We start from the raw sequence: 57,671 nt of genomic DNA, 5'->3' as shown, positions 1-57,671 counted from the left end.
ATAATGACATTTTAAATGAAATTAGGCAGGCGGCAGGAGAAAATAATGTTCTCCAGAACCTTGAGGAAAAAATACCCTATAAAAATGACGCCTCTTATATGCCCGGAAGGATACCAGAGCTTGTAATTATACCTGAGAATTCAGATCAGATTTCTAGAGTATTAAAATTATGTACTAAATATAAAATTGATGTAACGGTTAGAAGTGGTGGAACATCACTAACAGGATCAAGTGTCACCAATTATAATGGCATTATAATAAATACCATGAAGATGGATAAAATACTGGAATTAAACATAGCAAGCAGATATGTTGTATGCCAGCCAGGGGTAAGGCTTGATAACCTAAATGAATATTTAAACAAATACGGATTTTTCTATCCACCTGATCCCGCCAGTTCAAAGGCATCAACTGTTGGTGGCACCATTTCAACCAATGCCGGTGGGCTCAGGGCAGTAAGATACGGTGCAACAAAGGAATGGGTTCTTGGCACTGAATTTGTGACGGCCACGGGTGAAATTATAAGAACTGGAGAATATACATTAAAAAGGAGTGCTGGATATGATCTTACTGCACTTATTATAGGCAGCGAGGGCACTCTCGGTGTTCTAACAGAGGCTATATTAAAAATTGAGCCACTTCCTGAAAAATATGGCAGAATACTGTCATTTTACAATGATATTTATGATGTTGGTTCCGCCCTTAGCGCTGTAAAGAATGCGGGTATTACGCCATTAATTGCCGAATTTATGGATTTAAAAACCATTAATTCCATAAGGGATAAGTTAAACATAAAAATACCGGACTACACACAGTTCATGCTAATGGTTGATATCGATTCAACTGAGGCCTCCCTTAAAGGAAAAATTGAAAATGTGGAAAAAATTATCAAAAATTACACAAAGGATGTTTTAACAATAATGGATCAAAAAACAATGGATGAAATATATAAGGCCAGAAAGGGTGCCTATTCAGCACTGCTCAACCAGCGTGAGAAGAAAAATGAAATAGTAATAATAGGCGATGTCATAGTTCCCGCCTCAGAACTGCCTGCCACACTGAAGGAGATTAAAAATGCTGTGGACAAAATGAAGATAAATGTAAGCCTTTTTGGTCATATTGGGGATGGCAATATACATGCAAATATATTTGCAGATAACACAAAAACCGGACTTGAAAAGGTTGAAAAATTACAGATGGAAATTGCCATGGCAGCCATAAGGCATAAGGGATGTGTATCAGCAGAACATGGGATAGGTACTGAAAAAAATAAACTTCTATACGAGGAGTATAAGGAAAGAAATTCCCTTTATTCACTGGAATTAATGAAGAGGATTAAGGCAGTATTTGACCCGGAGAATATAATGAACAGGGGTAAGATATTTTATGACTAAAAATCAGATTCTAAAAATTACTGATGAATGCATAAAATGTGGTTTCTGTGAATCTGTATGCCCAACACTTCCTGCAGCAGGTTACAATTCAATAAAGGGTGCCAGGGGAAGGATCATTCTTGCACAGTTTGCAATAAATACAGGGGAAGAGCTCCAAATTTCAGATTCCTTTTATTCATGCCTTGACTGCTTTGCCTGCCTTCAGGTGTGCCCTGCAGGCGTTAACGCTGGAGAGTTAAGCCATTTAATGAAGGAGGAAATTGCAGAGAAGCATATTAATGGTAACAGGGTGGACATAGCGGACATGATTAAGGAAACAATACTTAGATTCAGAAATCCCCTGGGATTAAATATGGAATCCGCAGAATGGGCATCATCAATAAATTTTGATGAGTCAGATACAATTCTTTTCACAGGTGATATGTACCAGCTTATGGCATATACGAAATTCATAAATTATGTAAGAAAATATTTTGATAGAAATCTATTTAATGCATTTTCAAGGTTAATATCAAGGCATCCTGATTTAATAAAACTCTCAAGGCATTTCTATGACATTAATATGAAGAATAAAATGGAAAATAATTTAAGGAATATTGTAAGGTTGTTAAAAATGTCCGGTGTAAAATTTAATTACCTTCGCGAAGATGAGGATTATCCAGGAATGTTTCTTTATGACCTTGGCTATATAAATGAATTTAAAAAATATGCAAATAATGTTTATAATAAACTTAAAAAATTGAATGTTAAAAAAATAATATGCATAGACCCGCATACATATGATTTGATGAAAAATATTTATCCGGAATACATAAAAAATTATGACCTTGAAATTTATTATTATACAGATTTAATTAACATGAACTTTGAAAAAACCAGTGAGGAAATAACTGTGCAGCAGCCATGCCATATTGTACTTCATAAAAATAATTACAGGGCCCTTGATATACTTAAAAAATCTGCTAATGTTAAACTAAATGAGCCGGAAAACCTTACATCCTGCTGTGGTGGCCCAGATGAACTATTATTCCCAGAAATAGCATCGGAAGTTTCATATAAAAGGTATAATAACTTGAAGCAAACAGCTGGCAAGATTATTACAATATGCCCGCTATGCTACAATAATCTTTCATATGACGAAAATGTAATCGATTTTTCTGATTTCATGATTAAATTAATAAAATAAACATTATTATTGCATTTATTCATTATGATTTATGAAAAGGGTATCTGGTATAATACTTGCCTCAGGGGAATCAAGAAGATTTGGTGAAAACAAATTATTTTACAAAATCAATGGTAAAATGCTTATAGAATATACAATTGAGAATGCCAGGAATTCATTGTTATATGAAAAAATTATTGTTTTTAATCCTGCTGTAAATTACAGTGTTCTTAATCTAAATGGGTTCAAGATTGCCATCAATTATGATTATAAAAACGGAATGTCAACATCAATAGCAGCCGGATTAAGAAAAGTAGAAAATAACATCGATGGTGTTATGATACTTCTGGGGGATTCCCCATTAATAGATCAAAACATAATTAACAGGATGATTAATATATACAGCCAGAATGATGCGGGCATTGTAAGTGCATATAATTCTGGAATTCCTGTAAATCCTGCAATATTTTCATCTAAATATTTTAATGACCTATTAAATCTTAAAGGTGATGTTGGAGGCCGATTTATTCTAAGAAACCATCCAGAAGACATAATCAGGGTGGAGATTGATAATAATGCACTTTTAGATGTCGATACAAAGGAGGATTTAAAAAAAATATTTAAAAATTGATTTTTAAGGTGTTGCAGTAACAAACAATTACTTAATAATGATCGTGTTTGAATCCTTAACTCATAGTTGTTTAATCAAAATATAGTTACACCTGAAAAGCATATAAAATGTTTAATGTTAAAATAAAATAGATAATTTATAATTATATATCTTATTAAGGTAATATTAATGAGCCTAATTTTTATCATTCAGGTATAACTGTTTTATTACCAAGTGATTTTATAACTATATTAGTGAAAAGATGATCTATACCTTCAATGGATTGAATTTTAGAAAGTATGTAATAAAGATCATCCTGGTTCTTTGCATATCCTCTTAGAATCAAATCATATTCTCCTGTTATCATATCTACCGATGAAATTGAACTTATTTTCATAAGCTTGTATGCTATTTTTTCTGAATTATTTGCATTTACAATACGTACCATGGTTATAAATGTAAGATTGTATCCAAATTTAGCCATATCTATATTGCAGGCAAAGTTTTGTATAATACCAGAATCCAGCATTTGAGTTATTCTTTTTTTTACTGTTGGCTGGGAAATGCCAAGTTGCCTTGATATATCCTTTACAGATATTCTACTGTTTCGTATCAATATTTTTATGACCATTCTATCAATGGAGGAAATTTCGTGTTGCATAAACAATTAATTCAATATTATTTAAAAAAATATCTTTTTTTTTAAATTTTTTATAAAATTATCAAGTAATATTTTTATTTTATTAAATTATTTATTCAATTATTTTCTTAACATTTAAATATAAACTAATTTTTATTTTTATCATGGAAAAAATGAATATATTAAATAAGAACTCAGTCAGTACAAGTGGCCTTATTTTTCAGGGAATGGGTCAACTTTCACCAATAGGTATATTTGGGGGTTCTATTTTAGGTGCTGCTGCTTTTGCACTTGGTGCAACTCCATTATCCTTTATAATAGGCCTTTTGGCATCATTGCTTGCAGGAAATTCAATATACCAGTATTCTAAAAAGATGGCCAGTGCCAGAGGATATTACGGATATATAGGTGATGGCCTTGGTCATATTGCTGGATCATTTGCTGCATTTCTTTACATACTTTATGAATTTGCGAACTTACTTTTTATTCTAGGTTATTACATACTAACGTTTTCTCCTACACTTGGGTATATAACAAGCATAAGCATACCAGATTACATTAGCTATATTTACATTGTTTTGATTTCTATACCTGCGTTTTATGTAGTTTATAAAGGTATAAAACCATCTTATAAATCTCAAATTGTTGTAAATATGATTCAGATTATTTTTGTGGTTACAATATCAATTATCATAATAATATCTTCACCAAAAATCGGTGCAATACCATTTACGACGTATAATATTGGTATAAAAGGAGTATTCCTTGGATTTATAACGGGGAGCTACCTTTCTTTTGCAGGATTTGGGTCAATAGTTCCTTTAGGTGAGGAGGCAAAAGCACCAAGAAAATCAATAGGAATGGCTGTGTTGGCAATAATCCTAATTATGGGTTCAATATATCTTCTCGGCTCCTATGCAATGGTTGCTGGGTGGGGATTAAATAATATGGCATCTTTCAGCAATAGTATCTTCCCAGGATTCATAATAATATCAAAATTTGGATCTGTGCCAAATGGCATATTCTTTTTATTAAATTTCTTTGTTGTCTATCCACTATTTGTTACAATGGCAACAGCACTTTCTAGAAATATATATGCTATGGCAAGAGATGGACTAATATCATCACGTTTATCCACAGTCCATAATAAAAATAAATCGCCCCATGTTGCATTAATATACATAATTATTATATTCTTTGTTCTATCGGGCTTATCTTCAATGATTTTTTATTATGTTGAGGGTGGCTTTTTTAATGGATTTTTTGACGATTTCCTATTTTTTGCAACAGTAAGTACTGTAACAACATTAATAATTCATGTGATGCTTAATTTTTCTCTGTATTCCAAATTTAAAAATGAGGGAGAAAAAACATTAAAAAAGATATCAACCCATATTATTATGCCATCAATATCAACAGTAATAGTTGCTCTTGCAATTTATTATTCCATCTCATCACTCACATTTCCCATAGATCTGGGTCCATTTGTGATTCTTGCCTATGCCATATGTGCCATTTTATACATATACGCTGGGAAAAAATATAAACTAAAATTAGATTTTAAGGAGGAATAACAATGAATAAAGAAAATATAAGAAATTTATTTTATGGCCTTGATAAAATTGACCATCTTGCAGCATGTTCCAAATCACCAATGCTTAAAAGTGTAAAATATGCATTAGAAAAATATACAGACGATGTTATAACATTTGGAAATCCTTGGAATATGTGGGTGGAAAAGGTAAATGAGGCCAGAAAACTCTTTGCAGATATAATACACGCCAATGCTAATGATGTTGCAGTACTATATTCAGTCTCTTCTGCATTGGATGCAGTGATGAGCTCATTTACATTTAAAAGAAATAACAATATAGTAACCAGCGATTTAGAATTCCCAACCACAAATTTTATTCTTCAGGCATACAAAAAATATGGACTTGAAATAAAAACAATAAAAAATAAGAATGGAATTATTAAAATTAATGAATATGAAAAAGCAGTAAATGACAGCACCACCCTTGTCACTGCAATACATGTATCGTCTCTTAATGGATTTATGCAAAATGTAAGTGAAATTGCCAAAATAGCTCATGAAAATAACTCGTACATATACGTTGATGATTATCAATCCCTCGGGGCGTTGAATATTAATGTTCAAAATGAAAAAATAGACTTTCTCGCCTCTGGAAACCTGAAATGGCTACTTGGTGTTTCTGGAGTTGCATTTTTATATGTAAATCCAAAAATTAGTGATGAGCTAACTCCCACCAATATAGGCTGGTTTTCTCAAAGGGATCCTGCACAATTTGGAGCTGAAGATATTAATTATGCCTCAGGTGCAAGAAGGTTTGAAAATGGCACATGGGGAATGCCAGCCATATATGCATCAATAGAAGGCATGAGATGTATATTAAAGAATTATAATGATGTTGAAAATGAGGATAGAAAATTATTTAATTATGCAAAGGAAAGGCTAGAAAAATACAATATTAAACTGGCAACACCAATAGAATCGGCAAATATAATAGCAATACCATTGAAAAATCCTGCAGAGGCAGAATATATTTTAAAAAAGAAATATAATATTATAACCTCTGCACGTGCTGAATCCCTGAGGATCTCACCACACTTTTACAATACTTTTAATGAAATAGATGATGCAATAAACGCTATTAAAAATGAGTTTTTTATGTAGGTTATATTTTTCAACCCTTATTTTAACTGTGAATTTAAAGTTTATAAATATTCTAATATAATGGACAAAACTTCAATATTTTTAAATGGTAACTGAAAAAAATTATTAAGGGTGTAATAATGCAATTAAAAGTGAAATTATTATTACTGCAAATATTATTATGAGTATTATATAGCTCCACCTATTTGAGAAATTCAAAGTATAGCCAATACCGTACCTTTTGGGTACAAGTATTCTATTATCCTCCTTATTGTGGTAGATTAAACCCCCTGCCCATTCCTTATCGTCCTCAATGTTATTATCATGTTCATTATCCTTAAGATATGGATATTTCTTCCATCCTGTCTGGCCTGTGGTAACAGAATACCATAAAATTAAGGGAAATATTAACAGAACCGGGAGCGCAATAATAAATATATATGATTTTGGAATTAATTCCCAGGTAATGGCGGCTGCAAGGAACATATTCAGAATAATAATTAAATTTATACCCATAAGCAGTTTAACCATGCCTGTATTAAAGCTTCTAAATTGTATTAAGGATTTTTTTGTTGGGGAATTGCCCGCAGCAGACCTTTGAATTGCATATGACAGTACATCAAATACAACAGTTACAGGAACTCCCACGAATAACATAAGAAAAAAAGCAGAGTATGGCGATTTTGATGCATATTCATTTGGTTTTCCGGATAAACCAAAATGTGTGGGGAATCTTGATGGGATATGCGGGTAGTAAATAATACCAATAATAATAAAAAACATAAGCTCAATCCAGGGAAATACATACCATAACAAACTTACCTTTATATTAGATTTTGGAATATAGGAAGATATCACCTTTTGGTTATCTTCTAAATTAATTTTCAAAAGCCTAACATGTGACCTAAAGTAAAAGTAAACAAGTAATACCAAAATTATCTCGGTCAAAGGCAGTATTAATAAAACAATTATATTAATATAAACGTATAATATTAATGTTAACAATGTAAATATTATTGAAATCAAAAGGTCAATTAACAAATTTTTAAATTTCATGCTTTTTATTTTTTGATTATAAACATCGCCTTTTATTCTAATACCAAATACAAGCTCCGGCCTTGTTAAATATGGAATTAAACCATAGGTAAGACCTATAAAAATTATCACAGGCACATTTATTAATATAAATAAAAGCGGAATCATATTAATTTTCCTCCTGATTCAATGCCTCCTCAATTAAATCATTTATCTTTGCCTTTATTTCATCCACAGAAAAACCGCTTGATATGGCCTCCAGAATTAAATTTTTTATCTGTTTTTCCCATAATGGGTTCATGGTTTTATGCTCCTTCCTTATACCGGAGACAATAACATGCTTGCGCCTATCCTGATATATGTATTCATCATTTTCAAGCTCACTGTAAGCCTTGTTAACAGTATGATAATTTATTCCAAGTATTGATGATAATTCTCTTGATGATGGAAGTTTATCACCCTTTTTAAGCATTCCAATTGCTATATTTTTGACAATGCAGTTATATATCTGCTTATATATTGGTTCCGGTGAGGACAGGTCTACAGAAATTTTGAAAGCCTCGTTTTCATCAATATCAACAGATTTTGCAGAATATTTCCTTTTTTCCCCATATGCATCACCATCAGATGCCATTATTATACCTCCTGATATATATTATCTATAACAGTTATATAAATATTTTCCTTTTTAATAATTGCTTGAAACTAATGATAATTTCCTCAACTAAAAATATTATATATAATAGATATATAACACCTATAACAAATAGAAAAAATAAATAAATGAAAATATGGGTGTTAAAATATGCGTTTGTTTGTTAATTTGAAGTTTAAGGATGTGTTAATTTCAGTAGGCATCGGAATAATATTTATGCTTGGAGCACTTCTTATTCAGCTGATCATTGACCAAATTCCTGAAATTATCATTCTTGTTGATCACCATTATAATATCTCATATTTAATAAAAAATATAAAAACGATAGAAATAAAAAATGCCATTATTTATTCCATATATCTCGGCATGGCTGCAGGATTCATTCAGGAGGGATTTACATATTTTGCCATAAGCATAAAACCTGAAAAAATGGCATTTTTTATAGGCATTGGTTTTTCAGCAGTTGATATAGCTGTAATTTTCATCGAGGATTTTAATAATTTATCCGGATTTTTGCTTATATTAATAATATTAAATATTATTTCATCACTATTATTTCATCCTGGAACGGCAACATTTATGAAATTCGGGAAATTATCCGGGCATGGAATAATGACGTATATAACTTCATCAATTCTTCATACATCTATAGATGGCGGTCTTGTATATACAGATATATACATACTAACACATATAAAGCAGTATATAATTTCAACTGAGTTATTCTGGGCATTTACAATGGTTATTTCCATTTCAATATTTTTAATAGGCATTTTAAAACTTAACTCTTTAATACGGGATTAATACAAGTATACATATTTTATTGCAATTACAGGATTTAGAATTAATACTTTTATTCATTTTTGGTTATAATAATTAAAAATTCATTGTTGTATTTATTATATATTATATATAACAAAATTTAAATACAACCTTGTATTTAATTTTTATGGGAAAACTAGGAACAGGAGGTAAGGCAGGAGCATTATCTGGTCTTGTGTATGGAGTAATAGCGGGCATTTTTAGCTATATTACATTGATTATTTATAAAAATAATATTATGAAATTTTTATCCAAGGAGGCATCTTCAGAGGCATCATTGGGAGTTCATATTTCAGCATCACAGTTATATTCCACAGAGATTCAGAGTTCAATAGTTTTGGCTATAATCGGTGGGCTTATAATAGGAATAATCCTTGGTATAATTTTTGCCTATGTAAATGGAAGATTACCGGGTAAAAGTATGATAATAAAGGGGGAAATTTTTGGCCTTGTAATATGGATAATATTTGATGTTATAATTGATGCTTTGGATATAGGGACATTTGGATTATCATATTATATAACATCCGTAGGCCTTGGCATAATAAGTCTTTTAGTATTTGGCTATCTTCTTGGAAAACTATACACACGATTTGAAGGTAATGATAAAATATTGACAGAGGGTGAATATAAAAACTAAAGGAAATGAAATTCTCTTTATTGTATATAAATTTGAATTAAGTTCAAAAATATCTATATTATTAAAGGCATAAAATTAATATTTTTTTAATTTTTTTAAAGATATTATAATGCTTATGATTGGATATATTTTCATAAGATCCTCATATTTATTGAAATTGATGTGTAAGAAATAAAAATATCTGGATAAATAATTTTTCAATTCTATATCAAATTAAATATTTAACTGAAAAGGCCATAAATAAACAATGAAGTTAAATATAAAATTAATCATTTTTACTTTAAAATTAATATAATCATAAATTATTTCTCTCATTATCCTGCAGTTTTTTCCAGTCCACCTTTCCTGATGCTGTTTTTGGAAGGCTGTCAGTAAACTCTACCATATGTGGATATTTATAGCCACCTATATTTTCCCTTGCCCATGCCACAATTTCCTCCTCACTTATGTTTTTATTTTTTCCAGATTCTTTTAAAACCACAAATGCCTTTACCTCTTCTCCAACCCTTGGATCTGGTGTTCCTACTGTGCATACCTCAAGTATGTCAGGATGGCGAAGCATTAGGTTGTCAATTTCTGCCGGCCAGACCTTGAATCCTGCACGATTAATCATTCTTTTTAAACGGTCAACAACAAAAAATGATCCCTCATCGTCCATGTATCCAATATCTCCTGTTCTCAGGAATTTTTTTCCATTTATTGAAATAAATGCATTTTCCGTATCCTCAGGTTTATTGAGATATCCCTTAAATATGCTGGGACCGTTAACAACAATCTCACCTATTTCATTTTCAACCACTTTCCCTGTTTCTGGCGATATTATTTTTGCGTCGTACCCGAACTGTGGAATACCTATGCATTGAAGTTTTCTGTGCTCCGGCGGATTTATATGCGTCTGCCCCATGGCCTCGGTCATGCCGTAGCCCTCAACAAATGGTATGTTAAATAATTCCTCCATTTTCTCAGCAAGCACCTTTGGCATTGCGGCCCCGCCTCCACCGATAAATCTAATTGATGAAAAATCCCTTTTATTTAGATCTTTTTGGTTTAAAAGGTCAACTATCATTGGCGCCACTGAAACAAAATGTGTAACCCTATATTTTTCTATTGCCTGTATTGCGGCCTCACTGTTCCAGCGTGTTAATATTGTTATGGTGGCCCCTGAGTAAATGGGAGAAAGCATTGAAAATGCAAGGCCTGTCACATGGAAAAATGGCGCAGCACCAAGTTCATTGGCAGATGAGGTTAACCTTCTCCATACAGAGGCACCAATGGCATTTGCTATTACAGATTTATTTGTATGAACACATCCCTTTGGTATTCCGGTGGTTCCTGAGGTGTATGCTATCAATGCCTCATCATCCATTTCTGAATTAGGGTCTATTTTACCCTCCCTTTTCTTTATTGCCTCCTCCCATGGTATTCCAGCAATTTTATGTTCTGCAGTTATGAATTCAGGAACAGGTATATCCGGTTTTTTTATATAATCTCTTAAGTTTCCGCAAATAATAATTATATTTAATTCATCATGCAATTTTTCCGGTATTTTTATTAATTCAGAGGTTGTTATTATCATTTTCATGCCAGTTTCTTTTGCGATGTAACTTGCAGTGCTGTAATCCAGTGCAGGACTCATTAAAACTATGGTGGCACCTGCACCCGCTATGGCAAAGAAAGAAATTATAAACTGTGGAGAATTCAGCATCATTATTCCAACCCTATCTCCCTTCTTAATTCCTTTAGATTTTATAAACAAGGACAGATTATTAATATCAGTATAAATATCTCTGTATTTTATTCTATGTCCATAATATATTATGGCGTCCTTAGAACCGTATAGCGTTGATGAAATTTCCATCATTTTCCATATGTTCATGTCAGGATAGTCTATGGTATATGGAAGATAGTTTGGCCATATCCTAAACCATTTATAATGTTCCATAAAAAATTAACCAATGTTTATATATAAATATATTTAATATTACCTTATTACATCCAAGGATTGGCTCCATGCCTAACCGTTAATTTGAGTGAATCAAATTATGATCATCAATTGCATCTAATTATGAAAATATTGATAAAATAGAATATAAAAAGCTAATTCTGTTAATTTTATTTTTTTGTATACTAAAAAAGGTTTATAAAGTTCTAATAGCTAGATTTTATATGTTTCCACCAGATCCAACAATGAAAACCGGCTTTTATAAGGAAGATGTATATATGCAGGCCTTGGAGTTATATCCGTCCGTAGTGGATCTAATAAAAGGAAAAGCTGAGGAAAATAAAGACAAAACATTGATTCTTTTTAATAATGAAAGGTATTCATATAAAGAAACCGATGAAATAAGCTCAAGAATTGCTACGGGACTTATTAAGATGGGGACCAAGAAAGGAGACAGAATAGGTATATATGCATTAAATTCTCCCCAATGGTTATTTTCATACCTTGGTATACTTAAGGCCGGCGGTATACCGGTTACAATAAATACAGGATTTGTAAAAGAGCCATTAATATATAACATAAATATGCCTGAAACAAAATTTTTATTTGTTGATACTAGACTTTTAAAAAATTATTTGGAAATTAAAGAAAATTTAAAATCAGTGGAAAATTTAATTTTAATTGGTGAGCAAAGCAATATTAACGTCGGCATTGATAATATGATAACTTTAAATGAATTGCTTTCAGATAGGAAGGAAAATATATATACAGAATTAAAAGGCCATGATCCGGCCGCGATGATACTTACATCAGGTACCACTGGCCGTTCAAAGGTTGTTGTGGAGAGCAATGCACAATTCATTGTAACTGCACTTGATATGATAGATGCTGGAGGTGTTTCAGCTGACAGTGTTGTTTATATTTACCTGCCCCTATTTCATATAATGGCCCTTGATCTGGCGGCAATATCTGCAATTATGGCTAATGCCACCATTGTTCTGGTAGAAAAATTTGATCCCCTAAATTTTTGGAAAGATATAAAAAAATATGGAATCACGCATTTTCATGCCGTGGGGCCCATATTTGAGATGCTTATTAAGCAGCCGGAATCATCTGAGGAAAAAGACCATGAAAGAATTATTGCCATTGCATATGCTTCTAAGGAAGTATGGGAAATGGCTGAGAAAAGATTTAATATCTACATAACTGGTGGGTATGGCAGCACTGAGGCTGGAATTCCAGTAACAAGCCCATACAGTGATGTGATTAATAAAAAAAACAAACCAGGTAGTTGTGGTATGCCTGCCCCACCATTCGATGTTGAGATTCAGAATCCAAACGGATTTCCAGTAAAGCCGGGAGAAACTGGGGAAATAGTAATTAGACCCAGACTGCCATATGTAACCTTCCTGGAGTATTATAAAATGCCTGAGGCAACCATCAACGCATTCAGAGGCTTGTGGTTTCATACTGGAGATCTGGGTAAATATGACAGTGATGGTAATATTTATTTCGTTGATAGGCAAAAGGATTCAATAAGAAGAAGGGGAGAAAATATATCATCATTTGAGATAGAACAGATATTATTGAAGATGGATGAAATTAGGGATGCAGCAGCATATCCTGTAAAACCGGATCATGATGAAGAGGTCATGATAGCAATTGTGCCTAAAACTAAAAATCTAAATGCAGAAAGAATTATAGATTTTTGTGTGGAAAATATGCCGAATTTCTGGATTCCAAACTATATTAGATTTGTGGAATCCCTGCCGAGGACACCAACAGGCAGAGTCCAAAAATATTTGCTAAGGGATCAGGCTATTACTGATGACACATTCAACATGAAAGATTATATAATAAAAAAACTAAAGGAAATGGGTAATAGGTAATAATTTTTGCTTATTTTATTTTTATAAATATCAAACTTTTATTTTTTTATGTTTCCCGATTAATTATTATTAATTGGATAATGGCAAGTGATATATAATTATTGGTAATGAATTCACATGATTATTTCAGCTGAGGATTATATAAATAGCCTTAAGGATGGCAGGGTTGTCTACTATCGTGGAAGGAAGGTTACAGACGTTGTGGATCATCATGTATTGAAGGTGCCGGTTGATCATGCATCCTCAATATATAAATTACAGTCAGATTCTGATTATAAAGAAATTACCTGCTATAATGATAATAATCTGGGTGTTACAAGTTCATTTTTCAAAATCCCAAGAAATACGGAGGACTTAATGCGCAGGCATGAGCTTATATATGAAACGACCAGATTGGGGAGGGGGCAGTTTAATATTATTCAGGCAATAGGAACAGATGCCATTTTTGCATTGATGTATGTATCAAGAAAGGTGGATGAAAAATATCATACCAATTATTATGAAAATGTAATAAATTTTTATAATAATGCTGCCAAAAATGATTTGGGCCTTGCGGTTGCACAGACTGACGTTAAGGGGGACAGATCATTAAGGCCGTCAGAGCAGAAGGACCCTGATATGTACCTGCACATAACAAAAAGGGACAAAAACGGCATATATGTATCAGGCGCAAAGGCACATACAACACAGTCTATTGCAGCGAACGAACTTATAGTGCTGCCAACAAGAAGCATGAATTCTTCAGATAAGGATTATGCAGTATCATTTGCTATACCTGCAAATGCAAAGGGAATTACCATGTTTGCCAGACCAATGAAGGAGGTTGAAACAGTTGAAAATGACACCCTTTCAGTAATTGGAAGAAAAAACATGGAGGTAGAAACAGTAACGGTATTTGACAATGTATTTATACCAAATAACAGGATATTCCTTAACGGTGAATATGATTTTGCAGGGCTTCTTGCCATGATGTTCCCCACGTTTCACAGATTCACAGCACTTTCATACAGGGCAGCACTTGCTGATTTTTTAATTGGCACCGGCAAATTGCTTGCAGAATACAACGGCGTTTCTGATAAATCTAATATAAAAAGAAACCTTTCCGTTCTTATAGAATATAAGGAAAATTTAAGGGCAAATGCAATAGCAGCGGCATATAAATGCAATTATGATAATATCTCCGGCATTGCCATTCCAAATATAATATATACAAATGTTGGAAAGCTTTTTGCAAATCAGAACTATACAGATGCCATAAAAAATATAGTTGATATTGCCGGTGGTATGGTTGCAACAATGCCATCATATGAAGATTTTGAGAATCCCGATGAGAAAGATATATTATTAAAATATTTAACAGGCAGGGATAGAAATGAAACCATAAACAGAATTAAATTATTCCAGACTTTAAGGGAATTCATTTCATCCCTTGGGTCATTATATCTTGCAGGAATGATTCACGCAGAGGGATCAATAGAGGCCAGCATACTTGAGTTAACCAGATCATATGATTATTCAAATAGCATTGCGCTCGGTGAGTATTCTGCAGGGATAAGGGATAAACTATAATTATAAATAATAATTTTAATCCATTTTGCCATGTCTCCCGTGACCTGAAATAAATTTTTTTGCACCATCCCTTACAGCACCGCCATCAATGGTTTTTTTACCAAATTCAGCTTCTATTCTTAAACCTTTATTCAACGATTCATAAAGTCCATTATAAAGTGAAAGACGGTCATTTATTAATGTATCCCATGGATATGAATCCATAATTTTTGCTATTTCAATGGCCTTTTCCAGCGCCTTTCCATTATCTGTTATATAATTCACCAGTCCAATTTTATAGGCTTCATCAGCAGATATAAGCTTGCCAGTTAATATCATATCAAGTGCCCTCCCAACTCCTATAATCTTCGGCAATCTCTGTGTGCCACCATCTATTAAGGGAACACCAAACCGCCTTTCAAGAAATCCAAATTTTGCATCCTTTCCAGAAATTCTTATGTCAGCAGAGAGTGCCATTTCCAGACCTCCTGCAACACAGTAACCCTCTATTGCAGCTATTAATGGCTTCTGAAAAAACATTCTTGTAAAACCCATTGGACCGTTTTTGTTAAGTACTTCTCCACTCATTTTTTCCGCATCAGATAAATCTGCACCTGATGAAAAATTACCGCAATTCCCTGTTATAATGCATACATGCTGTTCATTATCTGAATTAAATTCTTCCATGGCATTTTCTAACATTTTGGATGTTTTATAATTCACGGCATTTCTTACATTTGGTCTGTTAATTGTTACTATGGTTATTCTGTCCTTTTTATTTATAATAACCTCATCCATTTTGCTAAAATATATAAGTATAATATTAAATTAACCCTAAGTAAAAATGTAATTTCCCTTCTGTTATACTTGTTTTTATCTAAAAGATCCTTCCATTTCTTGAATATATTACTGTCATGGAAATCATTCATTGTGTTGATATGTTTTAGAATCATGGCCAGATGAATAAGATGATAATGTTTGCCAAATAGGGCATTAAAGACATTATACAGAAATATTTTTAAAAAAATGTTTCTTATTTTGGATATATGTTTTTCTGGTAATCTACAATTTTTTAGTCCTAATTTTAGATATTCTGCCTTATATATCAGGTCAAAATAATCTGCATTTTATTGATTTTAATTCGTTAAAATATTGGCATACCAACATTAATTTTCTACTTAAGCTTTATTATATATAATCACTAGACCTTATGCCAATTTATTATAATTTTCGAATATTATCTTTTATAATTCTTTAATTTATTATCTACAAATCCTTTAAATCTTTATTATTTCTTCATTACAGAATATTATATTCAATGGTTTATTGGAGCATTATCATTATTTATGTCAATTAAATCGCCCATTCTTCTTATAATTATAATAGTTTTTAACAACAGGATTGAATTCTTTATATGTATTTGTATAATTAATTCAACTATAATTATATTTCATTACAATTTAAATGAAATATATGAATATTCCTTATATCATTAAATTATTTTATGTATATGCAATCCCTGTTTAATTCCTTTATGGATGAATAGCCTGCAAGACCCATTTCCAGATCCATTTCAGACCTCAAATAATTCATATAGCATTCAACACCACGCTGACCTGCAACGGATAATGCATATGCATAGGGCCTTCCTATTAAAACTGCCTTTGCCCCAAGAGCGAGGGCCTTCACAGCATCTGCTGCATGCCTTATTCCGCTGTCAAATAATATACTTCCATTTATTTTATTGTTTCCTGTTATTTCATTTAACGCATCTATTGAGGGGATAGCCCCATCAACCTGTCTGCCACCATGGTTTGATATAACCACAGCATCGGCTTTTAATTCGAATGCCTTTTTTACATCCATATATGAAGATATACCCTTAATAATTAATGGCAGGTCAGTCCATTTCCTTATTTCTGAAAAATCCTCCCATGTAAATCCGGGATTAACATATACAAATAAAAATTCCTCTATTGCATCCTGAATATTATCCTCAGGATTTTTTCCAAGCCTTGACCTAAATTCAGGATCAGTTAAATAATTTGCAATTCCCTCACCCTCCAAAAATGGGAGATATGCATTCTTTAAATCTATTTCGCGCCAGCCAAGCATTGTTGTATCAACAGTTACCATTATAGCGCTGTATCCAGAATTATCAGCACGTTCTATCATGCTCTTCATTATTTTTTTATCCCTTCCTGGATAAATCTGGAACCATTTTTCACTATTTTTATTTTCCTTAGCTATATCCTCTATGCTTACAGATGAAACCGTGCTCAAAACAAATGGCATTTTTAAATTTGCTGCAGCCCTTGCAGTGGCCATTTCAGCATCCTTATGAAGTATTGATTGCACACCTATTGGGGCGAGTATAAATGGGGTATCAAATTTTTTACCAAATAATTCTATGGAAATGTCCCTACCTTCAACGTTCCTTAAATATCGTGGTCTGATATAATATCTTAAGAATGCTTTTCTATTCTCATTCATTGTATCCTCATTTCCCGCAGCACCCTCTAGGTATCCCCAAGCATTTTTATTTAAGGTTTCCATTGCAATTCTTCTCCAATCCTCTATTGAGATTGGTAAATCATAATTTTCATTGGTTTTGGTATATATTTTTAGCTGCGATTCTATTCCATAATTCATAATAATGTTATTGTAAATATAATATAAAAGTTTAGTATAAATTACATAAAAGTATGTTAATTTTTCTTACCACTTTTATCTGGGTTTGTTAATTTATGGGCTGAACTCCTTACCAAATATCTTCCTGGATATAATTAATTTCTGTATATCTGGAGTGCCATCGCCAAGCAGAAATCCCCTTGAAATCCTGAATTTTCTCTCCAGGGATGATGTTTTTGAATATCCGGCAGCACCAAGTGTTTGAAGGGCATCACTAACAGCATTGAACGCAACCTCACATCCATACCCCTTAACAGCCGCACTCTCTATTCTGTTATCCATGCCATGGTTCTCCATGGAAAGTGCCCTGTAGGCAAGTGCCCTAATTGACTCTATTTTTGCCATATCATCGGCCAGCCTGAATGATACGGCCTCAAATTTTGATATTGGCATCCCAAAGGCCCTCCTCATCTTTGCATATTCAATGGCTTCAGACAGTGCACTTTCGGCTATGCCAATCGCATATAAACCAACATGAACCCTCTGTATTGAAAGAATGTCCATTAAAAGCTTAAATCCCTTATTTTCCTCTCCAACCAGATAGGTATCTGGAACCCCTACATTATTCATTCTGATGCCACCAAATTCGCCCTTAAACATATGTGCCATATTTTCTATTTCATATGTTTCAATTCCATCCATGGAACTGTCCAGCATAATAATGCTTATACCACTGCCAGTTCTGGTTGAAACCATAAAAATATCAGCAATACCTGGATTGCTGACAAAGGCCTTTTCCCCTGATATTATATATTTATTTTCTGATTTATGGGCCTCGGTTGTTATATGGTATGCATCCGAACCATGCCCCGGTTCTGTATATGCCCCGCATATAACAGAATTACCTGATAAATACTTTTGTATATATTTTTCCCTTAAACTTTCATCACCTATATGTGGAAGCAGCCTTGAAAAGTGCATGGTCAGAAAAGCAGGTAATGGGAACTCATATTTCCCCATCTCCTCGGAAATAATTCCAAGCATTACATCATCAACATTTTCATTAACATCCATGGGAAGTGTCAGCGGCAACAGCATCCCGGATAAATCCTTCATAATCTTCACTGGAAATTCGCGATTATCAAGATAATGCTGATAGTTTGGAACATAATTTTTCTGACAGTACTCATCAAAGTTATTCTTTATGAGGTTCTCCTCATCACTGAGTTTTCCACTAAGATCCATTTTATTTACCCCTCCATTTTATTTTTTCCTTATTAATAAATGCCCTCTGGGCGTTTTTAAAATCCTGAGAGCTGGCATTTATGGCAAGATAATTACCGGCAAGCCTTTCAAGATCCCTAAATTTTATCTTATATTCATTTATGATTTTCTTTGTATTTTTAATGGACATTGGTGAATTTCTTCGAATTTTTTCAGTAAATTCATATATCATAAATGGTAGTTGTTCAGCTGGGACAACAAGATCCACAATGCCTATATCCCTGGCAGTCCTGGCATTCATCCATTCTGATGTTAGAAGATATCTAAATAACCTTCTTCCCATAAGTGAAATACCGTGAGAAGATGCAATTGGTGGAAGGGCACCAATTAATCCCTCGGGAACAGAAAAAACTGATCTATCACTGGCTATTACAATGTCAAACAGCATGTTAAGCTCACAGCCACCACCGAAGGCAATACCATCAACTATGGATATTATTGGTTTATTTGTGCTGTTAATTTCATCTATCAGTGGGTTGGCATAATGATCCAGCCATAATGACGCATCAATTGAATCTTGCCAGTTTTCCATCATTCTTATATCATCGCCTGAAGAAAATGCCCTGCCTGATCCTGTAATAATAATGGAAAGAACATTGTCATCACTATTTGCCCTCTCCAGGGCAAGCCTTAATCCCTCCCACATTTGATCATTCAGTGCATTAAGTGTTTCAGGCCTATCCATGAGAATATGAGCATAATTATCCACAGATCTATACTTTACAGGGCCAAAATCCATTATTTCAGAGTTATATTTATAAAAACCTGTACCTGTCAAGGTACCCAGATTTTTTTTATTAACCATTTTTAATAATTTTCCACATGGTTTATATAAATTAAGCCTGTATTTTTTGTAATTTTTATCAAGGTTTTCAACTATATTATTTATTCCTATGCTGTCGGCCATGGAAAATATTCCTTTTTGAGAGCCGTAATCCTGTTTAAGGAACATATCCAGATCTGCTGGCTTTACATACTTAACAAGAAATGATGCAAGGTTAATTACAGGAGATATTACATCGTATGGATTTATGTCATAAATATCATCTTCTGGAATTAGGCTGGTTCTATCAATATAATTCCTGAAACCATTAATCATATCTTTATTGTGATGATATGCATTATACATATTTTCAGGGATATCTGGTATATTTAGCCCCAGGGATGCGTACCTGCCAAATACTTTATCAATTCCAAATACATCCATAAGCTGAAATATACCATGAGTAAATCCAAATCTAAATTTTAATACACCATCAATGGTTTTTTTATCAAATCCATTATTAATTAACTGAATGCCAGAACTAAAAAAATTAGCTTGAAATCTATCAAGTACATTAATTCCAGAAACATTTTTTATCAAAACGGTATTATATCCAATTTCTTTAAGGAGATTAATAATTTCATGTGTTTTTTTATGCCCAATGTATTTACCAGGCAAAAGTTCAGTAAATGGCGTGAATGTAAGTTCCGGAAAATTTATTATATTCAATCCTGATAAATCAATGGGATTTTCTTCTGATAAAAGGGTTTTTAAATTTTCTGGAATAATACAAAGTGTGCCATGAAAAGAACTTTTTAACTTATTTAGCATCTCCACAGCATTATTATCTTCTAAATTTATAAAAAAGAAAATTATTTCTGCAGGCATTATATCATTTATATTTTCAATGATATTTATATGGTTTAATCCTGCTATCTGTTCATTTTTAACACTATTTTTATTCATTCCTGAAGTGTAATAAAAAATTGATTTATACTGTAATCTTCTACATAGCGATAAAAATTCCTGATTAATTTTCCGAGAATACAAAATAATTCCAATATTTTTAATCATAGTACCATGAATTAAACGTTTTTATTCTAATATATTTTTCCGGTAAAACATAACATAACTAAAATTAAAGTCTATATTCAGGGGAATTACTATCATACAGATATAATTATTAAATAATAAAGAGATATAGAATTATATGCCCATATAACCATATTACCATAAAATATTTATTGCGATTTATAATATAATTGGTAAAAACAACCATCATTTTGGATGATAATATATACAAAGAACTTATTGATGAATCTATAGAAAGATATGGTACATAAAAAAAACTTTCTCTATTAATAAACGAAAAATTAAGGAACTGTAATAAAAATAAAAACATAGAAAAAGATAAACTCAAATTGACATATAGGCTTGGGAGAAAATTAACAAATACTGAAATAGACAAAGCAAATGAGGAATACAGGGAAAAACAGGACGGAAGCCATAATAGATACAAATGTATTAATCTATGAATTCATTGAGGATTCGGAATACCACAATGATGTAAAGAGGTACTAAATAAAATAGGCATTATAATAATACCAGAAATGGTTATAAATGAATTTATATATGTTTCATCAAGAATTGGTGTTCCTTTTAAAATTATAAAAAATAAGATTGTTGAAATTCATAATTCTTATCAATCAGAGGTAATAGAAATAAAAAATGATTATATTATTAATATAATAAATAATTCAAATAATATTTACGAATTCAAAAATTTCAATGATATAATAATATCATTTATATCAAAAATTAATAATGTACCCTTATTCACATTTGATAACAATTTAAAAAAATATTGCACTAAAAATAAAATTAAATTGCCTAAATAATACCATTTCTTATTTTTATGCCCAATGTATCTGCCGGCAAGAATTCAGTAAATGGTGTGAATGTAAATTCCGGAAAAATTATTATAAACCAAGCCTAATGAATCAATGGAATTTATATGGTTTAATCCTGCTATCTGTTCATTTTTAAGACTATTTTTATCCATATCATAGCTAAATTTAAACCAATGTAGGCATGTATACTCAACAAAATGCCATCTTTTTAATATTAAAAATACTTATTCCCTGCTCGAAAGATATAAAAGGCCATGCCAAATATATTATAATATGAATGGCAATACCTCAAATGTTTATATAATAGATGCAAAGAGAACCCCTATAGGTAAAAGAAATGGCGCTCTTAAGGATGTGCATCCAGTTGACCTCCTTGGAAATCTGACCCGTGAGGTACTGGATTATAATTCAATAGACCCAGAAAATGTTGATGAATTTATAACAGGCTGTGTAAGCCAGACCGGCAATCAGGGAGGAAACATAGCCAGAAATGCATGGTTATCTGCGGGATTACCTGAATCTGTCCCGGGTGTTTCAATTGACAGGCAGTGTGGTTCAAGCCTTCAGGCCCTCGAATTTGCAAGGAATGGAATTATGTCCGGGGATTATGATATTGCGATAGCCTCAGGTGTGGAATCCATGACAAGGGTGCCAATGTTAAGCACCATCGAAAAGGAGAATCCAATAACAGAGGGTTTAAGAAAAAGATATAATCTCGGCAATGAGTGGTTCAGCCAGGCATACGGTGCCGAGCTTATAGCAAAGAAGTTCAAAATATCCAGACAGGAGATGGATTTACTGAGCTATGAAAGCCATATCAGGGCCACAAAGGCCAGAGAATTACTTAAAAAGGAAATGATCCCAGTAAAATATAATGGAAATACCATACTTGATTATGATCAGGGTGTGCGTGAAAAACCCGATCTTGAAAAAATGAATGAACTCCCACCCGCATTCCCCAATTTAAAGATGATTACTGCAGGCAATGCAAGCCAGATATCTGATGGTGCTAGTGTGGCAATTCTTGCATCTGAAACTGCAGTTGAAAAGTACAACCTGAAGCCAAGGGCTGTGGTAAAAAACGTTACAGCTGTTGGTGTTGATCCGGTAACCATGCTCACAGGCCCAATTCCTGTCACTGAAAAAGTTCTAAAGAGAACAGGATTAACACTGGATGACATAGATGTTTTTGAGGTTAACGAGGCATTTGCATCGGTTGTTTTGGCATGGGAAAAGGAATTATGTGTGGATCATGATAAAGTAAATATAAACGGGGGTGCAATAGCACTTGGGCACCCACTGGGTGCAACTGGCACCAGGATAGTTTCAACCCTTCTTAATATAATGGATGATAAAAAATACAGATATGGCTTGATAGCCATATGCGAGGGTGGTGGTATGGCCAACGGTGCAATTATAGAGAGATTAGAATGAGTAGTTTACTTAAATGCCATAAACCTATAATTATTCTATATTTTTCCGTTTTTATTTTTATATTATTCGAAAATTAACTATACGTACATTTACATTTAACTATTTAGACTTGATATTTTCTAATTTCTTTTTTGTTATTGATATATTATGCATTTACTATACAATTAATGGAGTTTATTATTAATTTAATCTATCTAATTTTTTAACCGGTTATAATAAATAGCATAATTCATTCTATTTAACTGTTAATTTAAAATAAATTCACTTAAAAAATTTTTATATTATCAAAGAAGATTTGTATGTTTATGTTTTAAAATATACAATAATAATTTTATAATAAGAAGCAAATAATTTATTAATTGCTAAATATAATTAGGAAAATTAATAGAAGGAAGGCTAATAGACTAATTTATACATAAATTGAAATGCTTCATTTAGTTTGCTTTAATTTATATTTGTTGATAACTGTATTCAATTAAGTTTGATTATCAAATAAAAACAATTTACTCCTAAATTTATCCTTTAATATTGATAGGATGTAAAAATTAGAGTAATTCAAAATTATTATATTTATATTGTGCAATAATGAAATATGAAAAATTTAATGAAACAAAAAATGAAAAATAATCAGCTTGTGCTAGGTTCATGGATAACTATTCCACATCCAGAGGTAGTTGAAATTCTCTCAATGAATGATTTTGATTGGTTTCTTTTTGATATGGAACATGCACCAATAACTGTTGAAATTCTTGAGAATCTTTTAAGGGCTAAATCGGAAAAGATAACTTCTATTGTAAGAGTGCCAAAAAATGATCTGGTTTATATTAAACAGGCACTGGACATTGGAAGCTGTGGTGTTATGGTTCCAATGGTTAATGATGTTAAAGAAGCTTCAATGGCCGTTTCTTATAGCAAGTATCCACCCATTGGCATACGGGGTACAGGTGCGAGAAGGGCTTCCGGATATTATATAAAACAAGATGAATATCTTAAAAATGCAAATGCCGAAACCACGGTAATTGTACAGATAGAGACTGCTCAGGCAGTAAATAACTTTGAATCTATTATTTCAAAAGATGGTGTAGATGGATGGTTTATTGGACCTAACGATCTAGCTGCCTCTCTTGGACATTTAGGCGATCCATCATCCCCCGTTGTAATGGAAGCCATGGACAGAATGCTAAAAATCGGTAAAAAGGTGGGAAAACCTGGTGGCACACTGGCATTCAATGTAAAACAGGCTAAGGCATTAATTAAAAAAGGTTTTACTATAATGGCAGTAAGTTCTGATGATTTTCTTATTTATAAGGCCGCAAATGATCTTCTTAAGTCGTTTATTTACTGACAATTGTTTTTTAAAAATATACAATCCTAGCCAAATGGATTCAAAATATTGGATGGCTCTTTTTAACACTATATAGATTTAAAGTACTCAAAAGGAATTTATTTAAATAATAGAAATACACTAGAATAAATTATAAAGCATAGTAAATGTAAATTATTTAAGAATTTTGTCTTAACAATTATTATTTTGCGTAATAAAAACGTGAAATAAGTTTTATATTATTATATTTTTTGTATAAAATCATTAATTATATTTTATTTTTTGAATTTTTACTGACAGAATTGATTTTTTATATAATCGTTATAAAACCTTTCTTTGACTGAAAAATCTTTGTATAAATTATTACAATCAAATACTACATGAAAGATTATAATGTAATTATATCTCACAATAAAATTTAAATAGTGGAGTCCATTTAATGTTTTTATGGTTGATGACAGTATAGACCCCAAAAAAGTTATAAGTAAACTCGACTCGCTTCCAGGATGGAGCCTATCATATATCTTTATTGGAATTCTTGGTGTGGGCTATTTTTTTACGTTTTATGATATATTTAATATAAACGTTTCCTTTGTGCAAACCGCCGTTGAAATAATACCAAATACACTTTCAATTACAGGTCCTAAGTTTTCTTACATAGAAGAATTACTGGGCTATGCCACACTTATACAATTAATAGGATATGCCATTGGAACCCTAATACTAAGCCCACTTTCAGATAAATATGGAAGGAGGGATATGCTGTTAATTACCATGTCACTGGCTGCAATAGGCTCCTTAATCACCGTATTTACCCAAAACTTTATTGAATTTTCAGCAGCCAGGTTTATAACAGGACTTGGTATAGGTGCCGATATAGCAATAGTCTATACCTATGTTAGTGAGGTTTCACCAATAGGCAAGAGGGCTGCTTACGGTTCCATTATTTTTTTATTTGCTGCACTTGGTTCGATTACTGCCGTGTGGTTGGGGCTTTATCTTACAACTCCCGCAGCCCCTATACCATTGGGACTGCCTTTTGCAATAGGTGGCCCAGGTAAATTTGGTGGGGTAATTGGATGGAGATTAATGTATGTTGTTGGTGCCGTTTTAGGGCTTATTGGTGTCTTACTTAGATTTGAACTGCCAGAATCTCCAAGATGGCTTGTATCCAAGGGTAGAATAAAGGAGGCAGACAATATAGTAAATAATATGATGGAAAGAATTAAAAAGAGAACTGGTAAGGACATAAAAATTCTTGACAATATAAATGTAAATGTTGTTCCTAATGCATCTCCATATCGGGAAATTTTGGGTAATAAAATGTACTTAAAAAGACTTGTGATGCTTCTATTTATTTGGTTTATAGGCTATATGGCAGTTTACATACTTGCTGCCGGATTTACAGGAATACTCGGATCCATAGGGTATACATATGCGGGAGGGGGATTTGTTGTTGCTGTAGGCTCATTTGGTTTTATTGCAGCAGCCATTATACCTACCTATTTTGGTGAGCACCTACATAGGAGGGAGTGGCTCCCCATAGGCGCAACAATAACATTAATTGGAGGACTTATGATTGCATTTAGTGGAAAAACATTCTTTCTTTCTGCTCTGGGGGCAATAATAGCATTTTGTGGATTCAACATCTGGGTTCCTGTAATAGAGGTATGGACAACTGAAAATTTTCCAGCCAGATCAAGAACAACTGGTTTCGCCTTTGTTGATGGTGTTGGTCACATAGGAGGTGGTGCAGGTGTTCTTCTTGTTGCCTACCTGTTATTATTAAGCGTATCTCCGGTAATCATTTTTATAATGATTGCAGTATTTCTCTTCATACCATCGGCAATAGCCAGATTCGGTGTTAAGACAAACAGGGCGAGAATGGATGAGATATCACCATAAATTTGAACAATAAATAAATAAAATAAAAGCATTTTATTTTATGGTTTCATATACAAAAAAAATTTTAGAATTCCTGAAAAGTTCAGGCATTAATGATATTTTTATGGTATCCGGGACTGATTATGCGTCATTCATAGAAGAATATTCAAAAGGGGGTGATTTCCCCAATCTTATTGTTATTCCACATGAAATTACAGCTGTTTCTGCAGCACTAGGGTATTCCATGTCAAGTAAAATTGGTGTGGCATTTATTCATACAACCCCAGGAACTGCCAACTCTATAGGTATAATTATGAATGCATATTCTGCAAGAAGACCATTACTCATTATAGCGGGCCGGAGCCCAAATACGCTGAAAGGGGATGCATCAAGGAATTTAAGAATACATTGGGGTCAGGAAGCAAAAGATCAGGGTGAAATGGTGCGGCAGTGGGTTAAATTTGAATTTGAAATTCGTGACAGGTCGCAGGTAATTCAAACATTAAAAAGGGCCATAAGGATAGCAGAAGAAGAGCCTGCAGGTCCTGTATATATAAGCATTCCACGTGAAATAACTATAGATGAGGCTTTATAGGTGAGTTATATGTTTTATAATGATTTAAAGAAAGCTGAAAAAATGATAGAGGATTCAAAAAATCCAGTTATTATTCCATGGAGGTCTGGTAGAAGGCTGGAATGGTTTTACTCCATAATAAACTTTGCCAATGAATATGCAATACCTGTAATTAATTATGCCGGTGAAGTTTTGAATTACCCTTCTAATATGCCTATGGCGGTGGATGAATATAATCTTGAAGATGTTGATTTAATTTTAAATATAGAAAACGGGATTCCCTATTTTCCCAGATATAATGATGTTAATTGTAAAATAATAACAATTGATACTGAGCCCCTATATAATAATATTCCATATCTTGGCATTGATTCAGACATTATTTTAAGGGGCGATATCTCATTAATACTTAATTCCCTTAAACCAAAAATAGAAAAAGGCATAATAGAAGAGAGAAAAAATAAAGTAAGGGAAATTAAGGAATTACAGAACCGCTCTAAAAATGAGGAAATTCAAAGATTATCAAAGGAGAATACTATAAACCCCAGATATCTTTCATGGAAAATAGGTAAATTAGACATGCCGGTATTTACAGACTATCAGGTAAATCCAAAGTATAGCTTACCTAACAAATTTTCATCATATTTTAGCATTCCAGATGCGGGTTATCTTGGTTGGGCCATGGGAGCAGCAGTGGGGTATAAAATAGCCACAGGTATTGATACTATTGCGGCTGTTGGTGATGGTTCATTCATTTTTGGAGTTCCCACTGCATTTGGATATGCAGCAAAGGATTTCCCTGTATTATGCATAATTTTTGACAATTCACAATGGCTTGCTTCTGCTGAATCCGTAAAGGATGTATTTAAAAACAGTCATGCATGGAAAATAAATAAATTTCCCGGTGCCGATTTAAAAGACTACAACTACGGGGACGTGATTAAAATATTTGGAGGGGAGAACATAATAATTGAAAGACCTGATGAAATTGATGAGGGTATTAAAAAGGGGATAAATATTCTTAAAAAGAAGAAAAAACCTGTTGTATTGCAGTGCAAGGTTGATAAAACAAGATAAAATTATACTATAGCAAGTGGAGATACTGGAGATGCTGTGGCACCTTTTATTAGTAATGGTGAGCAAATGAATGCGAATTCATAGATTTTATCCCTGCTTAGTTCATCCAGTTTTATATTATCTATAAGTCTTATACCTGATTTTGCTATTAGATATTGGTGCACAGGAAGCCTTGTATTTTTTAATTCAGGCGGCGTCACCTCACTGGAAGGGGTGTCAGACCCTGATACTGAAATATCTTTCCCTGCCAGAAATTTTGCAAGTTCGTATCCTATTCCAGGAGATGAATCATAATATTTATCATACTCTTTGGGATTTTGAAATAGCTTGGATAAACCAGTATAAAAAAATATGGCATCTCCCTGCTCTAATTTTATGCCATGGCTATTTAAAAAATCTTCAGTTTCTTCCTTTGTGATAGCATATCCTGGTTCCAACTTATCTTTTTTATGCATGGCTGCAACGTCAACCATAATACCTTTTGTTATTATTGGAATTGTTTTTTCCATGCCCAATTTTTTTGAGCCCAGATTTGTCGTATTTTCATAGGCATCTATATTATTAAAAAACTTATTATTATGTGCCATATGATTTAAAGAATCCAGATGCGTTCCAGTATGATCACACATCTCTATTCTGCCAAGAGATGCACCATATTTATTCTTATAAGTTTTGTAATAGTCATTATCATAAACCCTTAGAAGTATATCAAAGAAATATGGTCCATGGGTTAATCTATCTGCCATACCATTAAATATAACATGGGATAGATTGTATACTTTACCTTTTTTAATTAGTTTAAAACTATTTAATATCTTTGTGGAGTTTATATAGTTTAAATTGCCAAGCTCATCATTTTCACCAAATTTTGATGACAAATTAGGATTATCTTCTTCAAACCATTCCATATAAGAATATGGAATAATAATTTAAAAATTTTATGCAATAACTAAATAAAAGTACACAAAACTATAAGCTTTTTTCATTTTTTATCAAAGTTTCCAGTGTACCTATTTTAGACACATTTACTCTTACCTTATCCCCATCCTTTAAAAATACCTTTGAATTATGAACTGCTACACCCGCAGGTGTTCCAGTTGTAATTATATCTCCTGGCCTGAGCATGGTTATTTTGCTTATTTCACTTATTAATTCATCCATAGAAAATATCATATCATTAGTATTTCCATCCTGTCTAAGTTCGTTATTAACATAGGTCTTAATTTCAAAATATAATTCACCTGCATCCTCTATAGGCAAAATAAATGGGCCATATGGTAAACCATAATCCTCAGATTTTCCAAGAACCCAGTTTTTACCATATCTGGGATATTCTACCATCTGGTAATCTCTGATGCTTAGGTCATTAACTATACTAAAACCAAAAATCACAGATTTTGCATCTGCCTTTGATAAATATTTTCCTTTTCCACCAATTACAATGGCTATTTCACCCTCATAATCAAATTTACTTACATTCTTTGGTATATATGCTATTCCTTTATGTGGCACTATACTAGTTTTAAATTTTTGAAAAAAATATGGTGATGATATCTGCGTCATTGATGATTCTGAAGAGTGGGATTTAAAATTTATTGCAGGCAAATATACTCTCTCAACGGGTGATGGTGGCATATAGTTTTCAGGTTCATTAATTTCTATTAAGTCATGAGACTTATAAGTTTTTAGATATTTAAAAAAAAGTTCAGGTTTTTCAGTTATACATTTATCATATATGGATAAATCATCATAATAGAACTTTTTAGCATCATTAAAAACGATAGCAGCTTTCCCTTTTACCATTGCAATTCCAATTAACATGATTAAGAAAAAAGATGTTAGTAAATAAATATTTCTGTACCTTATATATAATGTTATTAACTTATTATCAATACCCAGAATAATTTTTGTGTACTTTATATTCATATAAGTGATCCCCATTATGAGATCTTTTAACATTATTATACAATGTATGAAATTTTATTGATACGGGTATAATGTCTAATAAACATCATTCTTTATAATCTGATATTTAGGTAAGTGATACTAAGCATATCTGTATAATTATAAAGTCACTATTATTGTATATTAATTATTATCATCACTATTAATATATAATTAAACCTAAATGAAAAATTAATATAAAGAAATTGTGAAAACATCATATAAAAGCTATAAATAAATCATAGATAAAATTAAATAAAATTATGTATTAATAATTATCATGGAGTCAGAAGTTGATAAAAGAAAAAAGCTATTTCATGAACTTTTGGATAATAATTTAACAACGTTTTTAATAACGTTTCACCCAAAATATGCACAGAATTTTGGTCTGGTTGATAAGCCAGTATTTACAGACGTTCCAACCCCAATAACAGAACCATTTAAATGGGAATACACTAATATGAAAAAATTGCTATACAAGCTGGGTGATATTTTATCTACAGATGAGGCAGAGAGAAGGCAGGTCCAGCTTGTTAATCCAAGCCTTAAAAAGTTTCCATATTTAGGCGCAATTGCCATATCACCAACAATATTTGCAGCAATACAGCTGGTTAAAAAAGGAGAGGTTGCACCAAGCCATCATCACTCTCCCAACGCATTTAGATTTATTTTAGAGGCTCCAGAGGATGGTGCGTATACAGTGGTTAACGGCAAAAGACTTATCATGCACCGTGGTGATCTTGTACTAACCCCCAGTTATGCATGGCATGATCACAGAAATGAAGGCAATGGAGATGTTATATGGCTTGATGGTCTGGATGCACCGCTTGTGTGGTATCTAGGTGCAATATTTTTTGAGGATTATTTTAAAAAATATAAAAGATCACTCCAGGAAATTACAGAAACTGAAAAGGAAAATGTGTTGAAGTATGGTAATGGAATGTTACCGGAATTTGAAAGAGAGGATTCATATGATCCCCTATATATTTATCCGTACAGCAGGGCAAGGGAAACTTTATTTAGGATCAAAGAAAATTCAAATGAAATGCCAGCTGAGGGGTATGTTATGAGGTACATTAATCCTAACAATGGAAAGGACATATTTCAAACAATGGCATCCAAAATAAGACTCATAAGCCCTAAAAGTAAAACTAAGAAAATTCGAAAAACAGAACATATAATATTCATGCCTGTTGAGGGTGAATGTACTTTAAAACTAGACAATATAGAATACAATCTTAAGGAAAATGACATAGCAATAGTACCCCCATGGGAGGCGTATGAAATAGTAAATAACAATGATAAAGATTGCATTTTATTCTCATATTCAGATGAACCAATTTTCAAGTCATTTGGTCTGTTTAGATCAGAAATTAATGAATAGATTTTAATTTTAATTTTCCCCTGATAAAAAACTTAAAAAACTTTTAAAAATAAACTTAATATTTTATATTATAGGTTAATTAAAATTATTTATAGGATATTTTTTCATTTATTCTCAAGTTCTTTATAGTTGGCTGCCAATTCTCTTAAAGCCCCTTTGGAAATTTTGCCTGTTGGTGTTTTAGGCATTTCCTCTATTATCAATAATTTTTCTGGCCATTTATATTTGGATACGCCTTTAACCTCTAAGAATTTTCTAATTTCTTCAAGAGTCATATTAGCATCACTGGCCGTGCATACAAGGCAGGCAATTTCTCCAAGCCTTTCGTGTTTTAACGGGACCACAGCACATTCTATTATTTTTTCATATGATGACAAAATGTTTTCAAGTTCTATGGCATTTATTTTCATACCACCGCGATCTATTATTTCCTTATTTCGGCCGGCAAAATGTATATATCCGTTCTCATCTTTATATCCACTATCTCCAGTTTTGAACCATTTATTTCCATTAATTTCTATATAGGATTCTTTTGTTTTTATCTCATTGTGATAATAGTATTTAAATAAATTATATCCTCTATATAATATTTCTCCGATTTCATTAACTGCTGCAACCTTACCATCGCTATTTAATATTATTGCATCTGTATCTGGAATAGGTTTTCCTATAGTCTGGCTTTTTATTATTGCTGGATAGGTTCTTAAATTATATATGCCTGCTCCCAATTCTGTCATTCCCCAATGGGGTATTATGTTTCCAATATATTTTTGTGTTTCATAAACTATATTCTCTGTTACAAACATACCACCAGTTCTTACCTCTTCTACAGTATTTGGTATTCTATTAGTTTTTTTAATAACGTTTAATAGATCCACGATCTCTGTGGGAACTAAATATAAATGTGTGACCCCGCATTTTGAAATTAAATCTAAGAACTTTTCAGGATTAAAATACGGTTCCATTATCTGGGTGCAGCCTGCAATTATGCTGCTATGCAAGGATAAAATACCAAACAAATGGGTGAATGGGCTGCCGGAAAGCATTACAGAATTGCTGTTTAATCCTGAATCATTTACAACCTGTACGGCATTTTTTATGAGAGTGTCATATGTATGCAGGCAGGCCTTAGGATGTCCATCGGTACCGGATGTAAAAAATAATCCCATGCTATCATAATCATATAATTCATTTTGTTGTGATGCATCATTAGTTATATTGGAATCTTTATATATTCTTTCAAGAGTAGTATGGCCCGGGATATCCTCTTCTGAACGGAAAATAAGTCTAGGTGATATTCCAATTTCATTTGAAAGCTCTTCAAATAATTTAATAAGGTCAGTATTCTTATACTTTGATTCAGTAATGATAAATGCAGGTTTAATCTCTTCAAGGGCATTCTTTATATCAGCCCTTGCATAGGGCATGTGCATGGTAGATATTATACCTCCTAATTTGGATATTGCAAGGTGTGCTATAAGAAAGTCTGGACTGTTTGGGAGGTGTACTACTGTTATATCCCCCTTTCTATATCCATTTAATGTAAACCAATTTGCTAATTTGTCAGCCCTCCTTTTTACCTCATTGTATGTAATTTTTATGTTATTAAAAATAATAGCTATCTTGTTGGGATTTTTAAGAACATTATTAGAGAATATATCATATAATAGAAAACTTTGATTTTGCATTATATTACACCACATTAAACTTTACATAATTTCCAGTTCATCCCTGTATTCTTTTGGTATTGGTGGTAGTTCTAATTTTAATGACTCGGCTATGCTTGTAACCCGATTTATATAATCGCGCCTCATATCTGTATTTGATCTTTTTTTGATCCCCCATTTTACAAATAACTCATTGTTCTTTGATTTTGCACGGCCAAAAAACTGTAATGTAAGTGGAAATATTTCCTCAAGTTTTTTGTTGATAATCTCCTTATTATTTTTATCCTCTCCAATGAGATCAGTTAAAATTTCCTTGCCAAGTCCTACGTGAAACTTTTCCTCAGGATATGTTTCCTTGGCTACATTTGCTAAGGGTACATAACTGCTGTCAATTAAATCATCTAGTTCAACTAATTCTGCCACGTCACCAAAAGCTTTTATAACTCCAAATTCTACCCATTCTTTCATTTTGTAATCAAATAAAGTTAAAGTTTTGTTCTCATCCCATGCTGCATTTATATCCTGCGCGAGTCTTAAAAAGAGTATATGGTGTCCAAATTCCTGCATTGTATTACGGCTTACAAGCCATTTATAACGTGGTGTTGGTGCTAATCTGATTGCTGGTTCATCAAATACTAGTGCACCCTTAAGCTCATTTGCAACGTGGCTTACTATAACCTTCTTTACAGCATTCTGATATTCCTCATCCATTTTCTTAAATTCCTCTGCATTTAAAATCTTCTTATTAAATCTATCCATACACTCACCTATCTATTTTAGACATATACATAATATCACTCTCAAGCGGGTAAAGCCAGCCAAAATCTTCCCATTTTTTGATTGCTGAATTAAATAAATCCTGAGTTACCTCGCCCTTGACAGTATCAATTATACGGGGCTGGCTAAATATATAAAATTCATCATCACGTATGCCAAATAATTGCCCTGTTATATACCTGCTATCTGGACTTATCAAAAATTTACATAGTTTTCCAACGCTTGCTGGGTTTGCAGTTTTGGCCTTTCTTAAATAATCAACTAGCCATGGCTTATTATCTGGAATTATATCAGTTACTCGGGTATGTGCAAATGGGGCAATGGCATTTACAGTCACTCCATATTTGGCAAGCTCAAGTGCCCAAACACGGGTTAAAGAAAACAACGCACCTTTGGATGCTGCATAGTTTGATTGACCATAATCGCCAATGAGACCGGAACTAGATATTATATTTATAATTCGTCCGTAGAGATTTTTGCGAAAATCTTTTGTTATCATACTTGTTAGAAAAAAATGACCATTTAAATTACAGTCAAGAACCTTACCCCATTGCTCTGGTGTCATATTAAAAACCATTTTGTCATTTAATATGGCTGCGTTATTAATTAAAACGTCAATCCCTTTTGTATTTTCCATTCCCAAATCATAAATTTTTTTAGCCTGTTCAAAGCTATTTAATAATATATTTGTTGGTATTATTTGTGACTTCCATTTATATTTTTTAATTTCTTTGTATATTAAATCGGCATCCTCTGTCTCCCCAGTAACAGATAACCCGGCATCATCCAGTATCAGGTAATCTATATATCCATCAAGCTCTCTTGCAATAGCCAGTCCTATACCACGAGCAGCACCAGTAATCAATGCAGTCCTTGGAAAAAAATCACCATTTTCCATTTACTTCCAAAAATATATATTAAAATTATATTTAAGCATTTCTAATAAAATAAATAATGTCTTGTTATATTTAATAAGTTCTTATTTAATTATCAAGTATATTATCATGTATAAATATGAATAAAAATTTGATAAAAGTATATAAATTAAAATAAAATTTAATGAAAAAACAAAATATATACTAAAAAATAGAAAATATTAATAATCATTATAATTAAATTTGAAAAGAAATTGCATGAATATTTTTATTTTCAAATTTTAATTATAAAAATATAAAAATTCCGTTATTTAATATATTAATTTATATTACAAGGCAAAGATTCTTTGATAATTCTAAATTATACAGGGATAACAAAATAAAGAAAAACGATGTTATACCTTCTAAAACATCATTATACAGCAGTGTAAGCCCAGGGATAATATATTGCCAAAACAGACACTTCAATGGCTAATAAAAACATTTAGAACTATATAGTTCTCATATTTTAAGGCATTAAAGGAATACTATAAAAATCCAGATAAGTTTTTAGGAAAACCAAATATTCCACATTATAAGGATAAAACGGGGAGTTTTTCTTAATCTTTACAAATCAGCAGTGCCATATGAGAGATAATATTCTTACATTTCCTAAAATAATAAATTTATCAGTAAAAACAAGATTGGATGACGATGTTAAATTAAGTGAGGTAAGGATAATACCTCTTGGTAATGGTTATAATATAGAAATTGTTTATAAAAAGAATATAACAGAGCCGTTGAATAGAAAAAACAATGTTATAGGCATTGATATAGGAGTTGACAATACCGTAGCCATATCAAACAACGTTGGGGAAAAACCCAATAGTTGTTAAGGGCGGTCCTGTCAAATCTATTAATCAATTCTATAATAAGCAATTATCCAAATTAAAATCTGTTAATGATATATTAGATAAAAACAATAAAAAATATCCAAGATATACCAGAATGATGAAACTAATAACAGACAGGAGAAATAGAAAAACAAATGATTTATTCTATAAACTATCAAAAGGAATTATTAATTATTCCTTATTAAATAATATTGATACAATAGTTATAGGACATAATGAACTATGGAAGCAGAGTATTAACATAGGTAAGAAGAATAACCAGAACTTTGTTCAAATACCTTTTAATAAACTAATAAAATTAATTAAATACAAGGGAGAGGAATATGGAATAAAGATAATTTTACAGGAAGAATCATAAACTTCTAAATGTTCTTTCCTTGACAATGAGGAAATATGCAAACATGATAAATATCTTGGTAAAAGGATATTTAGAGGTCTATTTAGGACTGCAAAGGGCATTTTAATAAATGCAGACATTAATGGCTCTTACAATATTATAAAAAAAGCATTCCCAAATGCATTTGCAGATGGGATGGTGGGGGTAATGGTTAATCCTGAAAGTTTAAGCATCTTTTAATTATTAGAGATGACAACTTTCAAAGATGGATGTTAATACTGTTAACAGAAATCTTAACCTAATCAATTATAAGGATAATGAAAGGCCATGAGATATATTACAATAGGCATTCAGTAGAGAAGGAGGGCAGCTTTTGATACAGATTCATTATCCATTCAGGAATTAGGGATTACTACCCCGTATATGATAAAAATATTGAATTTAAAATGATAGAGTCTGTACGGAACCATAAGTATGTTCTAATGAATGCTATATATGATTCTTCTGATATACATGATTATATTTTTAAGAATACACATTCTGTGCCTGTTATAGATACCAATAAAAGAATGGGAATTATTGAAAATAAATTAACATATAACAGGAACCTGGAATAGAATTAGGAAAAAGGAATCATCATGGTATAAGTTGAGATGTTATATATAAAGGATATTTTCTGTATTAAAGGAAATATTTGGAATGAAATATATCTGGTATGTGGGAAACAGAAATTATGATGTGTCCATGGTGAAATAATAGTTACATATACCTGCATAGTAGTCGCAAATAAAAATTACAGGAATCTCTGGTAGTAAAATTATATATATCGTGAGTTAACGTATGCTTGGATACTCTTTTTTATTTATAATGAACATTCCATTATAACAAATAATTTCCACAAAAAAATATTTTAAAAAAGAGCAAATAAATGTCTCTACAATTTAAGAATTCTTAATCGCAAATTTAATCTTTTTTATTTAGTATTTTAATAAATTTTTCATCTATATTAATAAGTTTTAATTTTTCCCCATTTTGATTCACCCATCCCCGTATTTCTGAACCTGTTGCATGCAGAACATTATCCTTATATACTTCATATGTTATTTCTATAGTTTTTTCGTTTATTTTAGATATATATGGCCTTATTTCAAAATCATCATCATATTTTAAAGGCTTGATGAATTTAGCACTTACATTCAATATAGGAAGGATAATGTTTTCTGTTTCCATTAACTTCTTTAATGGTATTCCCAAATATTTAAATAGCTCATGTCCAGCTGCGTCAAACCATCTAAAATAATTAGGATAAAAAACAATTTGTGCTGGGTCTGTTTCACCCCATTCAAGATGCTTTTTTATTATTAACATAGTATAGCTCACCAATTTCCAGTATTAATATTTTTCCTTTTTATTCTAACTAACCAACTATTATGGTATTTTTAAATTAATCACAATATAATTATATTTTAGAATTGAGATTAGAAATCCTGGTTACCTCTTTATCAATTAGTTTTAATTCCATGGAGAAGTTCATCTAGGAACAGCCACCTTATTTTAACCGCATTTCTAACCACCTCAAGGCATTTTTCCTGAAGCTCCCTTTCATGAGTATATTCTGCAAGTGCTGTTATTCCTCTATTTCCATGCTCTTGATCAGCCAAGTAATGTTCTTCAAAGAACTCTATTTCTGAAGAACCTTTTTTATAACCATAATAATTATATAATGAAGGCAATATTCTGCCCATAATGCCAACCTCCATGGATTCATTTCCTACTACTGAAGCTGCTACATACTCTTGCCATGTTCTTCCAAGTGCTATATGCCAATGAAAACTTATCATTGCAAGACAGCCGGCAGTTGGCTCAATATTATTAATTTTATCCTCGCTGATACCGCATGCTCTTGCAAATTTTTTTTGCATTTCAATGTGAGGAGTTGAAGTCCTTCCACCTTCAGATACCAAACCATGCTCCTCTGCCATATTCTCTAAAAAGAAATTCTGAACGTCCTGCTCTTTGGCTTTGGCCACCACTATGCCCCATAGATTTACAACCTGCGAACTCCAGAGACTATGCTGTAGCACATATTGAGCCATATCCTGCTTAGATAGCTTTCCCTGGCTCCAGAGATCAAATATTGGGTGTTTCTTTATATGTAAGCTTTCCCTCAATTTTATAAGCTCATTCTTAAATTCTTCAGCATTCCATTCTGACGACATATGTGATCAAAATATTTAATAACTGGTGGTTTATTAGTTTTTGCTTTTTAAAAATTTTGTTTTCCCTTGTTAGTATTTCCTATATTATACATTATAAACTTATACATTTTCATTTTAGTGCTATTTTAAATTTATATAACGTTGCAACTGTAATTACATATTCACAAAATTATAACAAATTAATAATGTATTCCTACTACATGAAAAGATATAAACTTAATGATTTTTTTCTATGAATTAGTCTTTTCAATTTTTACACCTTCTTTAAGAATTATCAATTGCTGTCATTATAATCTTTTTATTACGTTATTATTCTAATATTCTTAAAATTAATTCTTATAATTTAAATATAATCAATTCTTATTATATACAGCCAATCCTGCCATGACCATTAAATCATTAATACCTCTCTGAAATAAAGAGATTATTCAGTAAGGTAATAAGGGCCGTAATGCTTGAATATATATAATTTAGTAGATAATGCCAAAAATCTATTTTTACAATGAATTTAACAAATTAAATGAGGTTTATAAATTAGAATAAAAATTAGAATAAAAATTATGTATCGTATTCTTTAATGATAATAATTTTATGGGAATATTTTTAGAAATATTAAATTTAATTCTTTATGCATTTTTCTGATACCTTCTTAAATAATATTCTTTTTCATTATCATGGCTTAATTCTTATTTTATATTCCTTTATTATATTTTTGCCTAAGATATAATATCGATATTTATAAAAAAATATAAATTATTAAAATTCCGAATATCAAAAAATACTAATCATCAGCGATTGACGAACCATATGGGTCTGATAAAAATTTATCAAATATTGATTTGTCCTGCCATGTTAAACTTTCAAGCTCTATTGCACTCAATACTATTCTACTACCTAATTTTGGAGAAGATATCTCCAGTCTTGTACCGTTCTTTGTATATACCTTTTTAACAGTTACAGTGGCAAATTCATTTGTAATATCTATTGTTTCTCCATCTTTCTCATAATAATTTTTATTTTCCATTTTCATCACAGGAAATTTGATAGATTCATTAACGGTAAAACTGAATTTTCTGGTATTATATTTCTTTTTGCAAGTTTCCATTTATTATTTTCATATCTAAATTTATCTAGTCTTTCATATGCGAAGATTTCTGGATATGCATTGTCTCTTCTGCTTCTATAAAATAATACATATGATTTTACAATTGATTCTGTTTCATTGACTTTTTCAATTCTTACATTTGTAATAAAATGTTTTGTGCGTGATGGTGGATTTTCTGACCATGCATATTCATTCTTATATCTGTTTACCCGCATTAGTATGGATTCTTTATTATCTATAAAATGATACTGAGATTTTGAAAGTTCTAAATCAGTTTCTTTATCCTCCTTTTCCCTTGTAATTCTTACAGGCATTTTATATTCTATATCCTCTGTCAGCATATCTATCCATTTATCATACTGATGATTATCTAATATTTCTGCCTCATATAACAAAACATCAATTAGGTCATTTATATGATTTCCATCCATATTTTTGCTTGAGTATATCATTGCAAATCACCCTTATTCTAATAATTTATTCACAAGTTCCCTCCAAAAAGACATAGACCCTATATCACTTGGGTATGATTGTACATTACCAGGAGCACCAACATCAATTAATGGTTTATATTCACCTACCTTTTCTGCCAGTTTTAGTTTTAACATGCTATTACCAGCATGTGTTTGTGTTATCCAGTTTTCCATATCATCCTCTTCAAAGACACCATTTGCTGTAAATGAGTGTTGATATGCTAAATATGAATATTTTTTTAAATCTTCTGGAGCATCATTTTCAATTGCAAACCAGTTCCATATTTGTGTTTTATCATGAGATATAGGATTCCAAACCCTGAATGTTAAAATAGGTGCTATAGCCTCAGCTGTTGATCCACCCTTAAATGGCATACCTGCATTTAAGAATCCAAAATTTGGGAAGACATTGCCAATAATTGTGCTGGTGGAATATTTAACCCAAAATTTATACTCGCTCTCCGTTAATGTATTTTTTGCCTTTCTAATTAATTCTGGCCACCAATTTCCATACCACTGAGGTGAATCTATTATCCTTGAAAATGCAATTCCATGTCCGTTCCCTGCATCAACCTGCAGACCTGTTAATACTGTATTTGCCTTGATAGTTTCTTTAGGAAAAAGCGCATATCCTGTTGCATGCGCGGTAAATGCGTGATATATATCACCAGCAAAATTATCTGCAGCTGCTTTCCAGTTAAATGGAACAACCCATCTCTGTGGATTTGTGAATGATAATCCTGCTTCAGACCTATTTGAAACAAGATCAAAGTAAAATTTAAAATCACCAAGAAAAGTTGATAAATCGTTTTTAGGTTTTGGATCAAGATTTGCAAAAATAAACCCTTTATATATTTCTACATTTACACGGTACATATTAAAATCATTGTAATTTATAACATCACCTATTGCATGCTTCTGCACTGGGCATCCAACAAGTTTTCCTTTTGTATTATAGACAAATCCATGATATGGGCACCTTATATGGGATGTATTACCAATCTCTGCTTTAACAAATTCTCTACCTTTGTGAGGACACGCATTTAAAAAAACTCTTATCTTATTATCTTCTCCTCTAACTACTATTAATGGTGTTTGTTCTATATATCTTACAACATAGTCTCCTGGATAAGGGATTTCAGATTCGTGAGCGAGGAAATTCCAGCTTGATGCAAATACTTTTATCCTTTCAGCCTCGTAAATTTCAGGATCTGATAAGAGGTATAATGGAACATATCCATCATCTATAAGACTCTCGGCCTCGCCAAGCATCTTAAAGGCTCTTTCACTTAAATTATATTCTAATATTTCTTCATATCTAAAACTTTCATCTTCAGATACAATATCATTAACCTCTTTAGGTTTATTACGAATAGTTTTTATATCACCTTGTACCATATTAAATTATAATATATTATTATATTTAAAGTTTTCTTTTATAATAATGATGATTATATTTAAACATATCTATTATTTAAATTTCCTCCAATTTTTTACAAAAGATTATATAAAAGATTATATAAAGTTAGTTCCATTAGCTAAATTATCTGTTTTCCAACATTTTTAAAAATTATATCATTCTACTTTTTTATTCAGGAAATATATACTGATAACAAATTTGATGCTAAAAAATCTATAGACATATTTATATGATGATTATAATTTCTTTGCTTACAGTACAAGCTTACCAATATTTATATTAATTTTATAATTAAATCTAATCACTTAATATTGTTTTTACAATTTTCAGAGTTTTTTCATAATCAAGCCACTGCAGATTTTTGAATGTCTCCTTAAGTTCTGCATCATTTAAATATATATAATAGGGAAGCATTGTATACTTCTCTGCACCAAGATTTTTAACAAGTTTTTTCATTTCATTGTAATGTTCCATAAATTTATTTTTATCACCGGTTTTAATATATATCAAGCAATAACTTCCATGGGCATAAACCATTCCACCAGGATACTTAACTTGCTCCTGAATTGATAGTGCCATATCAGAATATTTTAAGCTGGAGGTAAAATCACCCTTCATGGAGCTTGCTATAGATAATGCAGCATAGGTTTTACCGTATTCCACAGGAGCATTCAGGTTTTTATTTATTTCTATTGATTTTTTTCCATACTCAATCGCCTCATTAGCATCTAACCAGCAGTATGCCTCGACAAGATTGTTATACAATTTACCCTGTAGGCCTAAAACGTTGAGTTTTCTTGCCAGTTCCATGGAGTTGAAATATTTAGCAATTGCATCTTCCAGCATAAAATTAAAACGATAGATATGACCCTCTATTCTGAGCATCTCTGCAAATTGTACAGTATTCATGTTATTTTCCCCATATCCAGATTCCAGAATATTCAAAGCGTCTAAAAATTTACCAAAAAGAAATGTAATATCTCCTATTTGATTTTGTGATTTAAGATAAATTTCATTATCTTTATTATTTCTATACTTTTCTGAGATCCCATTAAATATAGAAAGTGCATCTTTATACCTGCCCATAACACGCAATGTATCGGCCTTGTAATATGATATATAATCCTTAAAGTTACCAAATAATGGATTTTCTGGATTAATATTTTCAAGAATTTTAATACTGTCTTCCAGCATTCCAATTCTCCTTAGATAGACAGCAAAAAGGAACTGAATACGATCATCATTGGGATGCCTTTTAAGTATTTGGGCTGATATGCTTCCGACAACATTCCAGTACCCCGCATCAACAATAAATATTGAAAGTTCAATAAACTTCTCTCCAATATCTATACCTGATTCCGACATGTAGGAAAGAAGATTCATAACGTTGGGGTAAAAAATCACCATGGATTCATATGGTATACTTTTTTTATTATCATTAAGATATTTTATAACACCTGAAAAAATTTTTTCCATAATCTTCGATTTACCACTTATTGTGGGATTGTTTATAACATACTCATAAAAATTGTCATGTACTTTGTATATACCTTCCAGATTCTCAACTTTTAATACAAATGAATGGCTGGCTATTTCGTCAAAGTCAGATATGGCAATTGGTATATTAAGCTCCTTTACAAGAATTTCAAAGATGTTAAAATTAAAAAAATGAATGTATGATAATGCAATGAAAAGTGTTCTTTCATCATCTGAAAGGTGTGATAGAAACCTAGGTATAATTTCATTGGTTGGAATTATAAAATCATATGCAGTCATATTATTTTTATTTCTCAAATAAATTTCAACGCAGAGGTCAAGGTATAGTGGAAGTCCTTTGCTGCTGCTTATTATGGATTTTCTAATGGATTCATCTAAAATTGGTACGGATCTAAGGAAATAATCAGAATCCTGATCACTGAGATAATCAAGTATGTGCTGATCAAGTATTTCATTCCATGATGGATCCTTTTGCTCCCATTTTATATATTCCCTGCTCCCTATTATAAATAATGTTTGTTTAGAAGAAAGTACTAATTCCTGTATAAATTCATCAGGATCATTATTTGCGAGCTGGAAATCCTGGCGCCTATATATTGATTCATATGAATCAAGAAATATGGCAAATATTGAATTTTTACTTTTTGCAGCTATTGAAATATCTATTCCAAGAAGGTGTGGAAGCCTTTCAGATATTTCCTCCGGATTTCTTTTGCATGAATCAATGGCCTCAATTTCATTATGATATTCCTTAAACTGTATTGAGTACTTTTCCCTGAGCTTTATGGCAATTTTATCTATAAGCCCCACAGGAATGTGTATTGCCTCAAGGATGTCACCTGTTATATCCCAAATAACGCTATTTTTAGGTATAAACTCCTTAATCTGATCAGCAGTTTTTCCTATTGAGGAGAAGTATTTAACAAGGCCATAATCAAAAAGAACACATGGGAATTTTATTTGTTTTCTAAGTCCAAGCAGAACTGCAGATGGGGAGTTGTATTCATTTATATCCATTCCGGCAAATATGATATTTATTTTAATTTTACTTTGTTCTTTATTTCTTTTATCCACGTCATCCATTAGTTTAGATATAAGCCGTGTTTTTCCTATTCCGCCCACACCGTAATAAACCAGAACCTTTCTGGTTATTTTACCTGTAGTTATCGCCTCCAGCCATTGATTGAATACCATCACTGGTTCTATTCTATCCGTAAACTTTTTAATAGCCTGCTGTGTTTTTCTTGAAAACTTGCTCTCAGGCAATGCCACCACCCAAATCTTGAATGCCGTACATTGTACTGTATATGCTTTTTCCATAATCTTCATTACCCTTGCCTGCAGACAGTGATTTATATACATCATCCACAAGTCCTGTGTAATGTGCTAATAATCTATCAGTCTCAGAAGATGAGAACAAAATCTTGGTTCCTTTATCATCTGTGAGTGTAACCTTAAGTTCTGAATGGTTTAGCCTAATTTTTACATTTGTTTCGGGAAACATAAAATCCGTGTATTTAAGTGAGGAGTTTGAAACCCAGTTGGTAACTGTATGTCCAAAGCCGGTGCCATTTTTAGAGTCATTAAACATCATTGAAGCAATTGAAAATAAATCAGAAAAGTTTCCAGAGTAACTATCACCAAATGTTAGTGAATCCAAACTTATATCGTCAAAAATGGAATATAGCATACTTAAAATATTAGACCCACTATCAACCCAGCTTCCTAAAAGACTTAAAGCTTTATTTTGTAATTCACCTCTAATATAATATGGATCAGAAAAATAGGAACAGAAACTTCCTATTTTCCCATAACTTTTATAAAGCTCTTTTAGTGATTTCCTAAACCAGACAATTTCAGGCGAATATACAAAATGAAATGCATTATAAATCAATGCATGATTTACCTTAGCACTTTTTAATAAATTATTATATTCATTTATATTTAGAACTGAAGGTTTCTCCACCACTATGTTTTTTCCAGATAATAAAATTTGAGATGAAGTTGTGTAATGGTTATCTGTCGGTGTGCATACTATGCACGTTTTTATTCGATCATCATCAATCAGGTTTGATAAAGTTTTATAAAAACTATGTCCTGTTATGTTAGTAGATATATTCTTATCATAAATTCCCACGATATTCATTTTACCATTCATTAGTATGGCCTTTTCCCAATACTTTGCAATATAACCATATCCGACAATGGCCACATTTATATTTTCATTCATTTCAACTGACATAATTATCATTATTATATAGGAATTAAAATATTCCTTTACGAATACAACTGATCAATATTAATAAATTTTTGCATTACCTGAATACATAAAAGAAACATTTGTGTGAGGAAGACGTATAATAATTAATTATTCAATACTAAAGCGGGAATAGATAAAATAAAACCTCTATTATTATCCTTATGAATTCATGGAAATGGTGTTTCCTAATAATAAGATACCATATTAAATTACCAGCCTGGAATAGTATACATCTCTTATATTAAGGCTCCAGCACTTATGATTTTTCTATGTTTTTTATCCTGGTGTAAGCATTCTTGAGCAATCTTTGCTTATATCTGTTATACTGGTATTGTGGTAGCGGCCTTAAAGGTTCCCGATCGGCAAGCTTCAGAATCATGGATTTTAATGTTTCCATGTCTTCAGCTTTTTCCAAAATTTTTTTGTCCACAACTTTATTCAAATCAATAATTTTTCTATTAATAATAAGAGGGGTTAAGATAATAAGAATAACAGATAAGGCTAAAAGTGGAAGAAAATAAATTCCATATTTATCTGGCAAATCTATTGAAAGTATATATGATATAAATAACATATCTGCAATCAATACAAACCATAAAAAGATGTCACGAAGCATGATTTTATTTATATTAAACTTTTTACTGTAATAAATCTGGAGCATGTATAATAAAAGTTCAGATTCATTGAATTTATCAAATGCACTTTTATAAATTATTAAATTCCAGTCATTGCCTCTGGTGGTTGCGCCATATAAATTTGCACGGCTAAATTCAGAAATATACACTTCTATATCCTCATCTCCTGTAACTTCCCTTAATCTGGTTGTTAAATCAGTGCTGTATTCTCCCGGAATGCCATTGTATGGCATCTTATCCCTATAATTAATGTAAAACGGTATGGCAATTATTATTAGGTCAAATGGAATGAGCAAAATAATTGAAAAAAGGGTATGAATATTTATTATGAGAAAAATAGATTCCAGTAATATATAAGAAAAAGCAAATACCAATAATGAAAATTTTAAGATTGTTGACCTATTTTTAATATTCTTCTTTATTGAATGATACACAAGTAATGTGATTATAATTGAAAAAATTGGGGCTATAAAATATATACCAATATACTGAAATAATTTCATGCTAATAAAAATGGTAAGATATAAAAAAAAGCCAAGGGAAATTACAGAGGGAATTAAATAAAACATTATGGAACCTTTGGTGGATGTTACATTTTTCATAAAATTTAATAATTTTATTATATTTAAAGTCTTTGCCAGATAATCAGAGACAATCTGGCCCTATTTTTGTTTACTTATTTAATTAAAAGTAAAAGTTAAATATAAATATAAGATAGTGGTCAGGTTGAAGATTGGGTATTTTGGAGAAAAGGGAGCATACAGTAATATAGCCGCAGAAAGACTGGCTGAGGGCGAATACGTTCCATACAAATTTATAAGGTCAATTTTTGATGGCATAAATAAAGGGGAGATTGATTTAGGTGTGGTTCCTATAGAAAATTCAATTGAGGGTGCAGTCAGTGAGACGTATGACAATCTTTACCGGGATAATTTATTTATTGTAAAGGAATATTACCTTAGGATAAGCCACTGTTTGATTGGATTTCCGGATAGTGAAATAGATGATATAAGATACGTTCACTCACACCCTCAGGCACTTGCACAATGCTCCGATTTCATTTTCTCGCATAATTTTATACCTGTAAGTGAGTATGATACCGCAGGAAGTGTGGAAATTGTAAAAGGTTTAAAGGATAAAGCCAGGGCGGCAATAGCCAGTGAGCTGGCAGCGTCCATATATGGTATGCATATTATCCAGAGGGAAATTGAAAATAATAAAAATAACTATACCAGATTTTTCCTATTATCCAAATCTCCCGAAAAGCCAGATGGTAAAACCAAAACAAGCATGGTGTTCTCAACATCAAACACACCAGGTGCCCTTTACAGGGTTCTTTCCATTTTCGATAAGTATTCAATAAATATGTCAAAAATAGAATCGAGGCCGGTTAAATTTAATCCTTTTAATTATATATTCTTTGTCGATATAGAAAATAATAAAAATACAGAAAATGCAATAAATGAAATAAAAAATATTGCAGGAACTTTAAAGATTTTGGGAACATATAAGGATGCATCATTTAATTTTAATTCATAAAATTTTAATATGTGTGATTAATATTATATCTAATAATAAATTAGATACAGGAGTTAGAAAAACTTATGAATCTTAGGAGAATTTTGCTGGATGTTGACAAGGGTTTGAACAGGCCAACGCTTACAGAACTTGCGGGATCAATAGAGGAGGTCCCTGGTGTGGAGGCCGTAAAAATAACAGTTACCGAGATGGATATGGAAACAATGGGCACAAGTATAATAGTTGAGGGCATGAATATTAATTATAATTATTTAATAAAAACTATAGAGGATATGGGGTGTGCCATACATTCAATTGATGAAGTGGTTGCCGGGAAGCACATAGTAAAATGAAAAACAAATTTTTATTTCCATTAAGCATTGGATTATCTGATGGAATAATAACTGCCCTAATACTTGCATCTGGTGGCATCTTGGCACATAATGGCATATCCATATTTCTGGCATTCAAGATCTCATTTGGGTCTGCCTTCGCAGGTACCTTTAGTTATTTTATAGCACAGTATGCAGGTTTGAATGAGGAACTTCACAGAACGGCATTGCAGCTTAATTTAAGATCCACATCTTATTTATTAAAGGGGAAGCTGGGTGATAGAATATTTCTTGAATCCATTGCAGGTTCGTTAATGGCAGCCCTTTGCGGTTTTGCAGGTGCATTAATTCCACTTCTTTCCTCTTTAATCATAAAAAATAATATAATTATACCCTTGGCATTTTCATACATATCACTGGGAGTTCTTGGACTGTTTATAAGCAAAACAACAGCCGGCAGTGCAAAATTATGGGTTTTAATTATGATTTTAATAGGCATAATAGTTACCGTCGCCGGATTTTATTTAAAGTTAATAGTTTAATCATTTTATACTATGTTGTACAGACATGCGTGGAGTCACCATGCAAAATATATGTATAAATATATTAATTTAATTAAATATATTATTGATTCTTAAAACTATCGAATATGGCAGGCATTTAATAAGTTACATAATTTTGTGCATATTATTATTTATTTAATAAAATTATATGTATTTATGCATGCAGGATCCTCGGCAAAAATATCGTTGAAGGTTGCATATGCCCTGGCCCTTGAACCACCACATACATCAGAATAACCACAGCTTCCACACAGTCCCTCCAAATTTTCGGGATTTCTTAAACGCCTTAAAATGTCATTATTCTGATAAATATGGACAATTGATTCTCTCTTGACATTTCCAAGAACAACCGGTAAAAATCCACTTGGATAAACATCACCGTTATGGGATACAAAAATAATTCCCTTACCGTCCCTGGTTTTTTCCATGTGCACGTGCGGTTTTCCATCAGGCAAGCCCAGAAGCTCATGGGTTTTTCTTATTAGTTCCCTGTAAAGTGATGTACCGTGATATGTTTCCTTTTCGTCTGCAATTCTTCTAAATATTGGAGATTCAACAGTTCTTACAGTCATATTGTATGATGTGATGTAGTAAAGCCAGTGGTTTACATCCTCATATTCCAGTGGGGTTAAATCCTCGAAATCTATTGATCTGCCGGTTTTTATAAGGAAAAATACCTCCCACACCCTTATATTATTAGTTATTAATAATTTAAGAATATCCGGGAGTTCCATTATATTCTTTTTTAGAACAACAGTATTTATTTGCACGGGCATTTTATGATTTCTGGCGGTATTAATTGCCTCCATTGTTTTATCAAACACCCAATCATACCCGCGCAGCCAGTTGTGTGTTTCCCTAAGTCCATCAAGGCTTAGTGATATTGAAAGTACATTGTATTTCTTAAGAAGTTCAAATGATTCATCATTAAGCCTTGCAGTGGCAGCGGGGCTGGCAGAAACTGGAATCTTATATTCATATGCTGTTCTAAGTATCTCCTCAAGCCCCTCCTTTTTAAGCATATCCCCGCCAGTTAAAATCAATATTGGATATGGTTTTCCAAAATTTCTAATGGATTTAACAAAATTAACTGATTGATCAACAGTCATCTCGTCTGGAAGCCTTGCCTCAATGGCTGATGCCCTGCAGTGTTTACATGCAAGATCACATGCCTTTGTTGTTTCATAAAAAACAAGTATTGGCTTGTTATTATAATTATACATAATTAATATATTTATTATTTATATATAATGAGAATGAAAAAACTGAAAGAATTTTAAAAAAAGTATAGGTTTTAATATAATTTATTTTCGAGTATTTAAATATTCATATACATTTTTGATCATTTCCCTCTGGTTTTCATGGCTTAAATTTTTCATGCAATCATTATAATCAAGCCACATATATCCTGAATGCTCCGCAGAAATCCTAATACTGGCATCATCATTTATTTCTGACAAAAACATTGTTACATGTTTTATTACCATATCATTTCCCCTTTGAAATTTGTAGCACATTGAATATGAAAATTTCCTATCAATATCATCAGGATTAATTTTAATTCCAGTTTCCTCAAATGTTTCCCGGATTGCAGCCTCAATTTCTGTCTCATTTTTTTCAATATGCCCCTTAGGGAAATCAAGCCACCCCTCAGATCTTTTTAAAAGCAAAAACTTTAAACTGGAATTTTTTTTATAAAGTATAATGCCGTAACTGTATTCATTAAGCTCCATGATTACTGATTGTTGTATCCCTTATATTGTTTGGCATTTTTAAATTTTAAATATAAATTAAACATACAAAATAAGTTAAAAATGTCAGATGAGAATCTTAATACTTTATTAATGGACAAAAATTTTATTAAACTAACAGGTCCACCGGAGGACTGGCTTAACTTCCTTTATACCGGAACATGGGGGTTCAGGGATAAACCAAGGTTAAAATCCATGTATAATAAAATAGATGTAAATTCAAGTGTTTTTTTGCTCCATTCGATGCATACCGAATATATAAATATGCCATATAAAATTAAAACAGGAATAATTGGCTTTGGATTCGCATCCGGTAAATATATTCTGGATAAATCAGATATAATTCCTGATTATGGAGATAATTTTAGACCCTTAAGATTGCAATTTTCAAAGGTTTATCTGTTTGGAGATATATGCGAGATTAAAATTAATGCATTTGAAAAAATTTTATCCTCAGGAATTAACGAGGCCGGATATTACATAGACGCACTTTTAAGGAATTCCATTTCATTCAATGATTTAAAGGACAATATGGTAAGCATACAGCCACAGGGTGCATTACAGGAGCTTGATAAAAAAAATAATGATGCAATTCTGGCAATATTATCAAAAAAATCAACGAAATTACTGGAATTTTCAAAATAAATATTACCTGGAATCATTTTAAAATAAAAGTATTAATTTATTTATATAAATTCCAAAAATCTATATTTGGTTATGTTTATACAAAATAATGAGACTTCTGGCAGAAATTTATCCATTCGTAAAAGAACATAATTTAAAATCAGAAATAGAAAACATGGAGGGCTTTGATGGATTTAACATACCTGATAATCCACTTGGTTATCCAAAAATACCGCCGATTCTAATAGGATACATGATACGGGAAAAATATTTTAAAAAGGATATAATTATAAATCAAGCTCTTAACAGCGTTGGTGAACTTTATGTACATTCAATTATAAAAGCTGCAAAAATGATTAAATCATCAATTGTTTTTACCATGGGTGATGAACCAAAATATGGAAAAAGATTAAATGAGATATCATCTGAAACCGCCGCATCAATTGCTGCTGAAAGTAATGTTAATGCGGGATTGATAATAAGTTTTTCCTACAGTTATGCAAAAATAAAGGAAAGAATGAAATCAAATGCATCATTTTATCTTGCCCTTAATCTTAAAAAACCGGAAATGCTTGAAAATTTAGATGCATCTAAAATAATTCCTTATATTATCATAAAAACAGAAAGAAATTCAGAAACCATAGGATCAATAAAACAGCCATACATAAATGAAAATTCATTAAAGGATTACTGTGATGCACTTGAATCTTATGGAATAAAAGCGGTTATTTTATCCACCCCGGGTGACAAAAAGGGGCTCATAAAAATTTTAAATGAGGTACAATAATTATAAACATTGATTCTGTATAAACTTTATAAGTATAGATTGCATCTATTATAGGATTTAGTATGGATAAATATGATTCATCACAGATACAAATACTGGAAGGTTTAAAGGCTGTCAGAAAGGTTCCTGGCATGTATATAGGTTCAACTGGGACAGAGGGCCTGCACCACATGGTTTATGAGGTAGTAGATAACTGTATAGACGAATCCATGGCAGGATTTGCATCCAATATAAATATTGTAATATATAGGGATGGATCAATATCTGTGGAGGATGATGGAAGGGGAATTCCTGTAGATATACATCCTAAGTATAACAGGCCGGGCCTGGAAATCGTTATGACAGAGCTTCATAGCGGTGCAAAATTTGATAAAAAGGTATATAAGGTTACCGGCGGCCTTCACGGTGTGGGAGTTCATGTGGTTAATGCACTTTCAGAATACTTAATTGCCCTTGTAAAAAAAGATGGTAAGATATACTATGAAAGATTTGAGAGGGGCATTCCTGTGTCAGGTCTGGTTACATTAACCCCTGATGAGGCAAAAAATGATGAAAATATTAAAGATATTGTTATAAAATATCCAGAACATGGAACAATAATAAAATTTTATCCTGATAAGGAAATATTTGACAGCACAGATTTTTCATACAGCGTCATAAGTGAAAGGATAATGGACCTTGCATTTCTTAATCCAAAAATTACAATTAATTTATCAGATTTTAGAACAAACAAATCAGAATCATTTCATTTCGATGGTGGCCTGGTAGAATATGTGCAGTATTTAAATCAGGGAAAGGAGGTAATAAATAAGGATCCAATACACTGCTATGAAGAATATAAAGATTACACCGTTGAATTCGCCATGCAGTATAATAACGATGTCCCTGAAATATCAGAAAGCTTTGTAAATAACATAAAAACACCGGAGGGCGGCACGCATCTTACAGGTTTTCATACCGGCGTCTCAAGGGCAATTATAGACTATGCAAAGAATAAAAATTTAATAAAGGGGGTTTCAGCGATTACCGGAGATGATACCAGGGAGGGTCTTGTATCAGTGCTGCATGTAAAGATGTACAATCCACAGTTTGAGGGACAGACCAAGGAAAAGCTTGGGAACAGTGCAGTTAAAAATATTGTTTCATCAATAACAGAAAAATACCTTAAGGAATACTTTGAATCATTTCCCCTTGTTGCTGAGGCCATTATAAGAAGGGTTCTTGCTGCATCAGCTGCAAGGGAGGCATCAAGAAAGGCCAAGGACCTTGTAAGGAGAAAAACTGCACTTGAGAGCGGAAGCCTTCCCGGTAAGCTTGCAGACTGCTCATCAGACGATTCAAAAATAACGGAAATATACATAGTTGAGGGTGACTCTGCAGGTGGATCTGCAAAGCAGGCAAGAAACAGGGAATTCCAGGCAATACTCCCATTGAGGGGTAAAATACTTAATGTCGAAAAGGCAAATGACAATAAGGCTCTTGAAAATGAGGAAATAAAAAATTTAATAACAGCCATAGGAACGAATATAAAGGATAAATTTGATATAAGGAATTTAAGGTATAATAAAATCATAATAATGACCGATGCGGATGTGGATGGTGCACATATAAGGACACTCCTGCTAACATTCTTTTACAGATTTATGAAGGATCTTATTGATCAGGGCCATGTATATTTTGCCCAGCCTCCATTATACAGAATTCAAAAGGGGAATGACATACACTATGTTTTCTTCGAGGATGAAAAGGATGATTTGATTAAAAAGCTTGGTGGCAATGTAATAATACAGAGATTTAAGGGTCTGGGTGAGATGAACCCGGAACAGCTCTGGGATACCACGATGAACCCTGAAACGAGGAAGCTTGTGCAGGTTACAATAGAGGATGCCTATTATGCAGATCAATTATTTAGCATATTAATGGGTGAAAAGGTGGAGCCCAGAAGAAAATTCATTGAGGAAAACGCAAAGTACGTAAAGAATCTTGACATATGAGGGTGAGATAAATGCTTGTAAAACCTATAGAGGAAGAAATTAAAACATCATATTTAGATTATGCAATGAGTGTCATAGTCAGCAGGGCAATACCTGATTTCAGGGATGGGTTGAAGCCTGTACAGCGTAGAATACTTTATTCCATGTACGAGCTGAATGTGACCCACGATAAACCATTCAAAAAATCTGCACGTATTGTTGGAGAAACCATGGGTAAGTATCATCCACATGGCGATATGGCAATATATGATGCACTGGCTCGAATGGCACAGGATTTTTCATTAAGATACACATTAATTGATGGGCAGGGTAACTTTGGATCAATAGACGGCGATTCCCCGGCTGCCATGAGGTATACAGAGGCAAGGCTCCAGAGAATTGCAGAGGATATGATGCAGGACATAGATAAGGATACTGTAGAATTCATGCCGAATTTTGACGGTTCATTAAGGGAACCATTATATTTTCCATCAAAGATACCACAGCTGCTGATTAATGGTACATCTGGAATAGCGGTGGGAATGGCCACAAACATGGTACCACATAATTTTAACGAGGTTGCAGATGCAATTATATATTCTGTTGATAATCCACAATGTTCTGTTAATGAACTTTTAGGTTTTATTAAGGGTCCGGATTTTCCCGGCGGTGGCATTGTTTACAAAAGCAGTGACATGCTTGACATATACAGAACCGGCCACGGAAAGGTCCTGTGCCAGGGAGAGATTTCAGAGGAGAAAAAGAAGATAATAATCACAAGCCTGCCATATGGTGTGAATAAGGCAGTTTATATTCAGAATGTGGCGGATCTTGTTAAAAATGATGTTATCAGCAATATATTGGATATTAAGGATGAAAGCGACAGGCATGGCATAAGGATAGTTATTAAGGTTAAGGACGATGATGAGAAAAAATTAACAATAAACCAGCTGCTGGAACACACACAGCTTGAAACATCAATAGGAGTTAACAATCTCGTGCTTTTGGATAACCAGCCGGTTACAATGAACCTGAAGGAAATGATAGACACTTTTATAAACTTCAGGCTGGAAATAATTAAAAAAAGGTCAATATTTGATTTAAATAGGTTAAGGGAAAGGGAACACATACTGACTGGATTAAGCATTGCACTTCAGAACATAGATAAAGTCATAGGAATAATTCGCGGTTCCGAAAATGTTGATACGGCACGGAACAGGCTGATGTCAGAAATAAATCTTTCAGAGAAACAGGCTGTGGCAATACTGGAAATGAGATTGCAGAGATTAACAGGTCTTGAAATTAAGAAGATAGAGGATGAATTAAAATCAATAAGGGAGAACATCATAAAATTAAATGAAATAATAAATAATGAGAACAAAAGAAGGGAGGTCCTAAAAAATGAAATGATTGAACTAAAAAGGCTTTATGGGGACAAAAGAAGGACAAAAATACTTGACCGTGAACTTGTTGAAAGAAATGATGAGGATCTGATTCCAAACGAGGAGTCAATTTTAATATTAAGCAATAACGGACTAATTAAAAGGGTGTCATCTGAGGAGTATAATACACAAAAGCGTGGTGGCAGGGGCATTGTGACTGTAACAAGGCGTGAGGATAGTGTGAGAAGCATACTGTCATGCATGTCGCATGACCTCCTTTATTTCTTTACAAACACCGGAAGGGTGCTCAGTGCAAAGGCATATACTATAGAGAAAAAATCCAGGACGGCAGTTGGGGTTTCCGGTTCAACATTCCTTAAGCTGCTTGACGGGGAGATAGTAAGGCAGATAATGAGGTCTCCTGAGGATAAAAAATCATTCCTTATAATAGTTACAAAAAATGGTTTTATTAAAAAAACACCTGTCAGGGAGATACTTAACATGCGGGAATCTGGTGTAAAAATCATTAATCTTGACAGGGATGATGAGGTGGTTTCAGTTTCAGATCTTGTTAAACCCTCCAAAATATTTATAGTTGCATCAAACAGCAAGGCTGCAATATTTTTAAGTGATGAGGTTTCATCCACAGGAAGAACATCAAGGGGCGTTAAATCAATGAAGTTAAACGGTGCCGAGGTAATAAATGCATTTCTCGTAAACGATGATGACACTGTACTAACAATTACTGAAAATGGAATGGGCAAGAGAACACAGGTATCTGAATTTACAGTACATCACCGTGGATCCAGTGGTAATCTTATATTTAGGGAAAGTGACCGTACCGGGTCTATAGTTACAGCGCTGCCTGTTAGGGATGGGGATGAGATATTAATTATAACAAAGAAGAGCAAAACAATAAGAATTAGTGCGGATGAAATTAGAATACTATCAAGGGTTACATCAGGTGTAAGATTAATAAATCTGGATGATGATGACTCAGTCATAGCCGCATCTGTTCTATAATTTATATTTTAATAAATTTATTATTAACCTTTTAATTGTGCATTTTACCATCTTTATAAAAAATAAACCAGAAATATTTATAAAATTAGTTACAATAACCACCAATGAAAGTTTCTATTATAGGTCTTGGCCATATTGGAAAGGCAGTTCTTGGTATTTTAAATGAAAACAAAAAATTATTTATGGAAAGGTATGGCAAAAGCATTGAGGTTATCTCTGTATCTGATTCAAAAAATACAGTATATGATAAAAATGGTCTCGATCTGGAAAAGGTTCTAATGTACAAGCAAAGGAACCAGCTTGGGGAACTGGCAGAAAATATAAAATTCGATGAGATTTATTCACTTGAATCAGATGTTATTGTTGATATGTCACCGGCCACAAAGGACGGAATTGCAGGAATGAAATTGTACACATCAGCCTTTGAATCGGGCAAAAATATTGTGACCTCAAATAAGGCCCCTCTGGCACTTCACTGGAAGGAGATTATGGAGGGTGCATATAAAAACAAGAAAAGAATACTTTTTGAATCTTCTGTTGGTGGTGGCACACCACTATTTAATTTAAATTCATACTGTTTAAAATCATCAAATATACTTGAATTTAAGGGTCAGGTAAGTTCAACAATAAATTTTGTATTATCACAGTTACTGGCCGGCCTGGATTTTAATGATGCTGTAAAAACTGCACAGAACATGGGGATTGCAGAAACCGATTACCATGACGATACCAATGGCCTTGACGGTGCCAGAAAAACGGTTATAATAGCCAATGCACTGCTAAATAAGGATTACACATTGAATGATGTGGAATATGATGGCATTGAAAACCTAAAAGATATTAATTACATGAAGGAATCAGGAAAAATATACCGTGTTTTATCACATATTAAAAATGAGAATGAAATTACAATAGAATCAAAAATTTTTGAGCTGGACAGAAAAGAAACACTTGCATGCCTGGATTCATTGTCAATGGGGTATCTGGAAAAAACAGATAACAATGATGATATAACAATCTTTGAAAAGCATGACGGCCCGCTTGAAACGGCGGCGCAGGTTGTTAATGACCTTCTCATAATATAAATTTTTTATATTGATTAAAAAAGGCAATCTAAATTGCCGCAGCCATTGCAGCGAATACACCTGTTATAAATAATAGCACAAACCATATAAATACCTGCATTATTACCAAAAGCAGTCCCCTCTCCATGCTTATTCTATAAATCTGCGAATAAACATATAAAAGAATAATAAATGTTATTAGAAAGGCAAGCAAGGTCCCAAGAATGGGAATTGGAAAGAATAAAAGGCGAAGTCCTGCATAAACCACTATTATTATAATTGCTGTCATAATTGTTGAAATAACCGCATTGCCCAGTGTCGCGGTGGATCTCCTGGCCACTATTTTTGAGGCTATATACATTGGAATGGATATTATTACTATCATTATTAAGACCGCTATTAATGCAAGTATCAGGCTAAATATAATCATTAAGGGGATATCATAATGTTATTATTTAAGACTTTGTCATATTTATATTAAAATTATTATCTTTATCCTGAAATATTTAATGCTATTATTTAATAAAAATGCCTGTTAAAAATCATCAAAATAATATATTTTATAACAATTATAAGTTATGAAAGTTTCAATTATAGGTGTCGGCACAGTTGGTAGATCAATAGTAACTGGAGTTGCAAAATTAAAAAATTATGAGATTTTTCTTAGCTCTGGATCATATGAAAGGCTAAAATCATGGAATAACGGCAGATATAATATTTTTCAATCCAATTATGAAAATGCGAAAAATGGGGATATTATAATATTATCAGTAAAACCATCAAATGCGGTAAAAATTCTGGAGGAAATTAAAGATGTGGCAAATGGCAAGGTTATAATTTCAGTTATGGCAGGAATAACCATTAATTTAATAAATAAATATCTAGATAAATCGCCTGTTATCAGAGTTATGCCAAACATTCCCATGCTTGTCCAGAAATCAGTAAATGCCTTTTGCTATTATAATTTAGATGATGAAAATAAAAAAATAGTACTTGAAATATTATCGTCCTTTGGCACACCTGTTGAAATTAAGGAAGATTATATAGATGCAGTAACAGGTTTGAGTGGCAGTGGCCCTGGTTTTATCTCTGTAATGATAGATGCAATGATATCTGCTGGAGTCAGGCTTGGCATTCCAAAGGATACTGCTAAATATCTTACACTGGAAACATTTATTGGAACGGCAAGTCTGATCAGGGAATTAAAAATTTCACCTTCAGACTTAAGGGATGAGGTAATGACACCAGGAGGGACAACCGTTGCTGGCCTTTA

The 57,671-nt window shown here is 32.3% G+C and carries 51 protein-coding genes (2 of these 51 only partly in view); 27 read left to right on the top strand and 24 right to left on the bottom strand.

Annotated features, from left to right (window positions below):
- The 3 genes in view from TZ01_RS02605 to TZ01_RS02595 are tightly spaced (at most 31 nt apart) and all read left to right on the top strand, a layout consistent with a single transcriptional unit that may run on beyond the window.
- Positions 1–1,394 carry the 3' portion of an FAD-binding oxidoreductase gene (locus TZ01_RS02605; RefSeq protein ID WP_048101218.1) on the top strand. It extends 10 nt beyond the left edge of the window, so 1,394 of the gene's 1,404 nt are visible here — the last part of the coding sequence; the start codon falls outside the window, past its left edge; it ends in the stop codon at positions 1,392–1,394.
- On the top strand, positions 1,387–2,580 hold the full coding sequence (locus TZ01_RS02600) for a (Fe-S)-binding protein (protein WP_048101217.1): 1,194 nt from the start codon (positions 1,387–1,389) through the stop codon (positions 2,578–2,580). The genes TZ01_RS02605 and TZ01_RS02600 overlap by 8 nt, the downstream gene beginning before the upstream one ends.
- A gap of 31 nt (positions 2,581–2,611) precedes the next feature.
- Complete coding sequence (locus TZ01_RS02595) at positions 2,612–3,190, top strand: NTP transferase domain-containing protein (RefSeq protein ID WP_048101216.1); 579 nt, start codon at positions 2,612–2,614, stop codon at positions 3,188–3,190.
- Positions 3,191–3,374: 184 nt separating this feature from the next.
- Here the strand turns inward: TZ01_RS02595 and TZ01_RS02590 are convergent, their stop codons facing one another.
- A complete protein-coding gene (locus TZ01_RS02590; protein ID WP_082180426.1) occupies positions 3,375–3,830 on the bottom strand; it encodes an Lrp/AsnC family transcriptional regulator in 456 nt (151 codons plus the stop codon).
- 143 nt (positions 3,831–3,973) lie between these two features.
- Here TZ01_RS02590 and TZ01_RS02585 point away from each other — a divergent pair, with 143 nt between their 5' ends.
- On the top strand, positions 3,974–5,383 hold the full coding sequence (locus TZ01_RS02585) for an APC family permease (protein WP_048101214.1): 1,410 nt from the start codon (positions 3,974–3,976) through the stop codon (positions 5,381–5,383).
- 2 nt (positions 5,384–5,385) lie between these two features.
- The gene (locus TZ01_RS02580; protein ID WP_048101213.1) at positions 5,386–6,504 is read left to right on the top strand and encodes an aminotransferase class V-fold PLP-dependent enzyme; all 1,119 of its coding nucleotides are present in this window, start codon (positions 5,386–5,388) and stop codon (positions 6,502–6,504) included.
- Between the two features lie 105 nt (positions 6,505–6,609).
- Here the strand turns inward: TZ01_RS02580 and TZ01_RS02575 are convergent, their stop codons facing one another.
- A complete protein-coding gene (locus TZ01_RS02575) occupies positions 6,610–7,686 on the bottom strand; it encodes a DUF1648 domain-containing protein (protein ID WP_048101212.1) in 1,077 nt (358 codons plus the stop codon).
- A 1-nt stretch (position 7,687) separates the two neighbouring features.
- The gene (locus TZ01_RS02570; RefSeq protein ID WP_052656698.1) at positions 7,688–8,152 is read right to left on the bottom strand and encodes a GntR family transcriptional regulator; all 465 of its coding nucleotides are present in this window, start codon (positions 8,150–8,152) and stop codon (positions 7,688–7,690) included.
- Between the two features lie 171 nt (positions 8,153–8,323).
- Here TZ01_RS02570 and TZ01_RS02565 point away from each other — a divergent pair, with 171 nt between their 5' ends.
- Both TZ01_RS02565 and TZ01_RS02560 read left to right on the top strand, forming a co-directional pair.
- Positions 8,324–8,977, top strand: coding sequence for a hypothetical protein (locus TZ01_RS02565; RefSeq protein WP_048101211.1), 654 nt, complete (start codon positions 8,324–8,326; stop codon positions 8,975–8,977).
- A gap of 145 nt (positions 8,978–9,122) precedes the next feature.
- Positions 9,123–9,635 carry a DUF6789 family protein gene (locus tag TZ01_RS02560; RefSeq protein ID WP_048101210.1) on the top strand — a complete coding sequence of 171 codons (513 nt, stop codon included), beginning with the start codon at positions 9,123–9,125 and terminating at the stop codon, positions 9,633–9,635.
- Between the two features lie 295 nt (positions 9,636–9,930).
- Here the strand turns inward: TZ01_RS02560 and TZ01_RS02555 are convergent, their stop codons facing one another.
- A complete protein-coding gene (locus TZ01_RS02555; protein WP_048101209.1) occupies positions 9,931–11,577 on the bottom strand; it encodes an AMP-binding protein in 1,647 nt (548 codons plus the stop codon).
- 224 nt (positions 11,578–11,801) lie between these two features.
- On the opposite strand from TZ01_RS02555, the gene TZ01_RS02550 reads away from it, so the two are divergent.
- The gene (locus tag TZ01_RS02550) at positions 11,802–13,466 is read left to right on the top strand and encodes an AMP-binding protein (RefSeq protein ID WP_048101208.1); all 1,665 of its coding nucleotides are present in this window, start codon (positions 11,802–11,804) and stop codon (positions 13,464–13,466) included.
- A gap of 120 nt (positions 13,467–13,586) precedes the next feature.
- A complete protein-coding gene (locus tag TZ01_RS02545; RefSeq protein ID WP_048101370.1) occupies positions 13,587–15,035 on the top strand; it encodes a 4-hydroxyphenylacetate 3-hydroxylase N-terminal domain-containing protein in 1,449 nt (482 codons plus the stop codon).
- Between the two features lie 15 nt (positions 15,036–15,050).
- Here the strand turns inward: TZ01_RS02545 and TZ01_RS02540 are convergent, their stop codons facing one another.
- The 4 genes from TZ01_RS02540 to TZ01_RS02525 form a co-directional block, all read right to left on the bottom strand.
- Complete coding sequence (locus TZ01_RS02540) at positions 15,051–15,812, bottom strand: crotonase/enoyl-CoA hydratase family protein (RefSeq protein WP_048101207.1); 762 nt, start codon at positions 15,810–15,812, stop codon at positions 15,051–15,053.
- Between the two features lie 699 nt (positions 15,813–16,511).
- Entirely contained in the window at positions 16,512–17,666 is a 1,155-nt protein-coding gene (locus TZ01_RS02535; RefSeq protein WP_048101206.1) for an alpha-hydroxy-acid oxidizing protein, read from the bottom strand.
- 93 nt (positions 17,667–17,759) lie between these two features.
- Entirely contained in the window at positions 17,760–18,890 is a 1,131-nt protein-coding gene (locus tag TZ01_RS02530; RefSeq protein ID WP_048101205.1) for an acyl-CoA dehydrogenase family protein, read from the bottom strand.
- Between the two features lies 1 nt (position 18,891).
- A complete protein-coding gene (locus tag TZ01_RS02525) occupies positions 18,892–20,658 on the bottom strand; it encodes an enoyl-CoA hydratase-related protein (protein ID WP_048101204.1) in 1,767 nt (588 codons plus the stop codon).
- Positions 20,659–21,875: 1,217 nt separating this feature from the next.
- Between TZ01_RS02525 and TZ01_RS02515 the strand changes: the two genes are divergently transcribed.
- The 5 genes from TZ01_RS02515 to TZ01_RS02500 all read left to right on the top strand — a co-directional run bounded on the left by TZ01_RS02515 (position 21,876) and on the right by TZ01_RS02500 (position 27,895).
- The gene (locus tag TZ01_RS02515; protein WP_048101202.1) at positions 21,876–23,036 is read left to right on the top strand and encodes a thiolase family protein; all 1,161 of its coding nucleotides are present in this window, start codon (positions 21,876–21,878) and stop codon (positions 23,034–23,036) included.
- Positions 23,037–23,670: 634 nt separating this feature from the next.
- Positions 23,671–24,381: an HpcH/HpaI aldolase/citrate lyase family protein gene (locus tag TZ01_RS02510; RefSeq protein ID WP_169749838.1), complete on the top strand. Its 711-nt coding sequence runs from the start codon at positions 23,671–23,673 to the stop codon at positions 24,379–24,381.
- 426 nt (positions 24,382–24,807) lie between these two features.
- On the top strand, positions 24,808–26,265 hold the full coding sequence (locus TZ01_RS02505; protein WP_048101200.1) for an MFS transporter: 1,458 nt from the start codon (positions 24,808–24,810) through the stop codon (positions 26,263–26,265).
- A gap of 40 nt (positions 26,266–26,305) precedes the next feature.
- Positions 26,306–26,839, top strand: a complete 534-nt coding sequence (locus TZ01_RS09140) for a thiamine pyrophosphate-binding protein (protein WP_052656697.1) — start codon at positions 26,306–26,308, stop codon at positions 26,837–26,839.
- A 9-nt stretch (positions 26,840–26,848) separates the two neighbouring features.
- The gene (locus tag TZ01_RS02500; RefSeq protein ID WP_052656696.1) at positions 26,849–27,895 is read left to right on the top strand and encodes a thiamine pyrophosphate-dependent enzyme; all 1,047 of its coding nucleotides are present in this window, start codon (positions 26,849–26,851) and stop codon (positions 27,893–27,895) included.
- 2 nt (positions 27,896–27,897) lie between these two features.
- On the opposite strand, the gene TZ01_RS02495 is transcribed toward TZ01_RS02500, so the two are convergent.
- Both TZ01_RS02495 and TZ01_RS02490 read right to left on the bottom strand, forming a co-directional pair.
- Positions 27,898–28,803: a cyclase family protein gene (locus TZ01_RS02495; RefSeq protein WP_048101199.1), complete on the bottom strand. Its 906-nt coding sequence runs from the start codon at positions 28,801–28,803 to the stop codon at positions 27,898–27,900.
- Positions 28,804–28,864: 61 nt separating this feature from the next.
- Entirely contained in the window at positions 28,865–29,716 is an 852-nt protein-coding gene (locus TZ01_RS02490; RefSeq protein ID WP_048101369.1) for a fumarylacetoacetate hydrolase family protein, read from the bottom strand.
- 403 nt (positions 29,717–30,119) lie between these two features.
- On the opposite strand from TZ01_RS02490, the gene TZ01_RS02485 reads away from it, so the two are divergent.
- A complete protein-coding gene (locus tag TZ01_RS02485; protein ID WP_048101198.1) occupies positions 30,120–31,223 on the top strand; it encodes a cupin domain-containing protein in 1,104 nt (367 codons plus the stop codon).
- A gap of 104 nt (positions 31,224–31,327) precedes the next feature.
- Here the strand turns inward: TZ01_RS02485 and TZ01_RS02480 are convergent, their stop codons facing one another.
- The 3 genes from TZ01_RS02480 to TZ01_RS02470 are packed head-to-tail and all read right to left on the bottom strand — an operon-like array spanning position 31,328 to position 34,565.
- Positions 31,328–32,911: a class I adenylate-forming enzyme family protein gene (locus tag TZ01_RS02480; protein WP_048101197.1), complete on the bottom strand. Its 1,584-nt coding sequence runs from the start codon at positions 32,909–32,911 to the stop codon at positions 31,328–31,330.
- Between the two features lie 21 nt (positions 32,912–32,932).
- Entirely contained in the window at positions 32,933–33,649 is a 717-nt protein-coding gene (locus tag TZ01_RS02475) for a Phenylacetic acid catabolic protein (RefSeq protein ID WP_048101196.1), read from the bottom strand.
- Positions 33,650–33,653: 4 nt separating this feature from the next.
- Positions 33,654–34,565, bottom strand: a complete 912-nt coding sequence (locus tag TZ01_RS02470; protein ID WP_048101195.1) for an SDR family NAD(P)-dependent oxidoreductase — start codon at positions 34,563–34,565, stop codon at positions 33,654–33,656.
- Between the two features lie 603 nt (positions 34,566–35,168).
- Here TZ01_RS02470 and TZ01_RS09705 point away from each other — a divergent pair.
- From TZ01_RS09705 to TZ01_RS09525, 3 genes are all read left to right on the top strand, one after another.
- Entirely contained in the window at positions 35,169–35,417 is a 249-nt protein-coding gene (locus tag TZ01_RS09705) for a hypothetical protein (protein ID WP_048101194.1), read from the top strand.
- Positions 35,418–35,532: 115 nt separating this feature from the next.
- Positions 35,533–35,793, top strand: a complete 261-nt coding sequence (locus TZ01_RS09700; protein ID WP_169749803.1) for an IS200/IS605 family accessory protein TnpB-related protein — start codon at positions 35,533–35,535, stop codon at positions 35,791–35,793.
- Between the two features lie 425 nt (positions 35,794–36,218).
- The gene (locus tag TZ01_RS09525; RefSeq protein ID WP_156150283.1) at positions 36,219–36,389 is read left to right on the top strand and encodes a hypothetical protein; all 171 of its coding nucleotides are present in this window, start codon (positions 36,219–36,221) and stop codon (positions 36,387–36,389) included.
- A 346-nt stretch (positions 36,390–36,735) separates the two neighbouring features.
- Here TZ01_RS09525 and TZ01_RS02455 read toward each other — a convergent pair whose 3' ends face one another.
- From TZ01_RS02455 to TZ01_RS02420, 8 genes are all read right to left on the bottom strand, one after another.
- Positions 36,736–37,140, bottom strand: a complete 405-nt coding sequence (locus TZ01_RS02455; RefSeq protein ID WP_048101193.1) for a thioesterase family protein — start codon at positions 37,138–37,140, stop codon at positions 36,736–36,738.
- Between the two features lie 134 nt (positions 37,141–37,274).
- Positions 37,275–37,991, bottom strand: coding sequence for a TenA family transcriptional regulator (locus TZ01_RS02450; protein WP_048101192.1), 717 nt, complete (start codon positions 37,989–37,991; stop codon positions 37,275–37,277).
- Positions 37,992–38,772: 781 nt separating this feature from the next.
- Entirely contained in the window at positions 38,773–39,015 is a 243-nt protein-coding gene (locus tag TZ01_RS02445) for a hypothetical protein (protein ID WP_048101368.1), read from the bottom strand.
- A 5-nt stretch (positions 39,016–39,020) separates the two neighbouring features.
- Positions 39,021–39,548: a 3-phenylpropionate/cinnamic acid dioxygenase subunit beta gene (locus TZ01_RS02440; RefSeq protein WP_052656691.1), complete on the bottom strand. Its 528-nt coding sequence runs from the start codon at positions 39,546–39,548 to the stop codon at positions 39,021–39,023.
- Positions 39,549–39,560: 12 nt separating this feature from the next.
- Positions 39,561–40,967, bottom strand: coding sequence for a Rieske 2Fe-2S domain-containing protein (locus tag TZ01_RS02435; protein WP_052656690.1), 1,407 nt, complete (start codon positions 40,965–40,967; stop codon positions 39,561–39,563).
- A 319-nt stretch (positions 40,968–41,286) separates the two neighbouring features.
- Positions 41,287–43,806: a tetratricopeptide repeat protein gene (locus TZ01_RS02430; RefSeq protein WP_156150282.1), complete on the bottom strand. Its 2,520-nt coding sequence runs from the start codon at positions 43,804–43,806 to the stop codon at positions 41,287–41,289.
- Positions 43,745–44,728, bottom strand: coding sequence for a Gfo/Idh/MocA family protein (locus TZ01_RS02425; protein ID WP_055041003.1), 984 nt, complete (start codon positions 44,726–44,728; stop codon positions 43,745–43,747). Before TZ01_RS02425 ends, TZ01_RS02430 begins: the two co-directional genes overlap by 62 nt.
- 274 nt (positions 44,729–45,002) lie before the next feature.
- Positions 45,003–45,983 (bottom strand): hypothetical protein, encoded by a 981-nt coding sequence (locus TZ01_RS02420; protein WP_048101189.1) that lies wholly within the window; start codon positions 45,981–45,983, stop codon positions 45,003–45,005.
- Between the two features lie 124 nt (positions 45,984–46,107).
- Here TZ01_RS02420 and pheA point away from each other — a divergent pair, with 124 nt between their 5' ends.
- The 3 genes from pheA (at position 46,108) to TZ01_RS02405 (ending at position 47,773) form a co-directional block, all read left to right on the top strand.
- Complete coding sequence (gene pheA, locus TZ01_RS02415; RefSeq protein ID WP_048101188.1) at positions 46,108–46,920, top strand: prephenate dehydratase; 813 nt, start codon at positions 46,108–46,110, stop codon at positions 46,918–46,920.
- Positions 46,921–46,985: 65 nt separating this feature from the next.
- Complete coding sequence (locus TZ01_RS02410) at positions 46,986–47,252, top strand: DUF211 domain-containing protein (RefSeq protein WP_048101187.1); 267 nt, start codon at positions 46,986–46,988, stop codon at positions 47,250–47,252.
- Positions 47,249–47,773 carry a hypothetical protein gene (locus tag TZ01_RS02405; RefSeq protein WP_048101186.1) on the top strand — a complete coding sequence of 175 codons (525 nt, stop codon included), beginning with the start codon at positions 47,249–47,251 and terminating at the stop codon, positions 47,771–47,773. Before TZ01_RS02410 ends, TZ01_RS02405 begins: the two co-directional genes overlap by 4 nt.
- 152 nt (positions 47,774–47,925) lie before the next feature.
- Here TZ01_RS02405 and TZ01_RS02400 read toward each other — a convergent pair whose 3' ends face one another.
- Both TZ01_RS02400 and TZ01_RS02395 read right to left on the bottom strand, forming a co-directional pair.
- Complete coding sequence (locus TZ01_RS02400; protein WP_048101185.1) at positions 47,926–49,017, bottom strand: TIGR04053 family radical SAM/SPASM domain-containing protein; 1,092 nt, start codon at positions 49,015–49,017, stop codon at positions 47,926–47,928.
- An 81-nt stretch (positions 49,018–49,098) separates the two neighbouring features.
- Positions 49,099–49,527: a bis(5'-nucleosyl)-tetraphosphatase gene (locus TZ01_RS02395; RefSeq protein WP_048101184.1), complete on the bottom strand. Its 429-nt coding sequence runs from the start codon at positions 49,525–49,527 to the stop codon at positions 49,099–49,101.
- A gap of 81 nt (positions 49,528–49,608) precedes the next feature.
- Here TZ01_RS02395 and TZ01_RS02390 point away from each other — a divergent pair, with 81 nt between their 5' ends.
- The 5 genes from TZ01_RS02390 (at position 49,609) to TZ01_RS02370 (ending at position 56,419) form a co-directional block, all read left to right on the top strand.
- Positions 49,609–50,190 (top strand): hypothetical protein, encoded by a 582-nt coding sequence (locus TZ01_RS02390; RefSeq protein WP_048101183.1) that lies wholly within the window; start codon positions 49,609–49,611, stop codon positions 50,188–50,190.
- 88 nt (positions 50,191–50,278) lie between these two features.
- Positions 50,279–50,956 (top strand): hypothetical protein, encoded by a 678-nt coding sequence (locus tag TZ01_RS02385; protein WP_048101182.1) that lies wholly within the window; start codon positions 50,279–50,281, stop codon positions 50,954–50,956.
- A 62-nt stretch (positions 50,957–51,018) separates the two neighbouring features.
- Positions 51,019–52,950, top strand: a complete 1,932-nt coding sequence (gene gyrB / locus TZ01_RS02380; RefSeq protein ID WP_048101181.1) for a DNA topoisomerase (ATP-hydrolyzing) subunit B — start codon at positions 51,019–51,021, stop codon at positions 52,948–52,950.
- 11 nt (positions 52,951–52,961) lie between these two features.
- Entirely contained in the window at positions 52,962–55,334 is a 2,373-nt protein-coding gene (gyrA, locus tag TZ01_RS02375) for a DNA gyrase subunit A (protein WP_048101180.1), read from the top strand.
- A gap of 104 nt (positions 55,335–55,438) precedes the next feature.
- Positions 55,439–56,419, top strand: coding sequence for a homoserine dehydrogenase (locus TZ01_RS02370; protein WP_048101179.1), 981 nt, complete (start codon positions 55,439–55,441; stop codon positions 56,417–56,419).
- A gap of 28 nt (positions 56,420–56,447) precedes the next feature.
- On the opposite strand, the gene TZ01_RS02365 is transcribed toward TZ01_RS02370, so the two are convergent.
- Complete coding sequence (locus tag TZ01_RS02365) at positions 56,448–56,828, bottom strand: hypothetical protein (protein ID WP_048101178.1); 381 nt, start codon at positions 56,826–56,828, stop codon at positions 56,448–56,450.
- 148 nt (positions 56,829–56,976) lie between these two features.
- Here TZ01_RS02365 and proC point away from each other — a divergent pair, with 148 nt between their 5' ends.
- Positions 56,977–57,671 carry the 5' portion of a pyrroline-5-carboxylate reductase gene (gene proC / locus TZ01_RS02360; RefSeq protein WP_048101177.1) on the top strand. The gene runs 94 nt beyond the window's last position, so only the first 695 of its 789 coding nucleotides appear in the window; the start codon lies at positions 56,977–56,979; its stop codon lies off the right edge, out of view.

Origin of the sequence: Acidiplasma sp. MBA-1 (assembly GCF_000949015.1) — an archaeon.
Classification (GTDB): Archaea; Thermoplasmatota; Thermoplasmata; order Thermoplasmatales; family Thermoplasmataceae; genus Acidiplasma; species Acidiplasma aeolicum.
Note: the sequence above shows the minus strand (reverse complement) of the source record. Positions and strands in the feature narration are given on the sequence as shown.

Excerpts from the sequence above, each read along its gene's own strand:
- TZ01_RS02400 (WP_048101185.1), bottom strand. The coding sequence starts at position 49,017 with ATGTATAATTATAATAACAAGCCAATACTTGTTTTTTATGAAACAACA.
- TZ01_RS02515 (WP_048101202.1), top strand. The coding sequence starts at position 21,876 with ATGAATGGCAATACCTCAAATGTTTATATAATAGATGCAAAGAGAACC.
- TZ01_RS02470 (WP_048101195.1), bottom strand. The coding sequence starts at position 34,565 with ATGGAAAATGGTGATTTTTTTCCAAGGACTGCATTGATTACTGGTGCT.
- TZ01_RS09705 (WP_048101194.1), top strand. The coding sequence starts at position 35,169 with ATGAGAGATAATATTCTTACATTTCCTAAAATAATAAATTTATCAGTA.
- TZ01_RS02530 (WP_048101205.1), bottom strand. The coding sequence starts at position 18,890 with ATGGATCTTAGTGGAAAACTCAGTGATGAGGAGAACCTCATAAAGAAT.
- TZ01_RS02395 (WP_048101184.1), bottom strand. The coding sequence starts at position 49,527 with ATGGAGCTTAATGAATACAGTTACGGCATTATACTTTATAAAAAAAAT.
- TZ01_RS02600 (WP_048101217.1), top strand. The coding sequence starts at position 1,387 with ATGACTAAAAATCAGATTCTAAAAATTACTGATGAATGCATAAAATGT.
- TZ01_RS02585 (WP_048101214.1), top strand. The coding sequence starts at position 3,974 with ATGGAAAAAATGAATATATTAAATAAGAACTCAGTCAGTACAAGTGGC.
- TZ01_RS02455 (WP_048101193.1), bottom strand. The coding sequence starts at position 37,140 with ATGTTAATAATAAAAAAGCATCTTGAATGGGGTGAAACAGACCCAGCA.
- TZ01_RS02575 (WP_048101212.1), bottom strand. The coding sequence starts at position 7,686 with ATGATTCCGCTTTTATTTATATTAATAAATGTGCCTGTGATAATTTTT.
- TZ01_RS02450 (WP_048101192.1), bottom strand. The coding sequence starts at position 37,991 with ATGTCGTCAGAATGGAATGCTGAAGAATTTAAGAATGAGCTTATAAAA.
- TZ01_RS02525 (WP_048101204.1), bottom strand. The coding sequence starts at position 20,658 with ATGAATAAAAATAGTGTTAAAAATGAACAGATAGCAGGATTAAACCAT.
- TZ01_RS02435 (WP_052656690.1), bottom strand. The coding sequence starts at position 40,967 with ATGGTACAAGGTGATATAAAAACTATTCGTAATAAACCTAAAGAGGTT.
- TZ01_RS02405 (WP_048101186.1), top strand. The coding sequence starts at position 47,249 with ATGAAAAACAAATTTTTATTTCCATTAAGCATTGGATTATCTGATGGA.
- TZ01_RS02565 (WP_048101211.1), top strand. The coding sequence starts at position 8,324 with ATGCGTTTGTTTGTTAATTTGAAGTTTAAGGATGTGTTAATTTCAGTA.
- gyrA (WP_048101180.1), top strand. The coding sequence starts at position 52,962 with ATGCTTGTAAAACCTATAGAGGAAGAAATTAAAACATCATATTTAGAT.
- TZ01_RS02485 (WP_048101198.1), top strand. The coding sequence starts at position 30,120 with ATGGAGTCAGAAGTTGATAAAAGAAAAAAGCTATTTCATGAACTTTTG.
- TZ01_RS02570 (WP_052656698.1), bottom strand. The coding sequence starts at position 8,152 with ATGGCATCTGATGGTGATGCATATGGGGAAAAAAGGAAATATTCTGCA.
- TZ01_RS02390 (WP_048101183.1), top strand. The coding sequence starts at position 49,609 with ATGTCAGATGAGAATCTTAATACTTTATTAATGGACAAAAATTTTATT.
- TZ01_RS02365 (WP_048101178.1), bottom strand. The coding sequence starts at position 56,828 with ATGATTATATTTAGCCTGATACTTGCATTAATAGCGGTCTTAATAATG.
- TZ01_RS02475 (WP_048101196.1), bottom strand. The coding sequence starts at position 33,649 with ATGGATAGATTTAATAAGAAGATTTTAAATGCAGAGGAATTTAAGAAA.
- TZ01_RS02550 (WP_048101208.1), top strand. The coding sequence starts at position 11,802 with ATGTTTCCACCAGATCCAACAATGAAAACCGGCTTTTATAAGGAAGAT.
- TZ01_RS02505 (WP_048101200.1), top strand. The coding sequence starts at position 24,808 with ATGGTTGATGACAGTATAGACCCCAAAAAAGTTATAAGTAAACTCGAC.
- TZ01_RS02420 (WP_048101189.1), bottom strand. The coding sequence starts at position 45,983 with ATGAAAAATGTAACATCCACCAAAGGTTCCATAATGTTTTATTTAATT.
- TZ01_RS02495 (WP_048101199.1), bottom strand. The coding sequence starts at position 28,803 with ATGGAATGGTTTGAAGAAGATAATCCTAATTTGTCATCAAAATTTGGT.
- TZ01_RS02370 (WP_048101179.1), top strand. The coding sequence starts at position 55,439 with ATGAAAGTTTCTATTATAGGTCTTGGCCATATTGGAAAGGCAGTTCTT.
- TZ01_RS02555 (WP_048101209.1), bottom strand. The coding sequence starts at position 11,577 with ATGGAACATTATAAATGGTTTAGGATATGGCCAAACTATCTTCCATAT.
- TZ01_RS02425 (WP_055041003.1), bottom strand. The coding sequence starts at position 44,728 with ATGTCAGTTGAAATGAATGAAAATATAAATGTGGCCATTGTCGGATAT.
- TZ01_RS02500 (WP_052656696.1), top strand. The coding sequence starts at position 26,849 with ATGTTTTATAATGATTTAAAGAAAGCTGAAAAAATGATAGAGGATTCA.
- TZ01_RS09700 (WP_169749803.1), top strand. The coding sequence starts at position 35,533 with ATGAAACTAATAACAGACAGGAGAAATAGAAAAACAAATGATTTATTC.
- TZ01_RS09140 (WP_052656697.1), top strand. The coding sequence starts at position 26,306 with ATGGTTTCATATACAAAAAAAATTTTAGAATTCCTGAAAAGTTCAGGC.
- TZ01_RS02595 (WP_048101216.1), top strand. The coding sequence starts at position 2,612 with ATGAAAAGGGTATCTGGTATAATACTTGCCTCAGGGGAATCAAGAAGA.
- TZ01_RS02430 (WP_156150282.1), bottom strand. The coding sequence starts at position 43,806 with ATGGAAAAAGCATATACAGTACAATGTACGGCATTCAAGATTTGGGTG.
- TZ01_RS02385 (WP_048101182.1), top strand. The coding sequence starts at position 50,279 with ATGAGACTTCTGGCAGAAATTTATCCATTCGTAAAAGAACATAATTTA.
- TZ01_RS02480 (WP_048101197.1), bottom strand. The coding sequence starts at position 32,911 with ATGCAAAATCAAAGTTTTCTATTATATGATATATTCTCTAATAATGTT.
- TZ01_RS02440 (WP_052656691.1), bottom strand. The coding sequence starts at position 39,548 with ATGATATACTCAAGCAAAAATATGGATGGAAATCATATAAATGACCTA.
- TZ01_RS02410 (WP_048101187.1), top strand. The coding sequence starts at position 46,986 with ATGAATCTTAGGAGAATTTTGCTGGATGTTGACAAGGGTTTGAACAGG.
- TZ01_RS09525 (WP_156150283.1), top strand. The coding sequence starts at position 36,219 with ATGATAGAGTCTGTACGGAACCATAAGTATGTTCTAATGAATGCTATA.
- TZ01_RS02445 (WP_048101368.1), bottom strand. The coding sequence starts at position 39,015 with ATGGAAAATAAAAATTATTATGAGAAAGATGGAGAAACAATAGATATT.
- TZ01_RS02535 (WP_048101206.1), bottom strand. The coding sequence starts at position 17,666 with ATGAATTATGGAATAGAATCGCAGCTAAAAATATATACCAAAACCAAT.
- TZ01_RS02590 (WP_082180426.1), bottom strand. The coding sequence starts at position 3,830 with ATGCAACACGAAATTTCCTCCATTGATAGAATGGTCATAAAAATATTG.
- TZ01_RS02560 (WP_048101210.1), top strand. The coding sequence starts at position 9,123 with ATGGGAAAACTAGGAACAGGAGGTAAGGCAGGAGCATTATCTGGTCTT.
- TZ01_RS02490 (WP_048101369.1), bottom strand. The coding sequence starts at position 29,716 with ATGTTAATTGGAATTGCAATGGTAAAAGGGAAAGCTGCTATCGTTTTT.
- gyrB (WP_048101181.1), top strand. The coding sequence starts at position 51,019 with ATGGATAAATATGATTCATCACAGATACAAATACTGGAAGGTTTAAAG.
- TZ01_RS02540 (WP_048101207.1), bottom strand. The coding sequence starts at position 15,812 with ATGGATGAGGTTATTATAAATAAAAAGGACAGAATAACCATAGTAACA.
- TZ01_RS02580 (WP_048101213.1), top strand. The coding sequence starts at position 5,386 with ATGAATAAAGAAAATATAAGAAATTTATTTTATGGCCTTGATAAAATT.